We start from the raw sequence: 57,671 nt of genomic DNA on the forward strand, positions 1-57,671 counted from the left end.
GCGGTGTGCACTCTGTGGGTTCATCAATCCATTCCTGCATGGCCTTGCGCACGGAGATTTGCGAAGACGACGGCACGACGGCAGCCTGCATCAGGGCGGGAACCTTTACGGAACACCATGCCGGCGTAACCAATCCAAAGCGTAGCCTTGCTCGTCCGCGGGATGTGCAGGCGCGAAGGAGGTGCTGTCTTGCCATCGGAGCTACGCGTCCCGCATATCGCCCGCGCAAACATCAATAGATAGGGATGTCCTGCGCATATGTCGGGGGTCCTTGATGCGACATCGGTGTCGATGCTATTTGCGGCAGCCCCCTGGTTGAGGAGCGCCAATGCGCGACCACCTTTATCCTGTTACCGACTGTTACAAATCGTTTCGGAATCGTCGTCGCCCAGTGATGCGGGGCAGCTAAGGTCGTTGACATGGGTAGTGTGTCGCGATCAACGGGGTGTCGCCATGAACATGCGCTTGGAACCTTCGTCTTCCTTTGCGGCTGATGCGCGTTCGTACCATCCGGAGGATGCGACCTGGGCCATCGACGTGAATGAACTGCGCAAGCATGTGACGGTGCTGCGCCACAAGCTCGCCGCTGGCCAGTCGATCTATCACGCGGGACAATCCTTTCACTCCTTGTTCCTGGTGCATGCCGGCTTCGTCAAGTTGGTGGAGCTTGCCGACGATGGTCGCGAACAGGTGATCGGGTTCCGGGGCAGGGGAGATTTCCTGGGCACTGAATCCATCGGTCTGGACGCTTACGCCTGCGGCACGGTATCGCTCGAGTCCGGCGAGGCATGGGAACTTCCATTCCCCGCCATGCTCCAGGCTTGCCACCAGATGCCGGAGCTCAATGCGCGCCTGGCCGCGGCTTTGGCCAGGGAGATCCGCACTGATCACGCGTGGATGCTTACCATCGGCACGCTCAACGCCGAGCAGCGTGTCGCCGCGTTCCTGCTCGCAGAAGGCAAGCGCTGCGCAAGCATGGGCTTCAGCGCCAAGCACTTCATGCTTCGCATGCGGCGTGCGGACATGGCCAGTTTTCTTGCGCTGACCAATGAAACGGTGTGCCGTGTGCTGACCAAGCTGCATGACATGCGGTTGATCGCCGTGGCGCGGCGCGAAGTGAAGGTGCTCGATGAGGGCGCGCTGCGCAGCATGACGGGGCAGATGGCGTAACCCAATTCGATCTGATCAGCTTCGACTCCGCAGCCTATCGCCCAGCGCGCGATACACAGCCTCGGCGATATCTTCCTTGTGGTAAGGCTTGGGCAGCATGGCGAAGGCCTTCAGCGCCGCTTCGTTGACGACTGGCGTAAGACGCTCATGCCCGGAGGTGAGCAACACCCGCATGCCTGGCCTTCTGCGGCACACTTCTTCGGCCAGCTCGGCGCCGGTCATGCCGCGACCCAGCACCACATCGGAGAACAGGAGATCGATTTCAGGGTGCGCAGATAAAAGCGACAGCGCCTCCTCGGCGCCCTTGGCCTCCACCGTGGAGTAGCCCAGGGAACGCAGGAAAGCGATTGCGACCTTCCGCACTTCTGGTTCGTCCTCTACCACCAAGATTGTTCCGCTGCCCATGCGAACGGAGGCAAGGGGCCCCGCCGAGATGGCCGGTGGGTTGGCGGATGCAGGAAACCAGAGTTCCACACGCGTGCCGTAGCCAAGCTGGCTGTCGATGGTCATTCGACCGCCGGACTGCTTCATGAAGCCGTAGACCATGCTCAGCCCCAGGCCGCTGCCTTTCCCCACTTCCTTGGTGGTGAAGAACGGCTCGAGTGCATGGGCGAGGACGTCAGGTGTCATGCCGAGCCCCGTATCCCGTACGCGAAAGACCACATGGGGTTTCCCATCCGTGGAAAGCGGCGCGGGCTCGCTGCCGTCGATCAGGTGCACGCTGATATCAAGGCGGCCGCCCCTGGGCATGGCATCGCGCGCATTGATTGCCAGGTTCACCAGAGCGGTATCGAACTCCGACGGGTCGACCTCGATGGCGGGCAGGTCGCTCGGGCAGGCCACCGCCACGGTGATGCGCTCGCCCAGCGTCCTTGCCAGCATTTCGCGAAGCTCAGGCAGCAACTGCATGGGGGTCACCGCTTGGGGCGACAGGCGCCGCCGGCTGGCAAACGACAGCAGCTTGCTGGTCAACGCCGCGCAGTGTTCGGTAGCGCGCGCCGCGCTGTCAATGGCTTCCCGTGACAATTCATCATCGGGCAGCGTCGGCGCCAGCAGTTGCAGATTGCCCGAGATGATCGTGAGCAGGTTGTTGAAATCGTGCGCGATCCCGCCCGTCAGCTGGCCGATCGCGTCCAGTCGCTGCGCGTGCGCCAGCTGCTCCTCGCTGCGACTGCGCTGCACGGCGGCAGCAAGCATGTTGGCTACGGATTGAAGAAAATGCACCTTGTCGTGATCGAAGCCGCCCTTGTCTCGCATGGCCACGAGCAGCAAACCCATGGGTTCATACCGGTCGGGCAGCGGAATCAACGTGGCGCTTACCATGCCTGTACCAAACAACGTTTCCGTCAGCTTTCTTAGCTGCGGTGGAATGCCTGCGGGCGTATCGGCATCGAATTCCAATCTCGTTTCGCCCAAATTCCAGCTTGGCTCGGGAAGGTTCATGCAGATGCGCCGTTGCAACGCGGTGGTCATGCCGACCGCCGCGGGACACGTCCATAGGGGGTTGTGCACGTCCCGAAATAAAATGGCGGCTGATTCGGCCTTCAGGGCTGAGGCGACCAGCGAGGGGATGCTGTCCACCGCCTGATCGTAGCTTGACGACTCCAGCAACAGACGGCTCACGCGCCCCGTGGCAGCGTCATAACGCGCGCGTACCAGGGCCTGCCGTGCGCGTTGCGTCTCTGAAATGTCGCGAATAGACGCAGCGAACAGGGTTCGGCCCTGAGCGGCGATAGGGCTCAACCCAATCTCCACGGGAAACGATCGCCCGTTGCGACGCACGCCAGTCAGCTCGTAGCCGGCGCCCATGGGGCGCACGCGCGGATTGGCCATGTAGCTGGAGCGGTGCGATTGATGCGCCAGCCTGACTCGTTCTGGCAGCAACGCTTCCACAGGCAGTCCATGGAGTCCGTGCGACCCATAGCCGAAAAGGTTTTCCGCCTGGGGGTTGGCAAGCACGATACGCCCGTCGTGATCGACAACGATCATGGCGTCCGGTGCGGTGTTGAATAAAGCCTGGAACAGTTCCGCATCACCCGTCATGGAAAGCGGATCGCTCATTCGCGTTCCACCTTTTCCGTGAACATATAACCGGCGCCGCGAATGGATTTGAGCAGGTCGGGCTGCGATGGGTCCGTTTCGATCTTGCGCCGCAGGCGGCCAATCTGCACGTCGATGGCGCGATCGAAAGGGCCGGCGTCGCGACCATGGATGTGCGACATGATGTCGTTGCGCGACAAGACCCTGCTGGGATGCTCCAGGAATAGCTTCAGCAGGTCGTATTCACCACTGGTCAACGGCACGACGTCGCCGGCGGGGTTACGCAAGACATGCGATGCGGTATCCAGCCGATGGCCGCGAAACACAAGCGTTGCGTACCGCTGGGGCGTAACGGCGTCCGCACTGCGCGCCGCGCGTCTGAGAACACTTCGAATCCGGGCCAGCAATTCGCGAAGTTCAAAGGGCTTGGTGATGTAGTCGTCCGCACCAAGTTCCAGGCCCACGATACGGTCGACCGACTCGCCGCGCCCCGACACGATGATCACCGGCCCCTGCCAGTGGCTGTGCAGGTAGCGCGTCAACTCAAGGCCGTCTTCGCCGGGAAGTCCCAGATCCAGCAGGATCAGGTCGACCTGCGCGGCGCGCAAAGCATCCTTCAGCTCCGTTCCGTTGCCGGCAGGGGTGACACTGAATCCCTGGGCGGTGAGATAGCGCCGGACAAGCGAGGTGATTTCATCGTCATCATCCACGACCAGCACGTGCGGCAGTGGTGCGTTGGAAGACGATGAGTGATCAGTCATAGACACGGGCTTCCCCAAGCGGTGTCCACTGGAGCAGGGCGTCCAACCCCGGTAAAACGCCCAATAAACATACACCCGCGCACGGCGGAGCAACACTAGCCAAAACGGCCAGCTGACCCTCCCGGGCGTTTCGTGGGCGCTTAGATGGCGCCCCTTTGTAAGTCTGTTGCAAGCGTGGATGAGACCTCAGCCGGCTCGGGCGTCCTCAAGGCCTGGGCGCAGGGAAAGACGTGGCTTGAGGTAGGCCAGCAGATCGGCGGGCGGCAGCGCCACGACGTCCTTGGCCAGTTCCTCAGCGAAACCGACAGTCGCCGGTTGGCGCAGGTGCTCGTGCAATACGCCAAGGAAATGCGGCGGCGCCACGAGGAATAAGCGGTCATAGTGGTGATGCGCATGCGCGTTCAGCAGCCGCACCACCAGCATGTGCGCAAACCCGTGCGTTTCCTTGTCCTTGTAACCGGTGTGCGGCTCGATGACGTGGCGCGCGGAACCGACACTTTCCTGGGTCCGCGGCACCGTGCGCCCGGCGATTGTCAGCGCGGGTGTTCCCCGCAGCGCCGGGTTGGTGTAGCAGGCAACTTCCACCAGGCTGGCGTCGCCGCCGATGGTTTCAAAGATGCGGGCACGCGCCGCATCGCTTACCAGGATCCACGCTGTCGACATGATGTACTCCCGAAGCCTCAGAGACACACGCTCAACCAGAGAGTAGGCGGCTCGTGCGGGCGAAACTTGACCGGCATCAATCGAGCGCGCGGTTCGAAACGGCGCTTGCGCCGCCACGGCGGCCGCGGCGTGCGCGTCCGCCAGCGCCGATAAGCCCATCATCCATGGAGGGCTTGCAACGCCCCATGTCGCGAACGATTGCAAGTACCAATATGACTGCGGCAAGTAATGCCACAAACTTGAATGCCGAAGCAGGTCCAAAGGGAGGCCTTTCCACGAATCGGCTGCTGTTCGCCGGTTTCACTAATGAGCGCCTGCTGGCGAAGAAGGCCCTGCCAAACGTTGCGCATAGCTTGGCCGCGCAAGCGGCCGCGTGTCGACCATGAGTGGCCGGGATGGCAAGTTCTAATTCTCCGGCGTACGAACCGTACGGCTTTGTGCGAAGCGACCGCGTAGCTTGAAGATGGCCTCGGCACCGCGGATTGCCATCCATTCGACCAGTGAAAACACCAGGATGACCAACGCCAGTGGCCAAATGCCGGAGAAAAGTGCAAAGCAAGCGGCACTCAGAAGCAAGCCGATCATCGCTGCCATTCGACTTAACTTGAACGCCACAAAATAGCCGCACCCGCAAAACGCGATGGCTACGCCGATCATCCATGGAGCGGAAAGCGCCAGTGAGGTCGTCGCCAGCACGCCGGCACATGCCAGGTAAGTGCGGCCGGTCCATTGGGTAATCTCGATGGCGGCGCCTCTCTCGAGAATCCTTGCAAATAGCACCTTGTGAGCCGTAGTCATGTTGTCGGTCTCCTCGATACCCCAGTCCTGTCCAAGTGGGCACACGAAAGAACGCTGCCATGGGAGCATGGCTATTCCAACAGAGCCAGGCGCGCCGCCTGCCTCGTGTCCAGCTTCAGCGAACCACCAGAACGGGAATGCTGGACTTGGAAAGCACCTTGATGACAACAGAACCGAGGAAAAGACTCTTGAGAAGGCCGCGCCCGTGTGAGCCCATGACGATCAGGTCACTTCGGTTCTTCTTTGCCCATTGAACGATCTCCGTGCCGGGATCGCCGACGAGCATGCGTTCCTCGAACAGGTGCCCGGCCTTCGTCAGGGCGCCTGCGGCGCCACGAAGCGCGGCTCTGCCATTGGCCGTGTGATAACGGCTGATGCTGTCCGCGTCGAGTTGCCTTGCAATGTAATCGTGCAAGGGAATATCGACATGGACAAGTGTGATCTGGGCGCTCCCTTGCCAATGTGTGGCAACGTACTTGGCAGCCCTTGTGCTGTTTGGACTTCCATCGACAGGCAGAAGAATTTTCATGTGATACGCCTCGACATGTGCTGCTGAACCACGGCCGACAAACAGCCCTGCTGCGCGTGAAACAATGGGTTCATGGAATGCTCGAGCATGGGCCGCGTTCCGCCGCCAAGAGCCCGGGCAGCCAGCGCGCGTGGATGTTTCGGCGATCCAGTCGTTCCCTCAGGGGTGGCGAGGATGCGTGGCCCGTTCGGTTGCGGCTTCAGATCCGGAACGTTCACCATCGAGCACGATGACCTCCTCTGCCTTTGCAAGAAGAGGGTAAGAAGCCCGCGCGGCGCGCGCCGATTTCAACAGACATATCGCGCATGGTGCCGCCTCCGGCACTTACCCGTCACAAAGCTAAGCCGGACGTCTGGCTGCATCATTGAGGCCGATCAACTTTGCGTCATGGTCGGGGCTCGGCCCGCGCATCGCCGACGGACGACTTCAGCCGCCCGATCATCGCCTGCCCAATGGCTTGGCCGCTCTCATTGACGGGGCTCAACTCCTGTCAGATCGCCAGGTCGCCTAATAGGCAAAAAGCCAAGCAGCGGACGCCACACCTCACCGCATGAGCGATAGACGACCGTGCACACCAATCGCCCTCCATCGACCGAAGGACTGAGCGAACTCGAAGCCAGAACGCGGCTGGAACGATATGGCCCCAATGTGCTGCCAGGGAGCCGTCCAAAGCCCCTGTGGCTGATCGTTCGGGACGTCTTGATCGAGCCCATGTTCTTGATGCTGCTCGCTGCGGGCGGCCTCTATCTTGCGCTCGGCGATCTGGCCGAAGCCTTGTTCCTCATGGCATCGGTCATCGTGGTCATCGGCATCACACTGGTTCAGGAGCGAAAGACGCAACGCGCACTGGAAGCGCTACGCGACATTTCAGCCCCTCAGGCACGTGTGGTCCGCGACGGGCGCGATAGGCGTATTCCGGCGGCGGAAGTGGTTGTTGGCGACGTGCTTTCGCTACAGGAAGGTGATCGTGTTGTCGCCGATGCCCAATTGTTCGGCGGATACCTGGAGGTGGACGAGTCGCTGGTCACTGGCGAGTCGGTACCCGTGATGAAGGTGCCAGGGTCCGACGATGAAAAAGTCCTTGGTGGCACGATGATTGCCAAGGGCAGGGGCGTGGCCAGGGTCACCGCCATCGCCTCGGATACGGCGATTGGCCATATCGGACAGGGACTCAGTTCGGCGATAGAAGTGACCTCGAGTCTTCAGCGTGCTTCACGAGGTTTGATTCGCCGCTTTGCCGTGGCCGCCATGGTCTGTGCCGTGAGCTTGTGGCTCATCAATTGGTTGTGGGGCAAACACGGGCTGATAGAGAGCCTGCTGTCAGGCATCGCCTTGGCGATGGCGATCCTGCCAGAGGAGTTTCCCGTCATCTTGACGGTGTATCTCGCATTGGGCGCATGGCGTATCGCTCGCCATCAGGTGCTGGCGCATCGAATATCCGCTGTCGAGGCCCTCGGCGCCATCACCGTACTGGCCGTCGACAAGACCGGCACGCTGACACAGAATCGAATGCGCGTGTCCGAGTTGTATGCCGACGGATTCGCGCTCCGCGTTGATGGATCGCAATCGCTTGAGGCTTGTCATGGGCTGCTGCGTCTGTCCCTGTTGGCGACGCCGGTAGGTTCCAGCGATCCGATGGAGCTGGCCATTCACGCATTGGGCGCCAAGGTGATCGATGCGCAGACCTATGCACTCACCAGGGCGGCACCCGCTAAAGAATATGACCTGGACCCGAATCTGCTTGCAATGACGCGGGCCTTTCGGCAGGAGGCGAGCGAGTGTTACCTGCTCGCTTCCAAGGGGGCGCCCGAGGCGATCATGGAGCTATGCCATGTGTCGCCCGATGAGAGGCGGGTGCTGGAGGGTCAGGTGCGAGCGATGGCAGAACGCGGCCTGCGCGTCATCGGTGTCGCCAGCGCACGCTGGCAGGGCGATGCGTGGCCACCGTCGCAGCGCAGCTTTGATTACCGCTTCGCCGGACTGATCGGGCTGATCGATCCACCTCGACCCCGGGTCGCCGAGGCCATCGCTGAATGTCGTGCCGCTGGCATCCGCGTCTTCATGATGACGGGCGATCATCCCACCACGGCGCGAGCCATTGCGAGCCAGGTCGGGGTTGGGCCTGATCCCATGCTGCTCACCGGTCGGGAGATCGCATCACTGACAGACGAAGAGCTGGACGAAAAGTTGCGGCACACGGATATCTGCGCACGCGTACAGCCGTCCGAAAAGCTGCGCCTGGTTATTGCGTTGCAGCGGCAGGGTCAGGTCGTTGGCATGACGGGAGACGGTGTCAATGATGCTCCCGCGCTCAAGGCGGCCAATGTCGGTATCGCCATGGGCGCCCGCGGCACGGATGTCGCGCGCGAAGCTGCGGCGCTGGTGCTACTGAATGATGACTTTGCCAGCCTGGTGGTCGCGATCCGGCAAGGGCGGAGAATCTACGACAACATCACCAAGGCCACTCGGTTCGTTATTGCGGTACACGTACCCATTGTGGCTCTTGCCCTCGTGCCGAGTCTGCTGCACTGGCCCATTTTATTGACGCCAGTGCAGATCGTTTTGATGGAGCTGCTGATTGATCCGGCGTGCTCCATTGTCTTCGAATCAGCCCCGGCGTCTCCGTCGATCATGCAGCGACCGCCCCGGGTCGTCGGTGAAACGCCTTTTCGCCTTGCCAACGTGGGCTACGCTATGGCGCAGGGGGTAGGGCTTGCCGTGATTCTCCTGCTTGGCTACGCGCTTACCCGCGATCACGGTGTCGAGTCCATGCAGGGGAGGGCCCTGGTATTTATCGGACTGGTTTCCGAGATGTATCTGCTGACCCTCTCCAACCACGATCTAGCTGACGCACTGTGGCGTGCGAACTGGCGTGAAAATCACTGGCTTCTGTACATGCTCGGTGGATCGGGTCTAATGCTGGGGATCATTCTCGGTATGCCGACCCTGCGCCAGCTACTCGGATTTGCGGCACCGGGCACTTCCATGCTCATGTTTGGATTGCTCACCCTCGCAGCGAGTGTCATCTGGCTCGAGTGCTTACGTGCACTCATACGCCGCACATCGTTGGGGGTCGCAGAGTAGGGTAGCCGCGGGAGGGCCCGTTCCGGCAGACCGCAGCAGACCTCCGTCGATGCCGGAGAGGTCACACTCTGCGACTTCGGCTACTGCCGTATGCGTGCCTCCGGCCCGGCGCGAATCGGCTCGATGAGTACCGCAGAATGCGCCGCCATGACACCTTGCAACGAAAGCTCGTCACATGGGTGCGCGATGGCCATGCGAAGGGGGTTCAGCGCGCGACAGAGAGGCTGCTGACATCGCAGGCATGGCGGCGATGTCAGCGTCGCGCCGCAGGCAAAGAGGCATCGTCACTCATGCCTGCAATTCCAGTTCGAAAGTGACCGCAGCAGGATCGTCGGGGTCCGGACAAGGGCGAAAGCCAAGGCGACGGGCCAGCGCATGTGCGCCGGCATCACGAAAGGCATCGACTGCAAACATCTTGCGGATGCCGCGCATCCTGGCAATGCCAATCAAGTGATGCATGAGGATGCTTCCCACGCCGCGCTCGCGCCATAGGGGATCGACGGCAACTGTACAGTCGCAGCGTGTCCGTTGCGGGTCGCCCCGAAATCGCGCCAGGCCGACCAGCGTTTGCTGGCCATTGACCTCCACCAGCCCCAACAGGCCCATATCATGGGATACGTCCATACGAACGAGCTCGCGAACAAGCTCGTCGCGATCGGGTTGGATTAGTCCCAGCGAACACTGGTCAAATACTTCCGGCGTCAGACGCCGCACAAAGTCCCTTTCCAGAGGCGCATCATCACCACATGCCGGCCGCACGAGAATGGATTGACCGTCTCGTAGATAGCCGGTCCAAGGGTGCAGCGATGGCACAGACCAGGAGACTTTTTCTGGCTCCCGGTGCGCCCCCGCCACGCGGGAATGCGAAATTTTGTGGGGCATGGCGCTACTCCATGAAAGTCTTTCCGCATACGCCAACCATGCGCCTTCTGTGGACGGGGCCAATTGACGCTGCTCAATACTTCGGCTGATTGCCGCTGGGAAGCCTTTGAGATCGATGGAGTCACGGCATCCACTGCCCGCCGTTCACGTCGAAGATGGCGCCTGTAATGAAACTGGCCTGCTCGCTGGCGAGCAGGGAAACCAGTTGCGCGACGTCTTGCGGGCAGCCCAGTCGCGCGACCGGAATGCTGGCGACGATACCCTTCAGGACGTCCTCTGGAACGGCTTCCACCATATCCGTCTCACAATAACCTGGCGCGATGGCGTTCACCGTGATGCCCTTGCAGGCGCTTTCGAGCGCCAGCGAACGCGTAAAGCCCAACACTCCGGCCTTGGACGCCGAGTAGTTCGTTTGCCCGACCTAGCCCTTGCGTCCATTGATAGAACTGATGTTGATGATGCGGCCGTAATGGCGACCCCTCATGCCGTTGATGACGGCGCGCGTCATGTTGAACATCGACCCCAGGTTGGTCCGCATCACTTCCAGCCATTGTTCTTCGCTCATGCGATGCAGCATGGCGTCTCGCGTAATGCCGGCATTGTTGACGAGGATATCGACAGGACCCATCTCCCTTTCGACCCTTGTCACGCCTTCTGCGCACATCGCATAGGCCGAGACGTCCCAGGCATAGGCAGGTATGCCCGTCTCGTCGCGAAATCGTCGGGCTGCCTCCTGGTTTCCGCGATAGACCGCGGCGACCCGGCAACCATCATCCCGGAGTGCGATGGCAATGGCGCGGCCCAGGCCGCGTGTCCCACCTGTGACCAATGCATGGCGCATGAGAGGCTCGCTTCTCTGCTAATGAATGGCGGGGGTATGAATCCCTGCCTGCACCATCTGCCGATAGGCGGATGGATAGTTGATGAGCGTCAAATTAGTCGCTCCTCTCATGGCAAATCGTTGGCACGAAGGGCTCCGAAATTGACCGCCGTCAACCCATTGTTTCCTCGGCGGTCGATACTCATGCTGCCTATACGCGGGGAAGCCGTCATGAAAGTGCGCGACATCATGAGTCCAAAGGTCCAGCTCGTTCGGGACACCGATAACATCGGCAAGGCCATGCATCTCATGCTTGATGGCGGCTTCAGCGGTCTGCCGGTGGTCAACAGCGAGGGCGCGCTGGTGGGCATGCTGACCGAGGGCGACTTCATCCGTCGCGCGGAAACCGGAACGGCCAAGCGGCGCTCGTTCTGGCAGGAGTTCCTGCTGGGCCCTGATCGCCTGGCGCGCGATTATGCCCACGCAAACGGCCGGGTCGTTGAAGAGATCATGGCGCCAGAGGTGTATTGGGTGGAGGCTGACGCCCCGCTGGAGCACGCCGTCGCGCTGATGGACAGCCATGGCGTCAAGCGTCTTCCAGTGCTTGATGCAGGGCGGCTGGTGGGTGTGCTGAGCCGGTCTGATCTCATGCGCGCGTGCTTGCGTCTCATCGAGAGCGACAACGGGGCGACCGTGGTGGGCGACGCACTGATCAAGGCGCGCATCGACGAATTGTTTGCTCGTCAGCCATGGGCGCCGCGCGAGACGGTGCACGTTGAGGTGGCGCGTGGCGAGGTCGACTTGTGTGGCGTCATCACAAGCGAGTCGACCCGCGACGCGCTTCGCGTCTTGGCGGAGAACGTGCCCGGCGTGGTCAAGGTCCACGACAAGCTGACAACGATAGAATCGATGTCTGGGTGCATCGTGCGAACCCCGGTGTGACCATGCTGCCCGGCAAGCGCGCTAGCAGCGGGGCCGTCTTCCGCGGCGGCAGGAGCGTGTGGAATGGTCGCCTCGTGACCATATGGTTGGTCGCCTCTCTCATCTTTTTTTCGATGTGGACACCTTCCGCGCGAGCCGATGATCCCGTGGCCGCCGAAACATGTCGCGGAAAAGAGGAGATCGTCATTCTTCTCTATCACCGCTTTTCGACTGGCGCGACCGGAGAAACCACCGTCCGTTTCGAGAACCTGCTTGCCCAGCTGGCTTATCTCAGGCATCGCGGATATGAATTCCGATCGCTTCGCGAGGTCGTCGGGTGGCGCAAGGGGTTGGTCGTCGAGCTACCTTGCAAAACAGCGGTGTTCACCGTCGATGACGGTCACCGCTCCACCTTCGACATCCTGCAGCCGGTGATCAAGGCCAATCAGATTCCCGTCACGCTTTTCATCTACCCGTCGGCCATATCGAATGCGTCCTACGCCATGACCTGGGACCAGCTCAGCATCCTGCGTGATACGGGACTCTTCGACATCCAGTCGCACACGGTTTGGCATCCCAATTTCAAGACCGAGCGGCGCCGGTTGACGCCCGCGGCGTATCGTGTCTTTGTGGCGGATCAACTGAGCCAGTCCCGAATGCTGATCGAAAACCGCGTGGGCGGGCAGGTCGATTTCATCGCGTGGCCTTTCGGCATACATGACGAAGCGCTGGAGAGCATCGCGTCAAGGGAAGGCTATGTGGCCGGATTTGCACTGGGAAACCGGCGGCTGAGCAAGCGCGATCCGCTGCTCGCAATGCCACGTATCACCATGCCGGATGTGGGCGACGCCGCTGCCCTCGATCATTTCTTCCATCCACTGGAAAGTGCCGCAGCAACGGACGGACAGTGACGATGAGGCGGTGGATGCGGCTAATGGTCGGATCGCTGGCGTGCCTTATGTCGTACGCCGTGGTCGGATCGACGGTGACGGGGCGTGTGCTAGACGCGGCGACAGGTTTGCCGGTGCCGGACGCCCTGGTGACGATCCAGGGGCGGGTGTGGCCAGTGGGCACGCACGGAGAGTTCGCGGTCGATACGGATAGCGATCTCGTCCAAGTCCGCGCGCCTGGTTATCGGGCGGAACACCGATACGCAACGGAAGAACCGGTCATCTTCCATATGCACTCGTTTCGGCCGCGCGCCGTTTACCTGTCCACGTATGGCGTTGCCAATGGATCTATTCGCGAGCCAGTGTTCAAACTGATCGACGAAGGTGTGATCAACGCGCTGGTCATCGACGTCAAGGGTGACCGTGGGCAAACGTCGTACCGCAGCCATGCCAGGATTGATTGGGGCGCTCAGGCGCATTCGCCCATGCCGGCCATGCGCGACCTTGGCGTGCTCATTGGCTCCTTGCGGGAACAAGGGGTGTACCTGATCGCCCGGATCGTGACGTTCAAGGATGAGCCACTGGCCGCCGCGCATCCTGAGTGGGCTGTCCGCCGCGCTGATGGTGGGCCATGGCGCGACAATGAACAGTCACGGTGGATTGATCCGTCGAACGAACAAGCATGGGGACACTATGCTGCGCTGGCCGAAGAGGTGGCGCTGTTGGGGTTCGACGAGATTCAGTTCGACTACGTGCGATTTCCGGACGCCCAGGGCCTGGTTTTTACCCAGCCCAATACAAAAGAGAGCCGCACACGGATGATCGGCTCCTTTCTGCAAGCCATGCGGGAAAAGCTGGCGCCCTACAACGTCTTTTTGTCCGCCGACATTTTCGGCTACGTATGCTGGAACCGGAACGACACCGGCATCGGCCAGCAGTTGGAGGATCTAGGCGAGCGGGTGGATTACATCTCGCCCATGCTCTATCCATCGAGCTTCACCTGGGGCATCGAAGGGTTGGCCAAGCCGACCGACGATCCGGGGCAGATCGTGCGGCGTTCGCTCGCACAGGCACAAGCCAGGACGGGGCTTCCTGGCGTACGCTTCCGCCCTTGGTTGCAGGCCTTTCGCGACTACGCATTCGATAGGCGGCCGTTCGGAAGGGACGAGCTCAGGTCCCAGATGGAGGCCGCCGTTGCCCTCGGTTCGGATGGCTGGATGCTGTGGAATCCGCGCAACCAATATCCGGATGTATCGCAAGCCTTCACCTCCACGCTTCCCCGAATTGATGGCGGTCAATAACGTCCGGGCAGCACGTGCCTACATTGATCGACGTCAAACATCGAACGTCGAACGCTGGAGGTAGCCATGAAGACTGACCGCGAACTGCAAGAAGACGTATTGGAAGAGCTGGACTGGGAACCCTCGGTAAATGCCAGCCGCATCGGCGTGGAAGTTAAGGATGGCGTTGTCACCTTGGAGGGCAAGGTCGACAGTTACACTGAAAAATGGGCCGCCGAGCGTGCCGTGAAGCGCGTGTCGGGTGTGCGGAGTCTCGCCATGGACCTCGAAGTGGCCTTGAATGCAAGCCTTTCCCGCACGGACACTGACATTGCCACGGCGGCGAAGAATGTCATCGACTGGAACGCCTCCATTCCGAAGGACGCTGTCAAGATCGTGGTTGAAAAGGGCTGGGTGACGCTGTCCGGCGACGTGCCTTGGGCATTCATTCGGGAGGCCGCGGACAGGGCCGTGAGAGGGCTGCTCGGCGTCAAGGGCGTGATCAACCAGATCGCGATCAGCCCGCCCGTCGAACCTCGCAATATCAAGACAAAAATTGAAGCGGCCTTGTATCGACGCGCTCATGTCGATGCGTCTGCGATCACCGTAGGTGTGAATAAGAGCACCGTCACGCTTTCGGGCAAGGTCGACTCCTTGGCGGAACGCGAGATCATCGAGCAGGCTGCGTGGAGCGCACCCGGTGTGAAGAGCGTGGTCGATAACCTTATCGTCACCTGACCATTCATAGGTGCGCCGAAAGGCGCGTGTCGTCTTGCTGAAAACCTGTGTCACAGGCGGCGATAGCCATGTACTTCGCCGCCTTTGCCGACGATGGAATCGGCAGGAGGAGTGTTGTGCCTCTTGTTCACGATGGCCGCATACTTGTCGATCGCCGCGATGCCGGCCTTCAACTGGCCCGGGCGCTCGGACCATTGAAGGGAAAACGCCCACTGATACTGGGCATTCCGCGCGGTGGTGTGGCTGTGGCTCGCGTCGTCGCCGATCAGCTTGAGGGCGATCTGGATGTCGTACTGGTACGAAAGATCGGGGCGCCGGATCACGAAGAGTTTGCAGTGGGCGCCATCGACGAATCCGGCCGCGTCGAATTGGCCGACTACGCCGGACGGGTGGGCGCGGATGCTGCATATGTGCAGCGGGAAGGGGCGCGCCAGCTCGAAGTCATAAGGCAGCGCCGCCGCCTGTATAGCCCGCATCGCACGCCCGTCGACCCGAAGGACCGCATCGTGGTCGTAGTGGATGACGGCTTGGCAACGGGAGCCACCATGCGGGCAGCGCTGACCGCCGTACGCAACCATCACCCCTTGCGGCTCGTCTGCGCGGTGCCCGTGGCGTCGCCGCGCAGCCTGACCTCGCTGGAGGGTTTGGCCGACGATGTGGTTTGCCTATCCGCACCGACGTCCTTCCGGTCGGTAGGGCAATACTACGAAAACTTCCTGCCGGTAGAAGACGAGCAGGTCGTTGACCTGCTTCGCCTCTGCGGTCAGGGCGACAAATCGGAAGTCGGTTGCCGCCGATCCATGCAGTTCTTCGTGGATGGCGCTTGCCTCGAAGGCGATCTGCACATTCCATCACACGCACGCGGCGTTGTGATCTTTGCCCATGGCAGCGGCAGCGGCCGGAAGAGCGAACGCAATCGCTATGTGGCGTCCGTTCTGCAGCATCGAGGGTTTGCCACACTTCTTTTCGATCTGCTGAGCACCGACGAAGATCGCGCCGTCTCCAATCGATTCGACATCGCCACGCTGGGACGTCGCCTCGATACCGTAGTGCATTGCCTTGACAGGGAGCTCGCGGTCCAGGCGTTGCCGCGAGGATTGTTTGGAGCCAGTACGGGGGCCGCGGCCGCTTTGATGGTGGCCGCGCGGCGCGACGACATCCGCGCCGTAGTATCCAGGGGCGGGCGTCCGGACCTTACACCCCGGGAGCTGCTGTCGCGTATTGCGTCGCCGACGCTGTTGATCGTTGGCAGTGCCGACAGCGACCTCGTTGCGCTCAATCGTGCCTGCCTATCGTCCATGTCCAATCACGTCGAATTGGTTCTTGTGCCCGGCGCCACGCACTTGTTCGAAGAAAAGGGAGCGCTCGAGCGCGTCGCCGTGCTGGCCGCAGATTGGTTTACGCGCTGGCTTTGAGCATGCGGCAGCTGATGAGTTCTATTGACAGCCATCAATAGGGGGCGCTTCGGTCCTTCTATCATTCAAGCACTGGAACGCAAGCGGCGTCCGCGGGCGCCGGCAAGGACCAGGAGGTCGATCTCTCAACTTTGCGGAGCACTTGGCTTATGAATACCATGACACGTTGGTACCCCTTCAAATCGCTGACTCGCGTCGACCCCTTCGGAGAGTTCGACGAGTTCTTCCGCAATCCGGCGCTGCGGCCTACCTGGAACAGCACTGACATCGTGCCCGATGTCCGTATCGACATTACAGAGGATGACGGCGCCTACCACGTCAAGGCAGACATTCCTGGCGTGAAGAAGGAGGACATCGAAGTTTCCGTCGATGGAAACCAGGTGTCCATCAGCGCTTCGTATACGCGCGAGAAGGAGCAGAAGGAAGGTTCCCGAGCCATCGTGACGGAGCGTTCCTTGGGCCAGGCCACCCGCTCGTTTGCGCTGCCGACGGACGTCGCTGGCGAAAAGGCGCAGGCTCATTACGACAATGGCGTCCTCTCGCTGACGCTGCCCAAAAAGAGCGATGGAAACGCTCGGAAGATCGCTGTGAATTGAATGACTGGCAGGGCGTTTTCGCGCTCGACGACATCATTCCGAATGGTGGGCATTCATCATGCCGGCGTCCGAGAGATCCCAGCTGGACCTTGTTCGATCGCACGCGCAGAGGCTGAACGGCGATTCCGCCGACTATGACGATGTGGTGGAGCGGGCAGGTGAATGCTCACTGGTGTTGATCGGTGAGGCAACCCACGGCACGCATGAGTTCTATCAGATGCGTGCCGACATCAGCCGCCGCCTCATTGACGAGAAGGGATTTGAGGCCATTGCCGTGGAGGGCGACTGGCCGGATTGCTACCGGGTCAACCGCTACGTGCGTGGCGTCAATCATGACGATAGCGCGCTGGAGGCGCTCGGGGACTTTCAACGCTTTCCCAGGTGGATGTGGCGGAACGCCGTCGTCGAAGAGTTTGCCGGCTGGCTGAGAACGTACAACGCTGATCGCCCGCTCAAGGATCGGGTGGGCTTTTATGGCATGGATATGTACAGCTTATATCGATCCGCGGATGCCGTGATCGGCTACCTGGAAAAGGTCGACTACGAACAGGCTGAGATAGCGCGGCATCAGTATGCAGCGCTCGATCACGTACGGGACCCTCAACGGTACGGTTACGAAGCTGCCATGGGTCTGCGCCCCGATTGCAGCGCCGCCGTTCGCGAACAATTGTGCGAGATGGTCGCGCGTGCGAAGGACTATCAACGCAATGATGGTCCCACGGCCACGGATGACTATTTCTTTGCCGAGCGCAATGCCTATGTGGTGGCTCATGCGGAAACCTATTACCGCGCCATGTTTGGCTCACGCGTCGCGAGTTGGAACCTGCGCGACGCCCATATGGTGCATACCCTTTTCGCGCTTCAACGCCACCTGCAGCATCAAGGAGGCCGTGGGCGAATCCTGGTGTGGGCACACAATTCTCATGTCGGCGACGCAAGAGCCACGGACATGTCCCTGGGTGGCGAGCACAATGTTGGCCAACTCGTGCGGGAGCGTGGCCAGATGGGGGACGCCCTTCTCATCGGCTTCACCACGTACACAGGCACGGTCGCCGCGGCAGAGAAATGGGACGGCGATGTGCGCTTTCAGCGCGTAAAGCCGGCCATGAGCGGTAGCTACGAGGAACTCTTCTATCGGACGAAACTCCTGGGCTTCTATCTTCCCCTGAAAAGCCAGTGGGCACAGCCCTTGGCAGGGCCTCAGTTGGAGCGCGCCATTGGCGTGCTCTATCTGCCGCAATCCGAGCGCGAGAGTCATTATCTCCATGCGTCATTGCCGGCCCAGTTCGATGTCGTATTTCACATCGACGAAACGCGCGCCGTGGACCCGCTGGATTGATGGACTCGACGAGGTCGTGTGAACGACCCCACTGAGCGCGCGCAAACCTCGGCGCTGCACGACGGATGAGCGCCGGCCTGTCACGTCTCCAGGGTGCCCAGGTGCTCCGCCGTTTCCAGAAGAGGAATCGATTCCATCGCGGCTGCCAGGCTTCCCGAGATGTCGATACGCGATTCCCGGCCCTCGATGGTATTGGTAGTCACGATCATGTCCGCGCCGACCTGGCTGATTAGTTCGCGCGCTCCGGGCGCAAACACGCCGTGGATGGCGATGCAGGTCGGCGATAACGAGCCCGCTTCCAAAAGGCTCCTGACGCACTCGGCCATGGTACATCCGCTGGAAACGATGTCGTCGAGCAACACGGGGTGAAAGGTGCGCACCAGGCTGGCGGCCTCCGCGGGAAGTGAGAGCCGTACGTGCGTGTCATCGGCTCGTCGCTTGCTGGCGATGAAGTGTGGCGCGGCCAGCCGAGCTGCCACATCCGATACCCATGGCAGGCTTTCGCTGTCCGGCCCGACGATCACGGGTCGGCGTACGTGCCGGCGGATCCAGGCAGCTATGGGGGCGGCGGCATGGGCAACGATGCCGTTGCGAATGCCAACCTGGGTGAGGGTGGCATGGCGGTGCAGGTGGGGATCGACCGTGACGACGACGTCGAAGTGTGCGCCAAGCCAGGACCCAAACAGCCGTGACGTAACCGCCTCACCTGGATGAAATCTCGCGTCTTGACGCATGTAGGGAAGGTACGCAGCAACCAGTGTCAGCCGCCTGGGCCGAAATTCGCGCAGCGTATCGGCAGCCATGAGCAACGGCGCCAGTTTCGCATCCGGATGATCAAGCGTGCACACCAGCACGATATCGGCGCCAGCGGTTGGCTCCTGTACTGTCACCAGCGTTTCACCGTCCGGAAAGCCATGCACCTTCATCGCCATGGTCTGGCGGTGGCAGCGAAGGGCCAGCAGCGCGGACAGATCATCGTTTCCGGGAAACGTGTAGATCAGTCTGTTCATGAGTACTTGACCTCGACAATGCCGGGGTGCTCGGCCACATACGCCATCGCGTATGCCAACTGGCCTTTCGTTTCCGCATGGATGACGAAAAGCGGGTCGTGACGGCTTACCGTCTGGCCGGGCCTGGTTTCCAGTGCGACACCTGCGAGCGGCACATGCGGAGCCCCGGCCAACTTCGCCACTTTGGCCAGCCGCCGGTTGTCGATGATTCCGACAACACCTTGTGCTGTCGCTTCAATCGGTTGTTGGTAGGCTGCCTTTCCTGGTGTCCGCATGCCGCCCTGTTCCTCGCAAATGGTGACGAACTGGCTCCATGCGGCCCCGCTATCGAGCGCATGCGTCACGATGCGAAGGGCTTTCTGGTCGTCTTCCAAATCATTGGCAAATGCGTAGAGCTGTGCGGCAAGATACAGGGCGCGCTCGCGCAGGTCGCGTGGACAAAGGTGCTCGCCCCGCAGCACTGCCAAGACATCGTGCGCCTCAAGGGCAGGGCCGATGCCGCGGCCAACGGGCGCAGTCCCGTCGGTAACGAGAGGGCGAACCCGGACGCCGAACGCATCGGCGACCTTGGTCATCAATGCGCAGAGAGCTTGCGCCTCGCCTGGCGTCCGCACCTTGGCAGTAGGGCCGACTGGAATGTCCACGATTACATGCGATGCGCCGGCCGCCACCTTCTTGGAAAGCACGGATGCGACGAGCTGGCCCTCGCTCTCCACATCGAGCATGCGTTCGATGCGGATCAGCACATCGTCAGCCGGGCTGAGATGGGCGCTTTGCCCCCACACGACGCACCCGCCCGTTCGCTCCACGACACGCTGCATCGACAGCACATCGAGATTGACGGGCGCCAGCGTTTCCATCGTGTCGGCCGTTCCTGCAGGCGATGTAATGGCGCGGGAGGACGTCTTGGGCATCAACATGCCCAGGGAGGTCAGGATGGGGACAACGATAAGTGTCGTGCGATTGCCAGGCAGGCCGCCGATGCAATGCTTGTCGACGACAATATGGCGCGTCCAGTGCAATCGGGCTCCGCCTGCGACCATCGAGCGGGTCAGCGACACCACTTCCCGTTGGCTGAGTCGCCCGCCACTGCATGCGGATACGAACGCGGCGAGTTCGACGCTGGAATACCGGTGTTTCACCATGTCGGCCATGATGGTGTCGAACTGCTCGTCATCCAGTTCGTGGCCGTGGATCTTGCGCCTTATCAGACCCAACGACTCTACTGATGGCGCGTGCGAAAATGAGGCCCTGTCTCCTGGCTTTGGCGCGAGCTCACACCAGGCCGCCTCTGACAGGCCGGCTTCGTCGGTTGCAAGCAGATCTCCATGAACAACGTCGAGCATCGTCACCAGGTCGCGGCCACCCACGTGGACCTGGATGCGTGCTCGCGGTGAGAATCCCTCGCTCTGGCAGATCGGAGAATCGCTGCGAAGGAAGAGGACGCGCTCGTCCCCCGTGTCAATGCCCAGTCGGCGAAGCAGGCACGTTTCAGCCATGGTCGTCAGCGCCGTCCGCTCCAATAGGGACATGGGTCACCTCGCCGCGTGCGGGATCAAGGGACGGGGCTAGCCAGTCCGTCGCATGCAATTTGCGTGGCCGTCAGGCGGTCCCTCAGGGCCGGTTCGGTCAAGGCCACTTCTCCTGCCCGCCGTATGAGTTCGGACAACGCATTCAGCACGTCGCTTGCGGTAAGGATGCCGGCGAGGGCGCCGCCTTCGTCGACAACCGGCAGCCTTCGCACGTGATTGGCGCGCATCATCTCCAGGATATTCTCCAGTGGTGTTTCCTGCCGGCAGGTCACAAGCCGACGAGACATGATGGATCGTATGGATCGGGTACCAGCCATCAGATCGTGTGCGACTGCCACGCAAATATCCCGATCGGTCAGCATCCCTACGGGGACTCGATCTGAGCCAAGGCATTCGGTGACGACGAGGCACCCAACGAGGTGCCGCTCCATCAATTCGGCCGCTGCATGCACGTTTTGCGCGGCATCAATAATGACGACGGGCGATATGGCAATGTCACGAGCTTGCATGGATCACCTTTGACGAATTCGTGGATAGGGCGCGGACAGATTGATGTCCGTCGTTTCGGCGGCATCTATGCCGCCGAGAGACGATGCCGGCCTCAAGCACCCGCGGTTCCGGTCATGCACCCGGACGACACAAGCATCCGCTCTTTGACGTCACCGACATTGACGGTTATCAACGATTTCTGCTCTTGCTCAATGACACCGTCTTCTCTTTGGGATACGAGTGCGGGGTGTGATCGCGCCGCACCACCGCAGCACCAGAACATGTCCGAGACGGGCTTGTGAGCTAGCTGGCAGCGTCTGGGCAGGCTGGCCCTGCGCATGACTTATGCCAATGAAAATTCAAACCAGGGCGGCGCATTCATCCAGACGGCAGGTCATTCTCCCCCTGGGCTGCCACGGTCGCGAGGAAGATAAGTGCATGTCAACGCGGGTGGCTATCAGCCGGTGCGACCTTTGATATTGAGCGTCGTCAATGCTCACTCGGCCCTAAAGAGGCAGCATAGGGTTCTAGGACTTTAGATGGTCTGGGGTTGGTCCAACGATAGTCACGATTGCACCTTCATGTACGCCGGTTGCCATCGAAGCCGGGACCGCAGATATGAGTTCGAACAGACGTCGAAATTTTGGTCAACTTCACGTGGCCATAGTGGCTTTTTTCATGTCCTCTTTAGCGCTCGCACAGATGTCGACGCAAGGCGAGAAAAAAGCTGTCCAGCTGGCCAACCAGGACTGCGCGCGCTGTCATGGCGTCAGCGGGGACAGCCCGTTTCCCTGGGTTCCGAGGCTAGCGGCACAACGCGCAAGCTATCTCAAGGCTGAGATTCTTGATTTCAGGACACACGAGCGAAGCGAGTTGCTCGCGCGCGACATCATGCAGGGCAGGGCGGCCAACATCGATGATGAGACCGCGGCGTCACTCGCCGGCTACTACGCTCGGCAGCCACCCGCCCCCGGAACGCCCGGGGATCCCGAGCGAGTAGCCAGGGGGAGGGCACTGTTTGAGCAGAGCAATGAAAGTCGGGGAGCTTGTATGACATGTCACGGACAACATGCGGAGGGAGTTGGCATCTTCCCTCGGCTCGCCGGTCAGCACGCGGTCTATTTGCAATATCAGCTCAGAGTCAAACAGCACGATCGGCGCAGAACGTCCGTCATGCATGGGATGATCAGTGAGTTGAGCCCGGAGGACATGATCGATCTGGCCGTGTATCTGCAATCCATACCTTGATGCGTTCGTCGAATGGAAGATTTCTGCTCGGTTCGCGAGGTCGAAGCCTGGGCGGCGGCCAGGGCGCGGCTTCACCGCGGACTTGGTTCTCGGATATGTGCATTTTCCAATGCCCCATCGCGATGGAGGTCGGAACTGACTTCGCCTGCAGCCATCGCCGCCTCTTAGTTCGATGCGCATGTGAGCATTGGGTGATTGTCGTGAGGGGCGCATAGCCAAGTAGCGCCCCTGCCATTTATGGATATTCAGCACGCTGAATCGCTTGAAGATATCAATCGGATGCCGCCTTCTTGAGCGTCGCGTCCGCTTGGCCCAGCTTCTCCTGGGCGGCCCCCGAACCCAACGCCTTCACTTCGATCGCGACTTTGCCAATCTGGCCAGTAAAGGTGTCTTCGCCTTCTGAATAATCCGCCGAGACTGGTGTCGCGTCGTCTTCGCCCACGCCAGCAGTTTCGTCGGCCGAGAAAGCGAATGGTTGCGTTTGCTCGATGCGGCCGCTCGCCACCTTGCTTCCATTGACGAACAATGTGGCGACTCCGCCCTTGCCCAAGCCGCCGCCGTCGTAGGCAAATTCCATGCGAACCGTAACCTTGCCGGCACTCAACGCCTTCGGTGAGGAGATCACGTATTGATGGAGGCCGAGGAAGTTGTAGCAATAGGTTGGCCGGCCATCCTTGAGATACAGGCTCCAGCCGCCAAATCGGCCGCCTTGCGCAAGAATCACGCCTTTAGCACCGCCCTTCGGAATGTCCAAGTCGGCCGTTATCGTGAAGGAACGGTTCTTCGTATTGATGAAGGTATTCTCGGTCAAGCCATTCATGCCAGCACCAAGCACCAGTGTCGTGCGATCACCCATCAGATCAGGTCGCCCCACTAGCGCGGCATTCGTCCGCTCCAGCATGCGATCGTCGATGGGCAGCACACGGTACTTAATGGCTTCGCGCATGAACAAATCCTGCATTTCCTTAAGCTTCTTCGGATTGGACGAAGCCACGTCACTCGACAGGCTGAAATCACTGCGCGTGTCGTAAAGCTCCCACTTGTCATTTTCGAGGTCGCCCCTGGGTTTCGCCTCCCATGGCGCCTTGTGGATGGTTCCGGCGAACCAGCCATCGCTGTAGATGCCGCGGTTGCCGAAGATCTCGAAGTACTGAATCTTGTGCGTGCTTGGCGAGGTTGCCTTCTTGAAGGTGTAGACCATGCTTACACCTTCGATGGGCTCCTGAACAACGCCATTGACGCTCGTGGGCTGGGGAAGATTGGCCGCTTCGAGTATCGTTGGCGCAATGTCGATCACATGGTGCCATTGACTACGCACTACCCGGGTCTCTGCAAGGTGTCCGGGCCATGAGATAACGAGTCCATTGCGCGTACCTCCATAATTGGACGCCACTTGCTTGGTCCAGGTGAACGGCGTGTCCCCTGCCACGGCCCAGCCGGCCGCCATATGTGGGTAGGTGCTTGCGCCACCCCATTCGTTGTAGTGCCTGAGCATGTCCTGCACGGTTTCCTGCACACCATTGAAGTAGGTGTACTCGTTGAACATGCCGTTCATTCCACCTTCCGCGCTCGTGCCGTTGTCGCCGAGGATGTAGAAGACCAGTGTGTTGTCGGACTGGCCTGTCTCCTTGAGTGCATCAAGGAGTCGGCCAATCTCATGGTCTGCGTATTCTCCGAACGCGGCATACACTTCCATCTGATGTGAAAAGAGCTTTTTCTCGTCAGGCGAAAGCCTGTCCCAATCCTTGATCGCTTCCGGTTTTGCCGCGAGCTTGGTGCCGGCGGGGACTACGCCCAGTTCGATCTGTCGTCGAAGCGTCTCTTCGCGCAATTTGTCCCAGCCTTCATCAAACTTGCCTTTATATTTGGCGATCCACTCGGGCGACACGTGATGCGGCGCATGCGTAGCGCCCGGGGCGAAGTAGATGAAGAATGGCTTCCTAGGCGTGAGCGACTTCTGGAACTTCATCCAAGTAATCGCCTGATTGGTCATGTCGGTCATCAAGTGATAACCGGGATAATGCGGCGTCGGGATGCGATTCATGCCATGGAAGAGACTGGGTGACCATTGATCGGCCTCGCCGCCTATAAAGCCATAAAACTCGTCGAATCCTGAGCGCGTGGGCCAGCGATCTGTAGGGCCCGATGGACTTACCTCCCATGCCGCCGTTTCATGGCTTTTTCCAAACATGGCCGTACTGTAGCCATTGAGCCGAAGGACTTCGGCCAGGGGCGCGATGTTGTTGGGGCGCTGTCCCGTGTCACCGGGAAATGCCGTCGCTGTTTCCGTGATGCTTCCCATGTTGTTCATGTGATGATTGCGCCCGGTAAGAAGGGCGGCACGTGTCGGCGAACACAGGGCAGTCGTATGAAACTCGTTGTAGCGCAGCCCTTCACCTGCCAGCTTTTCCACGGTGGGCATGTGGACAGGGCCGCCGAAGGCGCTTGGCATGCCGAATCCCATGTCGTCGACCAAGATGATCAGGACGTTGGGCGCGCCTTCGGGCGCATCGACCAGGAAGCGCGGAGGCGGCGTGGCATGGCGGGCGTCCAGGATCGTGCTGTGAACAGCTTCTGGCTCGGCTATCGGCAAGATACGTCGGTCGAGGCTCTGCGTCGTTTGTGAGGCGGCAGCACTGCCAACAAGTACGGCGACGAGGCCGGCCGTTGCGATCATCTTCTTCATCGCGCTTCCTCCCGAGTGGTCCTCGACGGATGGCCTTTTGCAACCTACGCCTTCGCCATGCGCGTGAATTGATAATGATCAATCAAAGCGTTAGATCCGCCTGGGTAGGGAGATGCAATCGATCATTGAGAGGGCACGCATTTTTACGAAGGACCGGATCAAAGGGGCAGGGAATAACACGACCTCCTCGCAGCCCATAGGGATAGAGTCAATCTGGCTACAACAGACGCCACGCCGGTTAGAGCGGCTCAGGGCAGAGGGCGAGTTGACTTCGCGCCTGCTCCGCCATATCACGATTCATCAAGGCAAAGGTCTCACGCATGGGAATGGGGGCTGCTGGCGGCGCGGCACGGCCGCCTGGCCATTTGTGGGCGCCGCGCATGGGTGGCTGAGGCGTGGATCAGTACGAGTGCTTCGGAGACAGCATGCGTCTACCCGGCATCGGAACGAAAGATCCCGCGTATCACATACGGAGGACGCGACTTCGATTCCATGTAGCTACGCCCTACATATTCGCCCACGATTCCAAGCCCCAGCAATTGAAGGCCGGAAAGAAATGCCAGGAGGGAGACAATTGATGCGTAACCCGGAAGTTCAACTCCGTATATAAGAGTTCGCAAAGCGATATAACAACCATAAGCCATCGCTGCGATCGCAACGCTCACGCCGAGATAGGTCACGAGACGAAGCGGAGCCGTCGAGAATGAAGTGACCCCCTCGATGGCAAGGTTAACCAGTCGGAACGTGTTGAATTTGGTCGCGCCTGAAGCGCGCGATGGACGGACGTAATCAATTTCTTCCGTGCGGAATCCGGCCCATGCAAACAAGCCCTTCATGAAGCGCCGGTTCTCGGGAAGACCATTGATGGCATCAACGACCGATCTATCCATCAATCTGAAGTCGCCGACGTTCTCTGGAATGGCCACGTCCGACATCATGTTGAACGCGCGGTAGAAGAGGGCGGCCGAAAAACGCTTCGTCCACAGGTCGGAACCGCGGTCTGATCGGCGCGCAATAACCACTTCTGCACCCTTGGCCCAGCGACTGATCATCTCCAATACGAGTTCAGGAGGGTCTTGCAAGTCCGCATCCATGGGAATCACTGCATCGCCGGATGCTGAGCGCAGGCCTGCGCTCAGGGCAGCCTCCTTACCGAAATGGCGCGACAGGTCCACGACCACCATTCGGAATGCTCGCGACCGGTAGGTTGTCGCTTCCAGGAGCGTGTCATCGGAGCTTCCATCATTCACCAGGACGAGCTCCCATTCGTACGGAGAGCCCGCGAAAACATCTTCCAATCGGTCGAACGCCACTCGGAGGGTGCCTTGTTCGTTATAGGCGGGCATCACCAACGATATCAATTTGGGTCGAGTGCACTCGGAAGCATCCTTCATGTGGCGATGCACGGGCGCGTAGACTCCGGCATTTTCCTGGCGGCAGGTCATGGCGTTGTGGCGTCGCGCGGGCGCTCGATGACCACGCCGCTCGACGTACTGCCGATGATCCGCATGGGTAATTTGTCCGCACGGAAACTGGAAAGCAGGCGCGGATCGACGACGGCAACGGCGCTCGGCGCGCTAGACCATCGTGCTTCAAATGCGGAGATGTTGGTCACGAAACCCTCGGGGCGAGAGGGCACTCCGGCCAAGAGATCGTCCGGATCCTCATCTGCAACGGTGACTACCCGCTGCAGATAGAAGGGCAGGCCTCGCAGATACGCGTGAACGGTAAAAACCTCGGTATTGGCATGCATTCTCGGCAGCATGAGCTGCGCCACGGGTGCGGCAGAAAGATTGTTCGCGATGGTCACTATGTTCGCAAACAGCATCTGCCATACGAGCAAGGTTGTGAATCCCAGCAGGCTCACCACCGTTGCTGGACTGAACCTGCGCGTGAGCAGGAAAGCGCAGGCTGCGCTAACAATCGCCAGCGCGCCCAGTCCGCGCATCAACCACATCTGGGCAGGGCGCATGTCGATGTGCTGGGACAGGTGTCGGGTGCTGATGGTGAGCGCCAGCGCAATCAACGCCAGCGTTACGGCCAAGGCACTGATCCCCATGAAACGCCATGCAAGAGCGCGGATGGTAAGTGTTGACAGTCTCCGAGCGATCAAGATGGCCAACGCCGGAAAGATCGGAAGAATGTAGAACGGAAGTTTCGAATGAGATGCCGAGAAGAATACGAGAACGACCACAATCCAGCAGAGAAGGAAGCGCTCAGATCGCGATTCCAAGGCATTGCGCCAGCCACTTCGACTCAGTGGAAGGAAAACCGCCCATGGAAACAGACCGAGCAATACGACGGGTATGAAGAACCACCACTGACGATCTCGGTCGTAAGCATTGGTGAGAAAGCGGCTGAAGTGTTCCTTGATAAAGAAATAATCGAAGAAGTCGGGATGCCTGAGGCTGATCGCGACAAACCAAGGAGCACAGATGCATAGGACAACGCACAATCCCCAACCCATCGTCATGCGACGAAGGATGCTCCAATCCTTTTCCAAGAGCATAAAGACCGCCAGCGTGATGGCTGGCAACACAAGGCCAATCAGTCCCTTTGACAGCACGGCAAGCGCCACGCTTGTCCATCCCAGAAGATTCAGCAACTGGCGCTGTCGCGCGGCGGCGGGATCAAACTGCGCCACAAGAAATAGACAGATGGCTACCGTAAGGAATGCGGCGACACCCATGTCCATGGTGTTGATATGGGCACCAGCTACGAACAGCAGCGTGCTGCCGAGTACGACGGCCGCGACCCAGCCTGTTCGCGCGCCGTAGAGACGTTTGCCGGCCCAACCCACGGCTAGCATAGCCAGGAGTCCGGTGAGCGCCACCCATAGGCGGGCGGACCACTCATGCACACCAAAGAGACTATAGAAAAGGGCGCTTGCCCAATACTGTAGTGCTGGTTTGTCGAAGAAATTGAAGCCGTCGAGTTTGGGTGTGAGCCAATTGCCGCTGGCAAACATCTCCCGCGCGACCTCAGCGTAACGCGCCTCATCGGGTTCACCCAGCGGCCGCAGATTTAATCCCGCAAACCACACAGCCAGCCACCCGAAAGAGATTGCGCGCAAAAGCAATGGCGACGCGGACCAACGCAATGCCGCGAGGGTTCCGACCCGGCTGCCTGAAGCACCGATTCGACTATTGGAGCGGCAAGCCAGCGTGCGAAAGAGACCTGTACGAGGCGGCGAGTTGTTGCTTTGGCGTGTTCTGGCTTCGTTCAAGCGGCACCGATAGGCATGGATGGATCATTGGGCGAGATCCGCACCGGCCCATGTGGGCATCTGTGCCGCCCAGGACACTTGAAGCTCGATGATGAGCGCAAGATTTTGGAGTGACGGATACAGAGCCTCTGGCGGATCGCATCAGGGCTGACTCTGTGATGCGAATTCCGTGCCACGATCGCAATCGGCTAGTGGCCCGCAACGATCATCGATCCATGCTTCATCAAACAGCCGATGCGGCCTATGGCCTGCAACCTTTGTCTGCAGATATTGGCGGACTGGGGCAACGATGTAGTGCGCAGGATGCTGCGAAGGGATCGAAAGATCGTCGGCTTGGTGCGTTGATACGGCGATGGTGGGAACAACGCGCGTGCTTGCATTCACCCTGCTCGGATGTTGGCTGGCTCGCGACGAGCGACATCCGAGCCCCTTGTCCGGGCACGGTCTTGCCGAAATGATGACTCGGCGGTACTTAGCCGAGTAGTCGATGAACTCAAGGCGCCCATGGGGTGTGGGCATGGCTTGAAAACGGTCTATCTAAAGCCTTGGCCATGATGCTGGATGTGCTTGGCAGCAATCTTGAGCTGCGCCTCGAGTCCCCGATATTGTGCGGCGCGCCTCAAGCTCGGCTTCATTTGGATACCACATTGCGGATGGCGAATGGCCGTGCACAGCGCGCGCTTACAAGCGTTCGCTGTGCACATGAGCATCGCGGTCGAGACTGTCAGTTGTTCGATGACGACTCTTTGCCGCCAGGGTGTCATTTCCCTCGATAGTCCGCGGCGCATCACGATGCGTCGACGCTCATGGGCTCGCGAAGGGCGCCGAAGCAGGCCGGGTCCTTTCTGCATGTTGCCGGGCCACGCAGTGGTTGTCTCGCTGTGTGCCCTACAGCTTGAACAGCGGCTGCAATGCCCGCGCAAGCCACCCTGAAAAACGCAAAGGCAGGTCGGTCGCTGCAACACACACGCAGGGCACGCCAGGCGATGTCACCGGTTGATGCTCTACGTCGCTGTCAAGGTCGGCCACATCGCCCGGAGCAAAATGGCCCAAGGAGTCGTCGTAGGCGCCCTGCAGGACCATGGTCAGCTCGTTGCCACCATGAGTGTGCATGGGTACGGAGCGCCCCGCAGCAATGCGCAACAACATCAGATGTCCGTCATCAACGCCGCGCGAACGAATGTGGTGCACGCCAGGTCCAATGGTTCGCCAGCGAAGGTCGCTGTAGGTTTCCCCGAAATAAGGCCAAAGCGGCTGCGGCAGGAGATCGTGGTCGAGACCGCGACGGACCGGCGCGGCCGTGGGCGGCGCCGGCCGCGCACCAAGCCGGCTCATGATGTCGTTGCGTGCTTCAGCCGACATCGACGCGCCTTCCTGCAGGCTGACCAATTGGCCTCCCACCGCATCGGCATCCAACATGCGCTCGCGGCAGCTTTGGCAGATGCTCAGATGCGCCGACACAACGACACGAAACGCTGCGGGCAGGGCGCCTGCCGAGTAACCGATCAACGTGCTGTCATCGAGGTGATGGTGCGGCTTCATGGCGCGCCCCTCAGCCCGGCCTGCAACTTGGCGAACGCGCGCCTCAGGTTGGACTTCACGGAACCCAGCGGCATGCCCAGCTCGTGGGCGATTTCGCTGTGGCTTTTGGCTTCGAAATACGACATGCGAATAAGGCGGGCCTGCGTGGCCGGTAGTTGGTCGATGGCGAGGGAAAGGCCAGCCTGGTCGGTGAATGCTTCGGTACTGCTCACGTCGTCTTCCGGTGCGGTCCGGTCGAGCCAGTCGAGGCCTTCCTGGATGTCCAGCCAGTGAGGCTCGCCCCGCACGCTGTCGATATAGAGGTTGCGAGCAATGCGGAACAGCCAGGTGGCGAGGCTGGCGCGCTTCGCATCGAACAGGTCGGCGCGCCGCCACATGCGAAGCATGGTCTCCTGCACCACCTCCTCAGCCTGGGGCTGTGGCACCTTAAGGCTCAGCAGATACCTGAGCAATCGCGGTGCGTAGTGATCGTAGATGCGCATGAAACATTCGACGTCTTGTCGCACAGCGACGCCGGCCACCTGGTCAGCCCAGTAGTACGCGTCGTCGGTTGCTGAGTTTGCGGGTCCTGACACGCGGCGAGCGGCCTCGAGAGGCCTTACCTTCGTAGGAGGTGGAGAGGAGGCCATCATAGCCATGCCTGGCGGGCCGTGGACACGCAAAGATGCCCGCCGCCACCGCCGCCAATCCTCGGGGGGAGCGGGAGGTGTACGGCAGCGGCGGCGGGCAGCAAAACGCAGGTCATGGTTCGTTGAGTGCTCGGATCATGTTGGCTATACGTGCCCGGCCATGTTTTGGATGCAGCTACTGCCCTGGGCGGGGTCGCTGGCACAGGGCGTTCGGCGGCGCGTCGGCGCTGTTCGCGGATTTCCCAGCATCTATCTTCGGGTTTGTTGCTTAAACAGGGAATGAGCCAAGCCTGCATCCTGCCATTCAGGGGCTTTCTCGCCCGATCACCGTCCATGAGCCGAGCGCAGTTCAACGAGCTTCTGGTTCGCGCGAAAATGAGGGGCTATAAACTAGGTGCGCTACGGTCGGATGCGCCGCTGCTCTAAACCGATGTGCCATCTGCGTGGATATAAGTGAACGCCGCGCATGCTCAGGACAAGCTTGGCGCTTGTTTGATGCCCAGGTGAGAGCACTGAGCAAACCCGAGTGCGCGGCGCGGTCTTGGATGTGACGCGGCATTCGCTTTCGGGATGTTCGATTCACCCCTGAGGCACTTTTCGCAGACGGCGCGTGTCGTAGCCCATGGCGGCAACGCGGGCGACCAGAAGGTCGTATTGCTGATCGGAAATCATCGGCGAGCGCGCCATGATCCAGACGTAATCGCGCTTGTTACGCGCCACAATCACGGTACGGTAATCGGGATCGAGCCAAGCAATGATGTATTCAGCTTTTATCGGCCACAGAAACTGCATGCCCCAAACCGCATTGCCGCTATTTGCATGCACAAACCCGGTGGCATGCATGGTTTTCAGCTTGCCGTCGAGCGCACCGTCTCGGTAAGTGAAGGTGGTTTGGATGCGGCCATCGGGGCGCAGGGTGTAGGACTCTACGGCATGGAAAGCATGCCGCTCGAAGTACGTGGGTATGGCAGCAATGACATACCAGTCACCCATATACCGTTGCACATCCACATGTGATACGGGAGCAATCGGCGCCTGGGCCGCGCAGCCGAACAGGGGTAGTGCGACAAGCGCGGCAGCAGCCAAGCCTTGCAATAAATGGCGCATGACACCTCCCTCCTATGGCTAGCGGTCGCGCACAAACCGGTAATGGGCGATCAGCCACTCCTGGCCATTTCGGTATCCGAACAGCTCCGCACAGGCCATCCAGAACATGCGCCAGCGTTGAAACCACAGCCTGGCGAGTGCGTCACTGCTGTAGGTCTCTTTGAATAGCGACAGCAGGGAGGCGCGCTGCTCATCCTGGCGGGCTAGCCACGCGTTTGCGGTGCGCTGGTAGTGGGTGCCGTCGATCAGCCACTGCCGATCGAGGCGCATGTCGCGCTGGAAGCAGAGCAGGGTATTTGCGGCTGGCATCAAGCCACCGGTAAAGAAGTGTCGCCCCATCCAGTTGTCTTCGCCCTCGGTTTCGAACGGATAGGCTGCGTGGCGATGAGCAAAAATGTGCACAAAAAGCCGACCGTCGACGCGCAACCAGCCCGCGACGCGCTCCATCAGGAGCTCGTGGTTCCGCACGTGCTCGAACATTTCGACCGACACGCACCGGTCATAGCTTTCACCAGGCAGATCGAGTGCATTGATGTCGCAAGTAATGACCCGCACGTTGCTCAAGCCGCGCTCATGGCACTTTGCCTGTATGTGGGCGCGCTGGGAGTGCGAATTGGACACCGCGGTAATGCGTGATGCGGGAAACCGCTGGGCCATCCATAGCGTGAGGGAACCCCATCCACATCCGAGCTCAAGTACGTCTTGTCCATCGAACAACTGCGCTCGCTGGGCATATAGCTCGAGCATGGCGTGCTCCGCCTGTTCCAGAGTGGTGTCTTTTTCCGGAAAGTAGCAGGCCGAATACTTCAGGTTCGGCCCGAGACAATGTTCGAAGAACGCCGTGGGTACTTCGTAATGCTGGGTGTTGGCTGCGTCGGTGTGGATGGCCATCGGACCGTGGCGCAGCGTACTGATCAGGCGCTGATGCCTTTCCTGGCCTGCGCTGACGCCTCCGCGATTGCATTCGGCCAGCCGTTGCGCACACAGACGGCGAATGCCCGCGCGCACCCATGCGTCGGGCAGCAGGCCGCGCTCGGCCAGCCCAAGCAGACCGGACGCAGGACGATCGGCATGGAGTTCGTCGGATGGAGCAAGGGTCGCGTTCATGAGGATGTCCTGGAGGCACCGGAACGTGGGAACCACGGAAACAGCATGGACGTGCTTTGCTGGTAGGCGCGGTAGTCGTCGCCCCGCGTTCGTAGCGCCTGCGCCTCGGTGTGAGGAATGCCACTGATCCAGCGCAGGAACACGTACATCACAAGTGGGCCGGACCAGGCCAGCCAGCCGATCGGCGAGCCCACTGCAAGCGCGACGTAGCTCAACCAGTGCAACCACTCGAAGAAATAGTTCGGGTGACGCGAGTAGCGCCACAGACCCGAGCGACAGGTCCTGCCGTGCTGAGTCGGGTCTGCGCGGAAGGTGGCAAGCTGCCTGTCGGCGAGCGACTCCAGGGCGACACTGGCCAACCAGATCAGCACGCCCAGTGCCGTCCAGACAGTCACGTCGTTGACCGGATTGCAGGCCACTGCCATGAAGGGCAGGGCGAACAGCAACACAAGCAATGCCTGAGCCTGAAAGAACAGGTAGAACTTGGCCTGGCTGTTTTGCCAATGCGCGCGCAGCTGGCGATAGCGCCCGTCTTCTGATTCGCCACTCACGCGGCGCCACAAATGCGCTGTCAGACGCCATGACCACACGCCGCCCATGAGAGCCAGCAGCAGGCGAGGCAAGGCCGCGCCGCTGCCCGTGACGGCCATCAGTATTGCAGCGACACCCAGGCCGCCAGCCCACAGGACGTCCACGATCCCCGCGTTGCGACGACGGCGTTGCCAAGCCCAGCCCAGCGTCATGATCACCACCATGATCACGCCGACCCATAGCAGTTGCATCGCGCCGCTCATGTCCGGCTCGATTCATCGCGTCGTGCGTCGTATTGACTCAGTGCGCCCAACAGCGGCAGCGCCAAGGCCCAGCAGGCGGCGATCCAAGGCAGGCCGGGCCAGGACGACACCTGCACCGCGCCCCATCCACGTGCGGCGGCAAGATAGGACATCGGCGCACCGAGGCCGCCAGCCAGTGCGGCAAGCCATGGCCGGCTCCGCAACACCGATAGCGATCGCGGGATGGTCGTGGCGAAGCACGCCCACAACATCAGGATCCACACCGGTGCGCCCTGGGGCGGCCATGCAGGTACTCGTGAGGCGTAGTCCAGCCAGCCGGTGGAGGCCGCCACGCCATCGACCAGCAGGCCCATCAGCAGGGCCGCCACCAACAGGCGCGCGTCTCGCGAAGGGTGTTGCGAAGTCAACAGCTGGCCCAGCACGAACACGGCGCCGGCAAGCAGTGGCAAAGCGAGATGCGCTTGTGCCGCGCCTCGCACGAGCAGAAACCATACCGACTGGTAGCCTACGAGATTGATCCAGAACGTCATGCGTGCAGACCTCCATCGCGCGCCGTCCACCGCGCCGCGAGTGGCTGCGCACCGGGTTTGGCCAGAAGCAGGTGCGAAACACCGATAGAGCGCTCCAGGAAGCCGCCTTCGCAATAGGCCAGGTAGAACTCCCACAGGCGAAGAAAGCGCTCGTCGAACCCCTGCGCGCGCGCCTCGGCCACATGGGCAAGAAACCGGCCACGCCAGGCATGGAGCGTGCGGGCATAGGAGAGGCCGAAATCTTCCTGATGCACCAGCGCCAGGTCGCTGGCGCGCGTCTTCGCGGCCAGGATGGCACTCAATGACGGAATGAAACTGCCGGGAAAAATGTGCCTCTTGATGAAGTCGACCGACGCCAACGCCTGCTCATAGCGGTGGTCCTCGATCGTGATGGCCTGAATCAGGCCGATGCCGCTGGGCTTGAGCAGCTCGCTTAGCTTGGCGAAGTAAGCGGGCAGGTAGCGCGCACCGATCGCCTCGATCATCTCAATGGATACCAGCTTGTCGTACTGGCCATCCAGGTCACGATAGTCTTTCAGCAGCAGGTTGACGCGATCGCTCAAGCCGGCGTTGGCGATACGCTCGCTGGCAAGCGTGTACTGTTCATGCGAAATGGTGGTGGTAGTGACGTGGCAGCCATAGTGTTGGGCCGCATGCAACGCAAAGCCGCCCCAACCCGTACCGATCTCCACCACGCGATCGCCAGGCTTGAGGTTCAGCTTGCGACAGATGACGTCGAGCTTTCGCGTCGACGCAGATTCGAGAGTGTCTTCGCCATCGCTCCATAAGGCCGACGAGTACATCAGGTCCGTTGACAAGAACAGCGCGAAGAACTCGTTGCCAAGGTCATAGTGCGCGGCGATGTTGCGGCGTGCGCCGGCGCGGGTATTCTCGCGCAAGGCGTGCCAGGTCCGCATGGCGAGTCCGCCCAGCTTGGCCATGCCGCTTTCCATGCCGTCGAGCAAATCGCGGTTGCGGACCAGCAGCCTCACCAGGCCGACCGGGTCGTCGCAGCGCCACCATCCCTCTGCATAGGCTTCACCTGCGCCAACGCTGCCATTGAGGGCCAATGCCCGATAGAAGCGCATGTCCTGCACATGTACGTGCACGCGCAATCCGTCCGGGCTTTCGTTGGTCGAACCTACGTCGATGTCGCCGACGGCATCGCGCAGACCCAGCACGCCATGGCGCAAGCCTCGCATGGCCTTGAGCAGACGTTCCCGCAACACGCGATCGACCCATCCGGGTTGTGTGTCGGCCGCACTCAGCAGGTGCTCTTTGGCAATTTCAGTCATGACACTTCCCTGGGGTGCGGCCTGCCGTGGCCGGCTGGATGTTCGTAGACGGGGGCGCGTTTAAGCCATAGCCTGAGCGCCTGCCAATGGATGGCACCCATGACCTGAGCGGTCATGAGTGGATAACGCCAAAGCACACGTCCAAGCGCATGGCGACTCAGTGGCTGGCGCCGCAAGGACAGCGTCGCATCGAACTCACAGGTATCGCCGTCTCGCACTTTCATGTGCACCCGAAGATCGTCGGCGGGCGGCGTGAACCGCCAGTCATAGCGTCTTGCCATGGCCATGAAAGGGGAGACGTGGAACTGTTTGTCGAAGTTCCAGGCCATGGTGCGTCCACGACGCCATGCGCGATCGGCCGTCAGCACGTAAGCGTGGCGTTCACCCCACGGCGTATTGGTAATCTCGGCGACGATGCAGGCTAGTGTGACGCCATCGGTTTCGTAGCAGTAATAGAAGACAACGGGATTGAATACATACCCTGCATATCGCGGGTGCGCGAGCATGCGGATGGGGCCTGTGGGAACCAGGCCGGCGTCACGGCGCACGCGTTCGCGGACGGCGTCTGCAAGCGGCAAGTCCGCAGGGCCGAGATAATCCTTCCGTCGCCACTCGGCGAGGTTGCGGCGATTGGCCGACCACAGCGGATGATGACGAAAAACCGTCTCAATCTCGTCCAGGTCCAACAGCAGCTGCGCCATGCGATAGCGGAATGCATGCTCGCGGGGGGCATGGCGCCGATGCGTTACCGTGCCCTCGTACACAGCGCTGGCCAGGGCGCTCATGAGCAGGGCTCCAGCGTGGCCTTGGGCAAGCGGACCAGGGAGCAGAGCGCCTGCGCCACTTCCATCGCGCTGCGCACGCCGTCCTCATGGAAACCCCAACCCCAATAGGCGCCGGCGAACCATGTTTGCCGTTTTCCCTGGATCTCCGGCTTGCGCGCCTGCGCAGCGACAGAGGCGGTTGTGTACACCGGATGGCTATAAGTCATACTTCGCAGAACTCGCTGCGGGTCGATGGATTCGGTCTGGTTGAGACTGACGATCAGTGGCTCGGGTGCATCGATGCGCTGCAGCAGATTCATGCAGTAGCTGACCGTACATGCGGCCTCCGGATCGAGGGGAACCACTGCGTTCCAGGCCGCCCATGCCTTGCGGGAGCGCGGGAGCACCCGCGTGTCGGTGTGCAGTACAACCTGGTTGGCTTCATAAGGCATGGCGCCAAGGATGTCCCGCTCCTGCTCGGAAGCATCCGAGAGCAGCGCAAGAGCCTGGTCACTGTGGCACGCCATCACCACATGGTCGAAAGTCTCGACTCCCTGGTTGGAATCGATCGCGACGCAGTCGCCGCGGCGGACCACCGAGCGCACGGGCGAGGATAGGCGCTCCTGGACACTCCAGCGCCGACGCAGGGCGCGCACATAGGTCGACGACCCACCTTTCACCACTTGCCACTGCGGACGCCCGCTTACTTGCAGCATTTGATGATTGGCCATGAACTGCACGAGATAGCGTGCGGGAAACTGGAGGATCTGCCGGGATGGCGACGACCACAAGGCCGACGCCATCGGAACCAAATGATGGTCGCGGAACGTGTGCCCGTAGCCGTTCTGCAGGAGATAATCACCGAGTGTCGGGCCAGCGCCCGGCTGGTCGAGCAGCGCCGGCGCTTCCCGATAGAACCGGAACAGATCACGCACCATGCCCCAGAAACGTGGCGACAGTAGATTGCGTCGCTGGCAGAACAGCGTGTCGAGAGTGGTCGCGTTGTACTCCAGGCCGCTGGCTTCATGCCGGGCCGAGAAGCTCATGGTGGTGGCCTGCGATGGCACACCCAACTCGTCGAACAGGGCGTTCAGCAGGGGATAGTGCACCGGGTTGTGCACGATGAACCCGGAGTCGACCACGTACTCCTTGCCAGCGAGTTGAACGTGGTGTGTATGCGTGTGACCGCCGAGGTAATCGCTGGCCTCGTACAGTGTGACAGCGTGTTCGCGGGATAGCAGCCAAGCCGAGGCGAGCCCTGCGATGCCCGAACCGATGACGGCGATGCGCATGGCTAGTACTCCGCCTTGCGCTGCACCCAGGCGGGCACGGGCTTCAGGTCCCACACCAATCCAAGCAAGGCCAGAAAGCGCAGGCCGTACCAGGTGAGATCGATTTCCCACCAGCGGAAGCCTTGTCGCGCCGAGCCGGGATAGAAATGGTGGTTGTTGTGCCAACCCTCGCCAAACGTAATCAAGGCAAGCCAAGTGTTGTTGCGGCTGTCGTCATGAGTAGGGAAGCGTCGGCGTCCAAAGCGATGGGCCAAAGAATTAATGGTGACCGTCGCATGGAACAGCACAATGGTGGATATGAAAAATCCCCAGACGAGCATCTGACCGCCACTGGTTCCCCACGAGGGCGCCAGCACGTGGAGCAGGGAGCCGAACCCGAACAGCAGAAGGGCGAGCGCGACGGGTACGACCGTGTCATACCGATCCAGCCAGCGAAGTTCCGGAAAACCGCGCAGATCGGTGACGCGATCCAAATCGGTGCGGAAGGCCTCCGATGTCAGAAACCAGCCCGCATGACTCCAGAGAAAGCCGTGAACCGTGGGGGAGTGGGGGTCGAGCGCTGTGTCGGCGTGCCGATGGTGGTTGCGATGATGCGCAGCCCACCATAACGGGCCACGCTGCACACAAGAGGCGCCGATCAACGCAAACACGAATTGCACGGCGCGCGAGGTTCGGAACGCGCGATGCGAGAAGTACCGGTGATAAAACCCAGTGAGTGCAAACATGCGGATGGCGTAAAGCGCTGCCGCGGTCAACATGGCCACGGGCGATGTGCCGACCAGGATGACGCCGAGACACGCCAGATGCATAGCGACGAAGGGAATGGCACGCACCCAATCGATGCGGCGCGGGTTGGAGCTCGCCGCACCCTCGGCGCCCGCATCGAACCACGCGCGCATGCGCTGTGCCAGGGAACCGCTTTTCGACAAGGCTTGCTGGGAAAGCGGGTGGCTCATGGACGGGTTCCGCCGTTGAATATGTCTTATACGACGCGAAGCATGGATCGGATGCACTACCGCTCAAGGCGAACAACGCGACGTGAGGGGTAGTCGAGCGGCTGACTCGACTTCGGCACGCGTGGGTGCTGGCTCGACGGCATCCAGAGGAAATCGAATCTGCACGCGCTGGCGATGGCCTTGCTCGTCTCGAATATTGCTGATCCCTACAAATTCCTCGAGGCGGCGATCGGCGCTCGCGTAGGTCAACCGCAAGGACGGGGCAATGGCACCCAGAAACCCGTCGAGGCCGAGGCGAAATTGGCGCGATTCACTGCGAGAGCTGGCCAACGGTTTGAGCTTCAGATCCAGATAGCCAAGCCGACCGGGAACCACAAAGGCCGCTTGTACGCCCTCGGGTCGATTCAATGTCGCCCAGCGGGACTGTACGAACGCGTCAAAGCCTGCATCGACGACTGTGTCGGGACGCGACGGAAGGGCCGCGGACCGGGTTGTTGCATCGGCACGATCCCGCACATAGACACGCCACGCTCCTGGCATGCGCGTCGCGCCCTCCAAGTAGCCATCACGCGCGTCCTCGAAGGTGAAATCCGGAGCCCAGGGTTGACCCGAATAGTGCAGCCACTTTCGCGCAAATGGCTGGCCGTTGGGGCAGCGATACAGGACAAGCCGCGTCAGCGTCCCTTGTTCCCGAAATAGCCAGTGCTCCTCCCGGTAGCGGATCGGACCGCCATCGGCAGCGTACGCTATGCCCGAATAATGCGATGCGCCTTCAAATGAGCCGGCATACAACAGGTCCGGTGCCATCAGCGCCAGGCAAGAAATCGCCAGCCTCGGGACTGCGGAACGAATGGATGCGCGGCGTGCCACGGGAGTGAGGAACGCGGAGTGAGTGCTCATGTGGTTCAAAACCGCCCTAGGAAATGGATGCGCTTGATCAGGTCCATCGCTGGATAGTGGCAAGCCGGGATCTCCTTCACTGGCAGTTTTATAGGTCAGGCTTGACGCCTTCATCCTGTTCACTTTGCGATGGCACCGTCGCGATCACGGAAACATCCATCTCGATGCCTGGGTGAGGGAGTTGCATAGAGAAAAATGCATCTTCATTCCACGCCTCGACCGCAGATAAACGAGCCCCTGGCCCCTCCTTGCCGGATCTTCGAGTGATCAATCTCTGCGGCCAGCTCTCTCAGGCAGAAGGGCTTTGCCAGCACTGCGACATTCGCAGGCAGTTCCACAAGAGCCTGTCTAGGCTCTGCTGTCACGACGATGATGAGCAGGCGTTCAAAGAGCCTGCGGGCCATGGCCGCTAGAGCAGATCCGTCCATGGTTCCCGGCATATTCACGTCAGTGAGCAGGAGATCGAAGGGCCCGGCCGTGTGGAGATGGACAAGCGCCGCATCGGCATTGCTTACGCCGATGGCTGCAAAGCCGAGCTCGCCGAGCATGGCGCAGAAGAGGTATCGAAGGTCATCGCCATCCTCCACGACCAGAGCCAGCGGGATGGTCGCTCTGCCATCGGTTTCGGTGTCGATTGAAGTCATGATCAATCCCCGCTCTTGAAAGGCAGTACCCGATGGCTGTGTTTTACGCAGGAGCGACTTCACGGCTTGGCTGCCGTCTACAGGTATACGCACTCGACTCTCACTTGGATTCAACCTGAAGCCCAAACATTGGCGATTGCCCAGGAAGCGTGCTGGCTGGTCACGGCGCCAGGGGCGGAGAAGGGCTCGGGCGGGCCAAAACGCAAGCGAATCGCCCCTTTCGTGCAATGGCACCAGGTGTGCACCGCGCCGACTTCGATGCCGCTAGCCTTGTCTTCCGTGCGAATCGGGGTGCATCCAAACCCGGCAAACGTTCGGGACGGCGGCATGGCTCGACAGTGTGCCGCCGCATAAGAACAGCATGAGCCAGCGGAGCTGGCCCAAGCAGGTTGGGGCAACGGGCTGTATGGAGGTGCTTCGACATCTGGCTGGACAAGCGGCCGCGACGGTACAAGCGGAACTGGCGTGCCCTCAGTGAAGAAAGGCCACGAAATCTTCGGGCGGCACAGCCTCGCCGCATATATAGCCTTGATAATGAAAACAACCGTGCCGGTATAGAAAATCCTTCTGCTCGGACGTCTCTACGCCCTCGGCCACGGTCTTGATGCCAAGATTCTTGGCAAGGGAAATGATCATGCGCGTGATAGTCGCGCCACGGCCGCCCTCCTGGATCCCCCGTATGAACGAGCGGTCGATCTTGATCTCGTCCAGTGGCATCCGCTGCAGGTAACTCAACGAGGAATAGCCCGTTCCAAAATCATCCAGTGCGAAGCGTATGCCACGTTCGCGCAACAACATCATGCGCTCGATGATGGTCTCAATGTTTTCGGCGAATAAGCTCTCGGTCACTTCAAGCACAAGTCGAGATGGGTTGGCGCCAGTGCGCCGGAGCACGTCCAGTGCACATGACACAAACCCGAGGTCATGCAATTGCCTCACGCTAATATTCACCGACAAAGTCAAGGCTTCTGTGCGCGGATTGCAGGCCCAGGCGACAAGCTGCCGGCAGGCCGTCTCAAGCACCCATTCACCAAGTGGCAGGATGAGCCCCGTGGCCTCGGCAAGGGGAATGAACTGAGCTGGTGGAACGTCGCCGCGAGTAGCGTGGCTCCATCGCAAGAGAGCTTCGGCACTGACCGTGCGGCCATCACTGTCGATTTGCGGCTGCAGGTACATCTGCAAGCGTCGCGCATGGAAATCAGTGCGCAGGTCATGCTCCAGCGCCAGGCGCTCCTGCATCGCCACTTCCATGGCCTTGTCGTATACGCAGAGTTTGTTCTTGCCGGTGGACTTTGCATGGCACAAGGCCAGGTCGGCGTGCTTTAGGGTGTCTTCCGTGCCACGCACGCCATAGTCGAACAAGGCAATGCCCACGCTCACGGTGCAGAGATAGCTTGCGTCGCCCAACGCATAGGGCAGGGCAAGTGCGCTCCAGACGTTGTGGGCCACGTTCTCGGCGGCTTGCAAAGCTGATGAGGGATCGAGCCCAAGATCGCCGAGCAGCGCTACAAACTCGTCGCCGCTGAGTCGCGCCAGCACATCGTGCGTGCGGACGCATGCTTGCAGACGCAGCGCCACTTGCTTGAGCAGCAGATCTCCAACGGCATGCCCCATCGAATCGTTCAGGAGCTTGAAATTGTCGACGTCGACGAAGAGGATAGCGCCCCAGCCGTGCGTCGACGCAGGCAGGGCCAGCATGTCGTCGAGCTGCTCCATCAACTTTCGACGATTCGGCAAGCCGGTGAGAATGTCGTAGTACGCCAATCGGTAGATCTGATGCTCGGCTTCCTTGCGTTCGGTCAGGTCGGTGTTTGCGCCTGAAACGCGCATGGCCTTGCCGTGAACATCGCGCAGGATGAAACCGCGCGACAGCACCGGCACATAGTGTCCCTTCCGATGACGAAGCCGAAATTCCAGTTCATAGCTCTCGATGACGCTGCTCAGTAAGTGTTCGAGCGTCGAGCTGATACGTCGTGCGTCGTCCGGGTGCAAGCGCCGCTGCCAAAGATCCCGGGTTGCTGGTAGCGCATCGGACGTCAGTCCGAGCATTTCCCACCAGCGTGGCGAGTAATAGATCTCACCAGTGGTCAGATCCCAGTCCCAGGCGGCGTCGTTGGTACCGCGTAGCACCAGGCTCAAGCGCAGCTCGGAATGCTTGAGCGCACTCTCGGCCTGCTTCAGACGGGTCACGTCGGTAAAGCTCACTACTACTTCGGTTGGCTCACCGTTCTCGTCGAGGTTGGGCGCGGCGTTGCATACGACCCAGACCAGTTGCCTGTCGGCGTTGCGATGCAAGCCAATGACGTATTGCGAGACGGGCGCCCGGGTTCTAAGCACCCGGGCTACAGGAAATTCGTTCAGCGGCAACGGCGAGCCGTCTTCGCGGACGAAATCAAAGTGCCTATCGGTGTAGAAGGCTCCCAGCAGCTCGTCGTATCGCATGCCAAGCATATGGAGCGCGGATTGATTGGCATAGATTATCTCCGTGCTGGCGCGATGGAGCACGATGCCCGCCTGAACATGTTCGAACAGAAAACGATACAGCCGCTCGCGTGAGGACAGCGCCTCCAGCGCGTTCTTATGTGCGGCGCTGTCGCGAGCAATGCCAAGAAATCCCAACAGCTCGCCTTGCTGGAAGATGGGTGTAATGGTCAGTCCATTCCAGAACGTCTCGCCAGACCGGGTGCGGCTGAGGATTTCGCCCGAATACGGCTTGTTGGCGCGGATGGCCTCCCGTATAGCGTCAACCTCGTTGGGGTCCGTGCCCGGCGCCTGCAAAACACTACAGGTAAGACCCTTCAGATCAGCGCTACTGTAACCGGTGAGGTCGGTAAACGATTGGTTGACGTAGAGTATGCGACACGCTTTATCGGTCAGCACGATACCGTCTGTCGCCATCGAAAGTATCGGCGCAATACTTCCAAGGTCCATCGCATTATCCATGGGCGTATTGTCTCATCTGATCCTGGCAATGCTTGCCGTGACCTTGCACAAAGCAGACGGCCGCCGTAACACTGCCCAACTACGCTACATTGCCGTTCGGGTGCTTACAACGGCGAGCAGAACCGGCCGATGGCTGCTGCTGGCATGAGCCTGACGCAGTACATATGGAAGGAAAGCTTCTTTAGTGGCGCCGCTTGGAAGTCACTGCCCGCAGCGCAAGAGAACACAAACAACCGCGACGCGTCGCCCGGCGTTGCGCCGGTTTACGCAGGCTCTATCAGACGCAAGCGCTTGGGGTAGGCCGTTGATTCAGTCGGCTGCACTGTATAGCCAGCACACCGTTGCATGATGATCCTTCGCGCGATGAGGCTGCCTCGAACATGAAATCCTGCAGCTGGCCCACAAAGGGTGGTTCGATCTCGTTGTGACCTGCCGCCTTCAGTTCACATCGATTAGGGCAAGTTATCAAGGGTAGGCGAGCGCCGCTTTCGGATTGCTCAAAAGAGCAGGCCTCAGCGTATAGCTTAGGCGGCGATCGCAATGATGGTCAGCCGGCGTAGGTATTCGTCCCGGCCAGCGTTGGACATGACGATGACTAAATGGGTCGACGGGATTACAGAGAGGCGATCTGATGCCTTCTTGAGTCCCCCTGTGCCGCACTTGACTCGGCTTCCCACGCTTCCCATGTGGCTAACGTCGCTCCATGAATGCGCTTTTGGTCACGCAGAGAGTACCGGAGAGCCTTGCTGCTTGAGCATTCCACCGAAGTTGTCGGGATGATTGCCGGAGGTATCTCCAGCAATTCGGGGAATGGGGGAGTGCCCCCGTCATGCCCACCTAGCTTGCCTACGGCTCCTCAAGTAGTCGCGCGGCTGGGTTGCTCGTCGCACCGCCGGTCTGAAAGTACCCCATTACGCTCGACACCGCTCGGTGCTCAGTCATCGCCATGATCGCGGGCAGCGGCACACCCTGACGGCTCGCCTCCGTGACGAACCCCGACCGCAGGCTGTGCCCACCAAAGTCCCCCTCCAGGCCCGCGAGCTTGGCGCGGCGCTGCACAATCTCTCCCACGGCCGCCGGGGAGAGGGCAGGGCCGACTCGCTGCTTCCACAATCGTCGAAAAATCGCCCCCTCTGTGATGCCGGCGGCGGCCAACCAGGCCTCGAGCGCCTGGGCGGCGCGATCCAGGACGGGCTTGTCCGGAGTGGAGGTCGCTGTCACGCCGGCCTGCTGCGTCTTGCTGTGTTTCAGCCGGTAGATGAAACCCTGCGGGCCAATTCGGCGCAGGTCACGCAGGTCGGCGGCCGCCACTTCACTGCGCCGACGTCCACCGCTAGCGAAGGCAAAGCAGAGCAGGGCACGATCGCGCAGACCTTCCAGGCTCTCGTCGCAGGTGGCGAGCATCGCCTCGAGCTCGGCCAAGGTGATGGCCGTCTTCTTACGCGGGCGTTCGCCGCGCTTGACAGCCGCCCGGGCGGCCCGACTGAGCACCGTACGGATGGCAGGCTGCTCGCACGGATTGGTCACGTGTTTGAGTCGATGCGCGGTCGACAGCACCGCGACCCGATGTCGAACCGTCGCCAGCGTCCAGGGACCGGGCTTGGCTTTCAGTCCCGCCGCGACCAAGGCCTGATCGACGGCCGGCGGCAGCTCCCAGGCCAGCTCGCCGTCGGCCGACCGGCGCACCACGTGGTCCACCACGAATTGCAGCACGGTGGCTTCGGGCACCGGCAACGTCAGCTCGACGCCGTAGCGCGCGGCGTGCCAGCCGGCCCAGTAGCGCAGGGCGCTGGCATAGCTACGCGTGGTGTTGGCGGCCGCGGCTTCGGCAAGCAGTTCGCGCACGGCGTCGGCTGCCTGTTGGGCCAGCTGGATCGGCAACGCCAGGCTGGAGGCTGGCTGCGCCAAGGTCGGAATCGGTGAAATACCTTTCATAATATGTAATGTATACTACGAAATAGCGCTCGTACCCACGATAATCATCACTTATCGCGAGTACGAATCCAAGCGAGTAGGGCGCCGATCGAGGAGAGCCATTTCATGGCACGAGGCATCACCCAGGACCAGGTCAACGCAGCCGCAGACGCCATCCTGGCCTCGGGTGAGAATCCGACGGTGGAGAAGGTGCGGACCGAGCTCGGTACCGGTTCGCCCAATACGGTCACTCGCATGCTTGATAGTTGGCGTGGCCAGCTTGGGGCGCGGCTGACGCAGCTGAGCACCCTGCCGGAGGTGCCTGACCTGGTGGGGCAGGCGATGCTTGCACTGTGGCGTCTCGCCACGGAGCATGCGGAGCGCGCCATCGAAGGTCGTTTCGCCAGTGAGCGTACGTCGCTTGAAGCTGCTCGAACTCAATTGGCTGCGGAGCGCGAAAGCTGGGGAGCTCGCCTGACGGAGGCCGAAACTAATGCGGCCCAGGCGCAAGCAGCCCGAGAGCTAGCTGAGCACGTCTGTGCCACCCTGGATGGCCAATTGCAGGATAGTCACGCCCTGCGCGCCGACCTCTTACAGCAGCGCGATCGTCTGCAGGATCAGCGTGACCTGCAATCTGAGCAATTCCAGGCGCTTCAGGCTCAGTTGGACGAAACCCGTACTGCACTCCAAACAGAACGCGAACGCCAAGAGGCTCACATTCGTGCCGTCGAAGATCGCTCTCATCGTGAAGTCGACCGTGCCCGACAAGATGCAGGACAGTGGCAGCAACGGTATGAAAGCGCACAACGAATGCATCGGGATGCCACTGCGGCAACGGAAAGTCGGTGCGACTCACTTGGTGCCCGCGTGCGCGAACTTGAGCAAGAGACTGCACGCCAAGCAGGCCAAATCGTGGGATTAGAAAAAGCGCTGTCGGCGGCGCACGTGGCAGCGGCCAAGCCAAAACGTCAGATTTCCCCGAAAACCAAATCCCCCACGCGCAGCACGCCAAAGAAGCCGTCGGGACGCCAAGCTCGGAAGTAGCTCTACGTCAGAGGGCGACCGAATAAGCGGACATGACACGATTAGCGGACAGGCGACAGAATTAACGGGACAGCGACACCGGCGGGGTTCACCGAACCAGCTGGCCTAGGGTTGTTGGCTGTCTGCGGCCGACGGTCCAATGCTCTTGGCTGTTTCGTACCATGGCCCAAGGTTTTTGGCAGACATTGCACAAGTTGTCGGTCGATGCGGCTCAAGTTTGATGGTCGCAGCCAAGCGTCCGCTTTCCCCGAAAGCAAAGGCGTCCACACGCGCTCGCACACCAAAGAAGTCGCCGGCAGGGTCAGGCCGCAAATAGCTTGATGTCAGAAGACGACCGAATAAGCGGAAACGGCGTTGCGCTCGATGAGTCTGGGCCGGCCCAGACGTGTTGGCGATTCAGCACCGATGGATCAGGTTGGTCGGCAGTTCAGCGCAATGGCGTAAGTTGGTTGGCGGACATTGCACAAGCTGTTGGTCGACGCTGCTCAGGTTTCATGGCTGCAACCAGTGACGATGGCTCTGGCCGCATCTGCCGGATGCTACTGATTGCGTTACATCGCTGGACTTCCACAGATCTCGCTAGAAGTAACGTAATCACTTAGCGGGACGTAACAGAAACAGTAGTTTCGGCTGGACACCGCGACGCTTGGACGGCCGCGCTGGATCATCTATAATTTCGCATAATGTATAGCAGGGGCGAAAACGAACGCGGAGACGGCGTGCGTATCGACTCCGTGTCGCAGTATCAGGAAGGCGGCAGCAATTGCCGCAGCTGCCTGAGCCAGCCGAAGCCACACCTTGCGGTCGCCCTCGGTGCGGCAGCGTTCGGCCTCGATTAGAGGTAGCCATCGAGATAGCGGCTCGCCTGTCGCTTTGCACATCGTTTCGATGGCCTCGGCGTTGGGGTGTGATGTTCCCGCCCTCCAGTTGCTGACGGCTGGCCGGGTTACATTTAGCTTGCTCGCCACTTCGCTGAGCGTACGCAGCGATAGCTTTTGCATATAGATATCGAGCAAACGATCAGAATTACTCATGGTCAAGGACCTTGACTGGTGGAGGGTCAAGGCACTTTACTACGCCCTATGGTCAACAGTCTTGACCATAAGGGGAATTCAATGGTCGTTCTGGCTGCACTGTGCGCTCTCTGCGCGCCTCTCATCCTCCTGGCTTTGTTCCTTCTCGCGTGGCGCATCTGCGCCTACGCAGGCCGGCAGGCCTCCCTCCGCTCGGCGGGGTGGCTACTGTGACCGCCTTCCAGGTCGAGATGATCGTTTTCGCCGGCCAGCAGTGCGAGCGTCATATGGCGCTTGAGTCTGCCTACGTTTCTGCCGGCATGTTTCTCGACGCTGCTGAGTGCGCTGAGGTTGCTGAGCAAGAGAGCGCCTACGCGTTTGAACTGGCGCGCCGGGCATGAGCGTCGAGCAGCGTTTGGCCGTCCAGGCGATTCAAGATGAATTGGCAGCGGGTGCGTTCGTTCGCGCCCGCGCTTTCATGGCGCAACGAGCCGCCGCACGGGAAGTCCCCTCAGCTAACAGGGGACTAAAGTCCTCAGTGGAAACGGTGGAACACGCTGCCAACGACGCGGCTCTGGCCATTGTGGACTTTCTGACGTTCTCGGCTCCGCTGACGGTGCTCAACGATCCTTTGCGCGACGGCGACTGGGGCGCTCGGCTTCGTGCCGAAGCGGCCAAGGGTTGCGAGACGAGCATCGAATTGCTTTGCCGCTACGTGGTGCAGGCGATTGCGCCGGATAGTGGGTTGCGCATCGACCCCCAGGTGCGTGGCTTCCGCAATTTCTACGCGAATCACTGCCGCATCCTGATGCCGTCCGGTGAGGTGTGTGGGTTTGTGGCGCTGGGTGGCGAATCGCAGCGCGGCACGTTCTGCGTGGAGCTGACCGGTGCGGGTTGTGCCCACGTCACGGCGTGGGCACACACCCGGTGTGTGGTGGAAGGGTGGGCGGCCAAGCTTTCCCGCGTGGACTGTGCGCACGACGATAGGGAAGGGCGGTACACCCTGGATGACGTGCAGCGCTGGCACAGCCAGGGTAAGTTCACGACCAAGGGTAGGCCGCCGGCTATTGGGTTCGCTGGCTACGCCGATGGCTCGGGCCAAACGGTCTACATCGGCAAGAACACCGGCAATCAGCAGCTGTGTGCTTACGAGAAGGGAAAGCAGCTGGGCGATCCAAGCAGCCCCTGGGTGCGCTTCGAAGCGCGTTTCGGCAGCAAGTATCGCGAAATTCCGTACGACATCCTTGAACGCCCGTGGGAGTACCTCGTGGGCCATTACCCCGTGTTGGAGTGGATCAGCCAGCGCAGCACGCGCATGGAAACGTCGATGGCGAAGGTGGCCGCGACGATGTCAAGCGCGTTGCGTCATGCGCGCAGGCAGTGCGGCCGCGTGGTGTTCGCCGTGGCCGAAGCCTTTCCCGAAGCGAACGATTTTGCCGATGCGATGGCAAAGCTACTCACGCGCAAGCAGCTCCCGGCGTGGGTGGCATCTGCTGGATTGGGAGCGTCTGTTCTTGCCCCGCTGTTGGGCTCTGAGATGCACAAATACATCAACGTTTAGACGTCCATAGGAGACGCACCATGAACCAGAAAACTCACTACACGATCCTGCGCGCTTTCAGCGAAGTGCGCGTGCAGGCTGGCAGGAAGGATCCGAGCAAGAACCACGGCTTCCAGACGTGCGGCATCGTCAAGGGCGAAGGCCGCGTCGAGGAATTTCAGCAGTACTTCGACCCGTCGAAGGCGTCGCACTTCCTGCCGCCGGGCGATTACGAGGTGCGGGCGACGGGCATCTACCTGGACCGCGATGGTCGTTTGCAGATGGAACGCGAGTTCGTTCCGTTGGCGAAGTCGAAGGCGGCGTAAGACGTGGGCACGCCCGTCGTTCAAGGTTGTGATTCGGCGGACGTCGATGCGACGACGGGCGTGTGCGCGCATCCGTATTGGGTGCAGCAACAGAACTTCTTTCCAGACCTCGACGCAACGTCGGGTGTCCTCATCGGTGTGGCGATCTTGACCTGCTGGGCCACGGCGTATGGGTTTCGATCACTCCGGCGGGTCGGAGACTGACCATGAAGAAGAACAGCAACAGCAAGCTCTATGCAGGTGCGGCCCTGGCCTCGACGGCGCTCGCTGGTGGTGCCGCGATGGCCGATGGCATCGACGTGTCCAGCATCGTGACGTTGATCGGCACGGTGGCGACTGCCGCCGGCCTGATTGGCGTGGCGGTGCTGGCGATGCACTACGGCATCAAGGCTTACAAGTGGGTCAAGGGCGCGGGCTAATCCGTCCCTTGGGGGTGGCGCGGGGCGCAGGCCCCGCGTCCTTTCTGGGCACGGAGAAACCGTATGGACGGCTATTTCGTACTGATGGCGTTGCTGGGGGCAGGATGGATTCTTTTTGGACCATCGCGCGACGACTGAGCCTCTCTGGGGCGTTTGGCGCGCTGTTGCTGTGCTCGGCGTTGTTGCTGCCGTCTCGCGCTGATGCTGCGGGGCCGACCTTCTCTAGCGCCTGGGCGTCTTGCATGGCGCAGGCTGCGACCTTTAACGGCGGTCAGAATCTCGGTTACCACTGCGGCGATCTAGGGCGTAACCTCACACTTCAGTCGTGTTTCGTAGGAATGTTCCCGAAGACGGGTAGTTACATCCAGTCCTGGCAGTACGACTGCTCTACAGAGCCGAACTCCAGCAACCCGTGTGCGACGCTCGGGTCGCAAACGATGAACATTAGTTACTCCGCGCAGCAGACCTTAGGTACGTCCGGCGCCACGTGGCAGACGGACTACACCACGGGGGCGCAGGTGCAGTGCCCCTTCACCATCTCCTACTCGAATTACTCGGCCTTGGCTGACAGCCAGGGGATGTTCCACGTGCAGGCAACGATTAGCTACAACGGCAATCCGTCGGGATCGGAGAGCAGCACGCCTACTGCCGGCACGTCCGTGTACAACGATGCGACGGGCAACCCGTTGGCGCCGCAGCCTGCGTCGGATGGCAGCTCTTCGCCCCAGCTGTGTGGCGGCACGAGTTGTGCTGACCCTTCGACGGGCAACGTGTGCTCTGTGGTTGGTGGAGCGCAGACGTGCACAAAATTTCCGGCATGGACGCCGAACATGACGGGGGGCTGCTCGGGCGGCAGCGGCGCCATTTGTGCGGGGTCGCCCACGGCGCCGATACCCTCCAAAGGGCAGGGCGGCGTGGTTGATCCGGCAACGCAGATTGCCGGCTCCGATAAGTACACCTCGCAGAATATGCAGACGGGGCAGGTAAGCACCGTAGTGGTGAACACGTACACCGGCGCTGCCGGGCAGACCGTGACCAATGGCGCTGGGCCGGGCGCTAAGGGTGCTGCGAATTCCTCGGGCTCGTCCAAACCCGCATCGTCGTCAACCTCTGCGGGTAGTGGCTACGGCTCGGGCGCGGACTGCAACTCGCCACCGGTATGCAGCGGCGATGCCGTGATGTGTGGCATCGGGCGTCAAGAGTGGTATGCCATGTGCTCGGCGAAGGCTTCCGCGGACACGTTGGATAAGCACCTTGCGGGCGACGGCAATGGTCCTCCGACGTTTGCCAGCGATAGCACGAAGTACGGCCAGGGCGACGTGTGGAGCGATCCTGACACGTCGCAGGATGGCACGGTGGGTGGGCAGGCGAACAAGGGCGTGTATGACCAAAGCGGGTTCGGTTGGGGTCGCGCGTGCCCGATCAAGGATATTCCGATTTCGCTGGGCACGCTGGGCTCGTTCAATGTGCCGGCAAGCAACGGCTGCGTTGTAGGGCAGTGGCTTAGCGCGTTGATCGTCGGCTTTGCACTGTTCTCAGCGGCCATGATTACCGCAGGCGGGAGGGGCTGATATGCCTATCGTGGTGGCGTGGATTGGCGAGATGCTGCTGAGCGTGGTCGGTCAGATGGCGATCAGTGCGTTGGTGAGCCTGGGCATTGGCTTTGTGGGTAGCAAGGTGGCTACCGGAGTGATTGACACCATCGGCATTAGCTCGATGCTTGGCGCGGCGGGACCGCTCGTTGACTTCATGGGCTGGCTGAAAATCGATGTGGCCGTCACGATTGTTTTGAGTGCGTGGGCGGGCCGCAAAATCACAGATGCGGCAACGGCGCACATCGTTGCCAAGAGGAAAAGCTGATGCCGGTCAAGGCGTGGACAGGTCTGCCGGGAGCAGGCAAGACGGCATGCATGGTGGCGGCGATTCTGCAGTTTAAGAAGGATCATCCGGAACGCCCTGTGTTCGCGATTAACATCAACGGTCTTGACCCGAGTGTCGCGGAACCGCTTACGCTCGAGCAGTTGCACAAGTGGTGGGAGCTTCCTCCGGGTGCGTTGATCTGCATTGACGAGTGTCAGGAGGATGATTTCTTTCCGCTGGACCGTGGCCAGCCGCCGGAGTGGGTGAAGCGCATTTCGAAGGTGCGTCACGAAGGCATGGATTTTTGGATGACGACGCAGCATCCGAATTTGATGTCTGCTTACGTGCGCCGTTTGATGGACCAGCACGTGCACTCGGTGCGTAAGTTCAACAGTCAGGTCGTGAGCCGCTTCACCTGGGGCCGTTGCATGGAGAACTGCGAGAAGGGCGCGGCGCAGAAGGTGGCGGTGCATACCGTCGGCACGCTGCCGAAGGAAGTGTTTGAGCTCTATAAGTCCAGCAACGCGCACAATATGAAAATGCGTGTGCCGTTTCGCGCCTGGATGTTGCCGGTGCTCGGCGTGGTCGCGCTGTGTGCTTTGGTGGCGATCCCGCTGGTGATCAAGAAGCTCAAGGCGCAGACCGATCACACGCCAACGGCCGCAGCGGGCGTTACCGCCGCGCCGGGCGCTAAGCCCGGTGCTCCCCAGGGGTCCGAGGCGGATCGCCTGCGCCGGGAGGATTTCGCTAAGTGGATGAAGCCGCGTGTTGACGGCTTGCCCTGGTCGGCGCCGATGTTCGACGGTCTGTCCGTTCGGTCGAACCCTCGCCTTTACTGCATCGCCGTGGATGATGGCCGCTGCACGTGCCACACGGAGCAGGGCACGCGCTACGCGGTGCCGGCGGACCGTTGCCGCCAGATCGCGGCGGATGGCCTCTACAACCCCTTTGCGGACGGCCTGGAACTCGCACGCAATGACGGTCAGAAAGGAGAACGCGAGTCGGTACAGCCGCAGGCGCCGACGAGCGTTCCTTCTGAACCGAATGGCGTTGAAATGACGGGCATCCGCAAAGAGCGTGTGACGGCCGCCGCCTATGATCCGCCCACGTACAAGGCGTGGAATTCGGACCCCTTCGGCGGTGGCAAGGGCGGCGGCTGACCGCTTCTGCTGGACGCACGTCCGGATACGCTCTCGGACGGTTGGCTGAAAAACAGCGCTCAGGATCCTGAGCACCGTTTTTCGAAGTCCGGTCATCGCCTCGCCAAACCCGCTTTTGCTACCCTGTTCGCAATGGACAGGGGATGGTCATGCGACAAGTGGATGTTGTGCTGAGCCTGCTGACGCTCGTAGCTGTGGGAATGGGTGTTGCCGCCTACCGTGCTTGGCACCCGGACTCTGAGGTTATCGAGCTCGCTTCCGGTACTCAGCCAGTTGAATCACCTCGGCCCTTCGTCGTGGCTCGTAAGTTGACGGCTGTTCCTGTTCCGCCTTTCCCGTTGCAAGCGAGTTCCGAGGGCGGCGTTCGGTGCTGGAAAGGCACGGTGTATCGTCAGACGCATTCGCGTTGGGTGCCCGTATATTCGCCGGACGGCCGGGCTGCTCTGTGCGAAATTCAAGCTGAGCCTGTTCGCCCTCAAAGCTCTGAAGCCAGCGACTGAAGGCGCGGATGTTGCTCGCGGTTATCCGGCTGGTTTTGAAGGATTCGCCGGGTGCGATGAGCCGGTTTTGCCGGATGCGCCAACCGGTCCAGGCGCCCGCGAAGTCGTGGCTGCAAGTGACCTGATCTTGTAGAAGCTGGGCGATTTGCAGCAGCGTGACCACTTGACCGGCTGGCGTCGTGAACTGTTGCAAATCGTTGTCGTAGAGCCAGTTTAAGCGGGTTCGGCGGCGTGGCATTGGCGCTTTCCGTGCGTCAGAACCAGTAGCCATGCCAGCGCCGTGCCAAGAGCCAGGGCTATGAACAACTTCGCATAATGTATATTATGTAAAATTATAGATATAGTGGCTCAAGCCCTGATGTCGGTGCTCTTTATAGATGGCACTCGCTCCTTATTGGCGTCACTTGCTTCATTGATGTCACCTCGGCGTCTAAAAGCCGCTTTTCCAGCTCTTAAGAGCGAAACCGCGCCCTAGAGCTGCAAATGCAGCTCTTAGCCCACCATGAGCTCCTAAAGCTTTCTCAGCCCTTGATTCCACCCTGATGTTTCATGTGGATGGTCAATCAGGAGGTTGAATCGTGCAGCCGTATGAAACGCGAATCATCACCAGGACGATCTTCCTGGCTGGACACGCGTTTGTGTATCAGGCGTGGTTCGAGGCCGCCGGCAAGGATTTCCCGGATCAGGAGTGCGCCGCTTTCAGGCATCGAATGCTATCCGCTGTACGGTGCCACCCTCCGGTACAGCAATGGTCGATCATTTTCAGGTCCTTACCACTTCCTTGCGGTCATACATTCACGCTTGAGGAACTGGCTTACTGCCATTTTCGGGATCAACTGGGCTGGCCGGTTAGTCCTGCCCATTTCACTGCTGGAGTTAGCGACGACATTTGACCAGCATGATGCCGACGACAAGTCAGGCGATAATCCGTGGCTACCACTCTCTCCTGCCGCCCGTATTGAATGAGTGCTACCGGGCGCAGACACTGAAGGTGAAGTCCAGGATGAGCAGAGTCTCTCTGCGTACTCCGGTCGAACTGAACACCAGTTCCATTGAGGTGTGAACACACCGCTGGTGCTGATCACCGCGACAGTGTTCTCCAACGTGGCTGGCGAATTCAGAATAAGAGCCGATTCGCCCATTCCAGTACATGAGACCTAACGGTCTCATTAAACTTAAGCGCGGTTGCGACCGTCGTCAGTCCAGCAGGCACCCACGCCAGAGTCCTCACGGTCCACAACGTTCGCCGGGAGAACTGAACTTGTGCATGGAATGCTCCCTTGGCTTCATCTAGGCGCTCTCGGACCACAAGCGGGGGGTGATCGGTCTTGAGGTTGATCGAGTCGAAGACGGTCTTAAAGGCATGCTCAATCCGACCAAGCTGGAGTCGCTGATTCTCCGTGAACCCGGAGAACAATACGGCGATCAGTAGCGCACCCAGGGTGAGCAGAATAGATTCGACGAGCGAAGCGGCATGATAGACACCTATGACGGCGACCAGACTGAGAGGAAGCCCCAGAAGCTTGCTAGAGCTTTCGCCGACTACGGCTTGGATCTTTGTTACGAAATCCACTTCGGCCTGGCTGATTTCCTTTCGCACCTTGTCGAATGAGAAGCGACTTATGTACGTGTCTACATCGTACTGGTACTTGGCGAGCACCTTGTCCCAGTGTCCGGCCAAGTAGGTCAAGTCCGCATTGTCATTAGTAGCTTCACCAAGCACGTCGGCGACAGCGAGGCGGAAAAGTGAGCGCCGCTCTTCTTGATGCAGCTGGCTAGTCGCCTCCCTGGTTGTTAGTGCCAAGAGCGGACCGAGTTCAAGATCGGGGAGCTCAAGGGTTTCTGCGGTAATGCGAGTGCTCAGTTGAATGGTTCTTGGTGGCGATTTCTCATCTGCTGGGATGACAAACAGCAGAGTCAGTGGATCGGTGGGCCCGGTCGCGACGCGATGACCAATCTCCGCCAAGCCTTGAACGAGCTCCGTAAGCTTTGTCAGTTTCCTTATGCCTGCCGGTGGCGACTCCTCACCCGCCGCATAGTCCAAATCAATGAGGTAATAGGCGGTCGGTACCACGCCTTGTCCGGGCCGCGGAGAGCCTTCAACCAAGGCGACTATCGAGTGATAAAAGCGTGCGTGCTCATTCGCAGCCAGCATCCACGAAAACAGAATGTGGTCCGGTTGAGTTATTTCGGGTGGCTCTGAAAAGTGGCCAAAATGCACCGCCAGTTGTTCGCATTTGCTAATCGCTTCGCGAAGTCGCTGGCCTGATTGCCCCTCGTACGTGAATGCCGAACCAGCAATGAGCGGCCTTCCGCTCGCTCGATAGAGTTCGACAACATCCGGAAACATCATTCCACCCCATCGAGTTGGCCACGATCTCTGAGCGTATCTTCAATCTTCTTGATCATGGGTACGGGGATTTGAGTCAAGGTCAAGGAGCGGCGTTGATGGTCATAGATAATTTCGGCATCCCTAATGCCGAGCGCATTGATCTCGAAATTAAGGTTCCAATGATCTGTGCGGGCAGCAATGCGTGCATATGCCTGAAGCGCCCGCTTGTTCACCTGAAAGTCTTCCGGGATCTGATTGTCCTCCTCATTGAGAAAAGCTTTTAGCCCTTCCAGGTGAACCACCTGCTCTATCGGCAGCTCACGAGCGACGACTTGCACGACATGATCCAGCGTAACCGTCGACCCATCTCCAAGACTATCAAGATAATCAATTAACGCCTGACGGGCTCGAGGCGCATACGGTGCGATAGCCTCTGTCTTTCTTACATATGCGCGAACGGCCTTAATGACGCCTTTGGTTGCCCGTGCGGATGAGACGCCCTTCTCACAACCCAACGCTTTTATGAAGTAGCCCGCAACGTCATCGCGCCCTTTCCGGTTGATGAAGCACAGGTAAGTCCGCTCGCGCGCGGACTCATCTGCTTCCTCATCCCCTTCGCGCTCGTCGCTTGCCTCTTCCTCGCGGTTAGTGATTGTTGCTAGATAGCTGTGAAGATTGACGCGGGCAGCCTGGTGGAGCTTCGACAGGTCGACCTCATTGATCTCCTCAGGCTCGAAATCCTCGGAGAGAGCGATGCCGTCTCGCTCTTTGATCATAGCCACGAGCAAATAGTCAACGTCACGGACGGTGTAAGCCGCGAAAAAAATGAAACCGCCTGTCGCAAAGCTCTCTTCGGCAGACAAGGCAGCCAGTTCCTCCATGGCCGTATGGGTTAACGCCACGAATTGCTCTTCCGTCAATTCACGCGAAAAAGTAGCGGTAGCGCCTGGGAACTGCCCCTCACGTCGCCGGTCGCCAAATTGCCCCCAATAAACCGCACCTTGATCTCGTCCAAGGAGCCCCGCCAAGAGCGAGGCCAGATGCAGCACCAACGGTTTGCTGGTGTCGAGTAGCCCTTCTCGGAGGTTTACTCGTGCAACCGTTGCCCCCCTTTCCTTGACGAGCTCATGAATGACGGCGAATTTTAGCTGGTCCATGCACCCATTCCCCTTGTCCGTTTGATGAAAGTGTAACGCTTTATCCGCCACCCTCCCTACAGCAGAACCCCCTCAGGACAGGCCGATCGCCTGGCCCCTCCCCGGATACTTCAGCGCTAGATCCCCTGCCCTAACTTCACTCGCCAGGCCCGCGGCCCTTCCGCGGCCGACGGCGTGATCCTACGACGGCTACGGAAGGGCCATGGGCCGTGCTCGCAAGCAGCAACTTAACCCTATGGGGTTCGGCCATTGTGCGATGCCACGCCGCGCTAGCGGACGTGGTCGCCTTTGGCGAGGACGTCCACAATGCAATTCCATGCCCTAATTATGGACCTTTGAAAACGCAGCACCTTGCAAAGAAGGGGGAGCCAATGCTGGCGCACTGCACTGGTTGGTTGTTGGCGACGCAACGCGTGTCCGTGCCGGTACGGCTCTTCAATAGTAATCACAGAGTCCGCGATCATATCGCTCGTAGGCATCGTTGATTTGTTCAGTGCTGGGAGCTTTATAGCCTGATTCGCACCCGTGTCGCATTCGATGGGCAATGACGTACCACCCTGTGAACTCACTGCGTTCTATGTGCAGATTACTGCGAGCCGCCTCGTACTCCGGCTCGGGTTGAAATGACCGCGTCAGACCAATTGAACGCATCCTAAGCACGGCAGCGTCAGCGGCATCAACTCCCCCGTCGGGATCCGTGCCATGCAGTGCGAATGTGGTCGCCCAGACCGATTGCTCCATCGGCACCATGCATAGCCATGAGGCCAAAATTTCATAGACATCTTTATCAGTCATGGTCGTCTCCCGAGGGCACCCTGTTTTTCCCGTCCTGTCACGACCTGGAACTTAGCCCCTCCCTCTCTCAAAGATTGAGCGGGTAGCATCATCGTCTTGTCCACAAAATTCGCTCCAACTTTGCGAGCGGCGAAATGGGTGATGAAACCCTGATTGATCAGCGGCGCATGGAATAGTCGCGTTCAAAATCGAATCTAACTTTGCGTAGAGTTCGAGGCGTTTGTCATGCGGTTACCTCAATAAGGAAACTGCGATGACCGTTCTCTCACCGACACTTCGACTCCGCCGTCAGCTCCTGAGGATGGCCGATACCCTCGCGAGTCGCCCCGAATTGGGAGACATGGACCTTGGCCAACAAGTGGTAGCGTTGCACGAAGAATGGGTGGCAAGCATGCGCGCACCTTCCCTCGTCAATGCTCGCTTTGCGGTCGCCCAGTGGGCGGATATGTGGTCGCACCTTCCAAGCGGCGTATCGCCAGTGAGTGCGGCCGGCATGAAGCCCTACGTGCAGCACCTGGAGATGGAGGGGCTATCCGCGCGAACGATTTGCGCGAAAATTTGCTTCGTGATTCGTTTCTTGCATGCTGTCGGCGCGTCCGAGGCAGGCGCCACACTCGCAAAACTCAAGCGAAGGCATACTCACAGCTATCGCTCTCAACCACGGATTAGTCGGGCCTTGGTGGTCAAGGAGATCGAAGTCATGCTCTCCCTGGTTGACATGGACGACCCGCGGCACGTGCAGGATGCGGCCATGCTTTTGGTGCTTTACGAGGGCCCTGCCCGTTCGTGCGAGATCCTAGGGGTTCGAGAGGGCCACTACTGGGCTGCATTGCCAGCTGCCATCTCGGACCTGACTCTCCACGCTGACGACTCTGCCGTCCTTCGGCTCAACAGTCGCAACACCTCGGGCCGTGACCAGATTGAGCTTTCCCCCCGGTGCGGCAGATACCTTCGACGCTGGGTCGAGCTAACCGGCCTTCAGGACGGGCAT

At 60.5% G+C, this 57,671-nt stretch carries 50 protein-coding genes and 1 pseudogene (1 of these 51 running past the window's edge); 19 read left to right on the forward strand and 32 right to left on the reverse strand.

Features of this window, described 5'->3' with window-relative positions:
- The first annotated feature begins 453 nt into the window (after window positions 1-453).
- The gene (locus ABIC75_RS01580) at window positions 454-1,170 is read left to right on the forward strand and encodes a Crp/Fnr family transcriptional regulator (protein ID WP_354012113.1); all 717 of its coding nucleotides are present in this window, start codon (window positions 454-456) and stop codon (window positions 1,168-1,170) included.
- A 15-nt stretch (window positions 1,171-1,185) separates the two neighbouring features.
- On the opposite strand, the gene ABIC75_RS01585 is transcribed toward ABIC75_RS01580, so the two are convergent.
- From ABIC75_RS01585 to ABIC75_RS01605, 5 genes are all read right to left on the reverse strand, one after another.
- Complete coding sequence (locus ABIC75_RS01585) at window positions 1,186-3,231, reverse strand: PAS domain S-box protein (RefSeq protein ID WP_354012114.1); 2,046 nt, start codon at window positions 3,229-3,231, stop codon at window positions 1,186-1,188.
- Window positions 3,228-3,929, reverse strand: coding sequence for a response regulator (locus ABIC75_RS01590; protein ID WP_354012115.1), 702 nt, complete (start codon window positions 3,927-3,929; stop codon window positions 3,228-3,230). Before ABIC75_RS01590 ends, ABIC75_RS01585 begins: the two co-directional genes overlap by 4 nt.
- A gap of 228 nt (window positions 3,930-4,157) precedes the next feature.
- Window positions 4,158-4,796 (reverse strand): host attachment protein, encoded by a 639-nt coding sequence (locus ABIC75_RS01595; protein ID WP_354012116.1) that lies wholly within the window; start codon window positions 4,794-4,796, stop codon window positions 4,158-4,160.
- A gap of 243 nt (window positions 4,797-5,039) precedes the next feature.
- On the reverse strand, window positions 5,040-5,432 hold the full coding sequence (locus tag ABIC75_RS01600; RefSeq protein WP_354012117.1) for a hypothetical protein: 393 nt from the start codon (window positions 5,430-5,432) through the stop codon (window positions 5,040-5,042).
- Window positions 5,433-5,547: 115 nt separating this feature from the next.
- Window positions 5,548-5,961 carry a universal stress protein gene (locus tag ABIC75_RS01605; RefSeq protein WP_354012118.1) on the reverse strand — a complete coding sequence of 138 codons (414 nt, stop codon included), beginning with the start codon at window positions 5,959-5,961 and terminating at the stop codon, window positions 5,548-5,550.
- A gap of 567 nt (window positions 5,962-6,528) precedes the next feature.
- On the opposite strand from ABIC75_RS01605, the gene ABIC75_RS01610 reads away from it, so the two are divergent.
- Window positions 6,529-9,045 carry a cation-translocating P-type ATPase gene (locus ABIC75_RS01610; RefSeq protein WP_354012119.1) on the forward strand — a complete coding sequence of 839 codons (2,517 nt, stop codon included), beginning with the start codon at window positions 6,529-6,531 and terminating at the stop codon, window positions 9,043-9,045.
- Window positions 9,046-9,333: 288 nt separating this feature from the next.
- Here the strand turns inward: ABIC75_RS01610 and ABIC75_RS01615 are convergent, their stop codons facing one another.
- Window positions 9,334-9,927 (reverse strand): GNAT family N-acetyltransferase, encoded by a 594-nt coding sequence (locus tag ABIC75_RS01615; protein WP_354012120.1) that lies wholly within the window; start codon window positions 9,925-9,927, stop codon window positions 9,334-9,336.
- A gap of 121 nt (window positions 9,928-10,048) precedes the next feature.
- Window positions 10,049-10,768 (reverse strand): annotated as a pseudogene (gene phbB, locus ABIC75_RS01620) (acetoacetyl-CoA reductase).
- Window positions 10,769-10,978: 210 nt separating this feature from the next.
- Here phbB and ABIC75_RS01625 point away from each other — a divergent pair.
- From ABIC75_RS01625 to ABIC75_RS01655, 7 genes are all read left to right on the forward strand, one after another.
- Window positions 10,979-11,689, forward strand: coding sequence for a CBS domain-containing protein (locus tag ABIC75_RS01625; RefSeq protein WP_354012121.1), 711 nt, complete (start codon window positions 10,979-10,981; stop codon window positions 11,687-11,689).
- Window positions 11,690-11,691: 2 nt separating this feature from the next.
- A complete protein-coding gene (locus ABIC75_RS01630) occupies window positions 11,692-12,579 on the forward strand; it encodes a polysaccharide deacetylase family protein (RefSeq protein ID WP_354012122.1) in 888 nt (295 codons plus the stop codon).
- Between the two features lie 47 nt (window positions 12,580-12,626).
- Window positions 12,627-13,859: a putative glycoside hydrolase gene (locus ABIC75_RS01635; RefSeq protein WP_354012123.1), complete on the forward strand. Its 1,233-nt coding sequence runs from the start codon at window positions 12,627-12,629 to the stop codon at window positions 13,857-13,859.
- A 66-nt stretch (window positions 13,860-13,925) separates the two neighbouring features.
- Complete coding sequence (locus ABIC75_RS01640) at window positions 13,926-14,576, forward strand: BON domain-containing protein (RefSeq protein ID WP_354012124.1); 651 nt, start codon at window positions 13,926-13,928, stop codon at window positions 14,574-14,576.
- Window positions 14,577-14,644: 68 nt separating this feature from the next.
- Window positions 14,645-15,991, forward strand: a complete 1,347-nt coding sequence (locus ABIC75_RS01645) for an alpha/beta family hydrolase (RefSeq protein WP_354012125.1) — start codon at window positions 14,645-14,647, stop codon at window positions 15,989-15,991.
- Window positions 15,992-16,140: 149 nt separating this feature from the next.
- On the forward strand, window positions 16,141-16,587 hold the full coding sequence (locus tag ABIC75_RS01650) for an Hsp20/alpha crystallin family protein (RefSeq protein WP_354012126.1): 447 nt from the start codon (window positions 16,141-16,143) through the stop codon (window positions 16,585-16,587).
- Window positions 16,588-16,645: 58 nt separating this feature from the next.
- A complete protein-coding gene (locus ABIC75_RS01655; RefSeq protein ID WP_354012127.1) occupies window positions 16,646-17,926 on the forward strand; it encodes an erythromycin esterase family protein in 1,281 nt (426 codons plus the stop codon).
- 80 nt (window positions 17,927-18,006) lie between these two features.
- Here ABIC75_RS01655 and prs read toward each other — a convergent pair whose 3' ends face one another.
- Genes prs through ABIC75_RS01670 form a run of 3 tightly spaced genes read right to left on the reverse strand, consistent with a single transcriptional unit; the run spans window position 18,007 to window position 20,977 of the window.
- The gene (gene prs, locus ABIC75_RS01660) at window positions 18,007-18,936 is read right to left on the reverse strand and encodes a ribose-phosphate diphosphokinase (protein WP_354012128.1); all 930 of its coding nucleotides are present in this window, start codon (window positions 18,934-18,936) and stop codon (window positions 18,007-18,009) included.
- Window positions 18,933-20,468 (reverse strand): thymidine phosphorylase family protein, encoded by a 1,536-nt coding sequence (locus ABIC75_RS01665; RefSeq protein ID WP_354012129.1) that lies wholly within the window; start codon window positions 20,466-20,468, stop codon window positions 18,933-18,935. The genes prs and ABIC75_RS01665 overlap by 4 nt, the downstream gene beginning before the upstream one ends.
- A gap of 23 nt (window positions 20,469-20,491) precedes the next feature.
- Window positions 20,492-20,977: a CBS domain-containing protein gene (locus ABIC75_RS01670; RefSeq protein WP_354012130.1), complete on the reverse strand. Its 486-nt coding sequence runs from the start codon at window positions 20,975-20,977 to the stop codon at window positions 20,492-20,494.
- 598 nt (window positions 20,978-21,575) lie between these two features.
- Between ABIC75_RS01670 and ABIC75_RS01675 the strand changes: the two genes are divergently transcribed.
- Entirely contained in the window at window positions 21,576-22,205 is a 630-nt protein-coding gene (locus ABIC75_RS01675) for a c-type cytochrome (protein WP_354012131.1), read from the forward strand.
- A 271-nt stretch (window positions 22,206-22,476) separates the two neighbouring features.
- Here the strand turns inward: ABIC75_RS01675 and ABIC75_RS01680 are convergent, their stop codons facing one another.
- The 17 genes from ABIC75_RS01680 to ABIC75_RS01760 all read right to left on the reverse strand — a co-directional run bounded on the left by ABIC75_RS01680 (window position 22,477) and on the right by ABIC75_RS01760 (window position 44,555).
- Window positions 22,477-24,891, reverse strand: a complete 2,415-nt coding sequence (locus ABIC75_RS01680) for an arylsulfatase (protein WP_354012132.1) — start codon at window positions 24,889-24,891, stop codon at window positions 22,477-22,479.
- Window positions 24,892-25,322: 431 nt separating this feature from the next.
- On the reverse strand, window positions 25,323-26,336 hold the full coding sequence (locus ABIC75_RS01685; RefSeq protein ID WP_354012133.1) for a glycosyltransferase family 2 protein: 1,014 nt from the start codon (window positions 26,334-26,336) through the stop codon (window positions 25,323-25,325).
- On the reverse strand, window positions 26,333-28,117 hold the full coding sequence (locus tag ABIC75_RS01690) for a glycosyltransferase family 39 protein (protein WP_354012134.1): 1,785 nt from the start codon (window positions 28,115-28,117) through the stop codon (window positions 26,333-26,335). Before ABIC75_RS01690 ends, ABIC75_RS01685 begins: the two co-directional genes overlap by 4 nt.
- A gap of 888 nt (window positions 28,118-29,005) precedes the next feature.
- Window positions 29,006-29,659, reverse strand: a complete 654-nt coding sequence (locus ABIC75_RS01695; protein ID WP_354012135.1) for a ChrR family anti-sigma-E factor — start codon at window positions 29,657-29,659, stop codon at window positions 29,006-29,008.
- Window positions 29,656-30,141, reverse strand: a complete 486-nt coding sequence (locus ABIC75_RS01700) for a sigma-70 family RNA polymerase sigma factor (protein WP_354012136.1) — start codon at window positions 30,139-30,141, stop codon at window positions 29,656-29,658. The genes ABIC75_RS01695 and ABIC75_RS01700 overlap by 4 nt, the downstream gene beginning before the upstream one ends.
- Before the next feature lie 726 nt (window positions 30,142-30,867).
- Window positions 30,868-31,383 carry a lipocalin family protein gene (locus tag ABIC75_RS01705; RefSeq protein ID WP_354013043.1) on the reverse strand — a complete coding sequence of 172 codons (516 nt, stop codon included), beginning with the start codon at window positions 31,381-31,383 and terminating at the stop codon, window positions 30,868-30,870.
- 30 nt (window positions 31,384-31,413) lie between these two features.
- The gene (locus tag ABIC75_RS01710) at window positions 31,414-32,502 is read right to left on the reverse strand and encodes an SAM-dependent methyltransferase (RefSeq protein ID WP_354012137.1); all 1,089 of its coding nucleotides are present in this window, start codon (window positions 32,500-32,502) and stop codon (window positions 31,414-31,416) included.
- Window positions 32,499-33,296, reverse strand: coding sequence for a DUF1295 domain-containing protein (locus ABIC75_RS01715; protein WP_354012138.1), 798 nt, complete (start codon window positions 33,294-33,296; stop codon window positions 32,499-32,501). Before ABIC75_RS01715 ends, ABIC75_RS01710 begins: the two co-directional genes overlap by 4 nt.
- Window positions 33,293-33,826 (reverse strand): DUF2878 domain-containing protein, encoded by a 534-nt coding sequence (locus ABIC75_RS01720; RefSeq protein ID WP_354012139.1) that lies wholly within the window; start codon window positions 33,824-33,826, stop codon window positions 33,293-33,295. Before ABIC75_RS01720 ends, ABIC75_RS01715 begins: the two co-directional genes overlap by 4 nt.
- Window positions 33,823-35,121 (reverse strand): cyclopropane-fatty-acyl-phospholipid synthase family protein, encoded by a 1,299-nt coding sequence (locus tag ABIC75_RS01725; RefSeq protein ID WP_354012140.1) that lies wholly within the window; start codon window positions 35,119-35,121, stop codon window positions 33,823-33,825. Before ABIC75_RS01725 ends, ABIC75_RS01720 begins: the two co-directional genes overlap by 4 nt.
- Window positions 35,118-35,906, reverse strand: a complete 789-nt coding sequence (locus ABIC75_RS01730; RefSeq protein ID WP_354012141.1) for a DUF1365 domain-containing protein — start codon at window positions 35,904-35,906, stop codon at window positions 35,118-35,120. Before ABIC75_RS01730 ends, ABIC75_RS01725 begins: the two co-directional genes overlap by 4 nt.
- Window positions 35,903-37,177 (reverse strand): NAD(P)/FAD-dependent oxidoreductase, encoded by a 1,275-nt coding sequence (locus ABIC75_RS01735; protein WP_354012142.1) that lies wholly within the window; start codon window positions 37,175-37,177, stop codon window positions 35,903-35,905. The genes ABIC75_RS01730 and ABIC75_RS01735 overlap by 4 nt, the downstream gene beginning before the upstream one ends.
- A gap of 2 nt (window positions 37,178-37,179) precedes the next feature.
- Complete coding sequence (locus ABIC75_RS01740) at window positions 37,180-38,076, reverse strand: acyl-CoA desaturase (protein WP_354013044.1); 897 nt, start codon at window positions 38,074-38,076, stop codon at window positions 37,180-37,182.
- Window positions 38,077-38,196: 120 nt separating this feature from the next.
- Window positions 38,197-39,033, reverse strand: coding sequence for a hypothetical protein (locus tag ABIC75_RS01745; RefSeq protein WP_354012143.1), 837 nt, complete (start codon window positions 39,031-39,033; stop codon window positions 38,197-38,199).
- 203 nt (window positions 39,034-39,236) lie between these two features.
- Window positions 39,237-39,677: a response regulator gene (locus ABIC75_RS01750; RefSeq protein ID WP_354012144.1), complete on the reverse strand. Its 441-nt coding sequence runs from the start codon at window positions 39,675-39,677 to the stop codon at window positions 39,237-39,239.
- 471 nt (window positions 39,678-40,148) lie between these two features.
- Window positions 40,149-42,620, reverse strand: a complete 2,472-nt coding sequence (locus tag ABIC75_RS01755; RefSeq protein ID WP_354012145.1) for a sensor domain-containing protein — start codon at window positions 42,618-42,620, stop codon at window positions 40,149-40,151.
- Window positions 42,621-43,466: 846 nt separating this feature from the next.
- A complete protein-coding gene (locus ABIC75_RS01760; protein ID WP_354012146.1) occupies window positions 43,467-44,555 on the reverse strand; it encodes a site-specific integrase in 1,089 nt (362 codons plus the stop codon).
- Between the two features lie 105 nt (window positions 44,556-44,660).
- On the opposite strand from ABIC75_RS01760, the gene ABIC75_RS01765 reads away from it, so the two are divergent.
- Window positions 44,661-45,578 carry a DNA-binding protein gene (locus tag ABIC75_RS01765; protein ID WP_354012147.1) on the forward strand — a complete coding sequence of 306 codons (918 nt, stop codon included), beginning with the start codon at window positions 44,661-44,663 and terminating at the stop codon, window positions 45,576-45,578.
- A 668-nt stretch (window positions 45,579-46,246) separates the two neighbouring features.
- On the opposite strand, the gene ABIC75_RS01770 is transcribed toward ABIC75_RS01765, so the two are convergent.
- Window positions 46,247-46,612: a helix-turn-helix domain-containing protein gene (locus ABIC75_RS01770; RefSeq protein ID WP_354012148.1), complete on the reverse strand. Its 366-nt coding sequence runs from the start codon at window positions 46,610-46,612 to the stop codon at window positions 46,247-46,249.
- Window positions 46,613-46,821: 209 nt separating this feature from the next.
- Between ABIC75_RS01770 and ABIC75_RS01775 the strand changes: the two genes are divergently transcribed.
- From ABIC75_RS01775 to ABIC75_RS01805, 7 genes are all read left to right on the forward strand, one after another.
- Complete coding sequence (locus ABIC75_RS01775) at window positions 46,822-46,992, forward strand: hypothetical protein (RefSeq protein WP_354012149.1); 171 nt, start codon at window positions 46,822-46,824, stop codon at window positions 46,990-46,992.
- Window positions 46,989-48,152 carry a replication initiation factor domain-containing protein gene (locus ABIC75_RS01780; RefSeq protein ID WP_354012150.1) on the forward strand — a complete coding sequence of 388 codons (1,164 nt, stop codon included), beginning with the start codon at window positions 46,989-46,991 and terminating at the stop codon, window positions 48,150-48,152. Before ABIC75_RS01775 ends, ABIC75_RS01780 begins: the two co-directional genes overlap by 4 nt.
- 20 nt (window positions 48,153-48,172) lie before the next feature.
- Window positions 48,173-48,457 carry a hypothetical protein gene (locus ABIC75_RS01785; protein WP_354012151.1) on the forward strand — a complete coding sequence of 95 codons (285 nt, stop codon included), beginning with the start codon at window positions 48,173-48,175 and terminating at the stop codon, window positions 48,455-48,457.
- Between the two features lie 206 nt (window positions 48,458-48,663).
- Window positions 48,664-48,876 carry a major capsid protein gene (locus tag ABIC75_RS01790; RefSeq protein ID WP_354012152.1) on the forward strand — a complete coding sequence of 71 codons (213 nt, stop codon included), beginning with the start codon at window positions 48,664-48,666 and terminating at the stop codon, window positions 48,874-48,876.
- Window positions 48,877-49,313: 437 nt separating this feature from the next.
- On the forward strand, window positions 49,314-50,447 hold the full coding sequence (locus ABIC75_RS01795) for a hypothetical protein (RefSeq protein WP_354012153.1): 1,134 nt from the start codon (window positions 49,314-49,316) through the stop codon (window positions 50,445-50,447).
- Between the two features lies 1 nt (window position 50,448).
- The gene (locus ABIC75_RS01800) at window positions 50,449-50,736 is read left to right on the forward strand and encodes a DUF2523 family protein (RefSeq protein WP_354012154.1); all 288 of its coding nucleotides are present in this window, start codon (window positions 50,449-50,451) and stop codon (window positions 50,734-50,736) included.
- Window positions 50,736-51,896, forward strand: coding sequence for a zonular occludens toxin domain-containing protein (locus tag ABIC75_RS01805; RefSeq protein WP_354012155.1), 1,161 nt, complete (start codon window positions 50,736-50,738; stop codon window positions 51,894-51,896). Before ABIC75_RS01800 ends, ABIC75_RS01805 begins: the two co-directional genes overlap by 1 nt.
- A gap of 243 nt (window positions 51,897-52,139) precedes the next feature.
- On the opposite strand, the gene ABIC75_RS01810 is transcribed toward ABIC75_RS01805, so the two are convergent.
- The 4 genes from ABIC75_RS01810 to ABIC75_RS01825 all read right to left on the reverse strand — a co-directional run bounded on the left by ABIC75_RS01810 (window position 52,140) and on the right by ABIC75_RS01825 (window position 56,680).
- Window positions 52,140-52,634 carry a hypothetical protein gene (locus tag ABIC75_RS01810; RefSeq protein ID WP_354012156.1) on the reverse strand — a complete coding sequence of 165 codons (495 nt, stop codon included), beginning with the start codon at window positions 52,632-52,634 and terminating at the stop codon, window positions 52,140-52,142.
- A gap of 879 nt (window positions 52,635-53,513) precedes the next feature.
- Window positions 53,514-54,749 (reverse strand): hypothetical protein, encoded by a 1,236-nt coding sequence (locus ABIC75_RS01815; RefSeq protein WP_354012157.1) that lies wholly within the window; start codon window positions 54,747-54,749, stop codon window positions 53,514-53,516.
- Entirely contained in the window at window positions 54,746-55,885 is a 1,140-nt protein-coding gene (locus ABIC75_RS01820) for a nucleoid-associated protein (protein ID WP_354012158.1), read from the reverse strand. The genes ABIC75_RS01815 and ABIC75_RS01820 overlap by 4 nt, the downstream gene beginning before the upstream one ends.
- Before the next feature lie 435 nt (window positions 55,886-56,320).
- Window positions 56,321-56,680: a hypothetical protein gene (locus tag ABIC75_RS01825; protein ID WP_354012159.1), complete on the reverse strand. Its 360-nt coding sequence runs from the start codon at window positions 56,678-56,680 to the stop codon at window positions 56,321-56,323.
- A gap of 253 nt (window positions 56,681-56,933) precedes the next feature.
- Here ABIC75_RS01825 and ABIC75_RS01830 point away from each other — a divergent pair, with 253 nt between their 5' ends.
- Window positions 56,934-57,671 carry the 5' portion of a hypothetical protein gene (locus ABIC75_RS01830; RefSeq protein WP_354012160.1) on the forward strand. It continues 357 nt past the right edge of the window, so only the first 738 of its 1,095 coding nucleotides appear in the window; its start codon is at window positions 56,934-56,936; the stop codon falls past the right edge of the window.

It is taken from the genome of Dyella japonica (assembly GCF_040545895.1).
GTDB lineage: Bacteria > Pseudomonadota > Gammaproteobacteria > Xanthomonadales > Rhodanobacteraceae > Dyella > Dyella japonica_D.

Coding starts and splice junctions, on each gene's coding strand:
- ABIC75_RS01580 (WP_354012113.1), top strand. CDS start 454: ATGAACATGCGCTTGGAACCTTCGTCTTCCTTTGCGGCTGATGCGCGT.
- ABIC75_RS01585 (WP_354012114.1), bottom strand. CDS start 3,231: ATGAGCGATCCGCTTTCCATGACGGGTGATGCGGAACTGTTCCAGGCT.
- ABIC75_RS01595 (WP_354012116.1), bottom strand. CDS start 4,796: ATGATGGGCTTATCGGCGCTGGCGGACGCGCACGCCGCGGCCGCCGTG.
- ABIC75_RS01600 (WP_354012117.1), bottom strand. CDS start 5,432: ATGACTACGGCTCACAAGGTGCTATTTGCAAGGATTCTCGAGAGAGGC.
- ABIC75_RS01605 (WP_354012118.1), bottom strand. CDS start 5,961: ATGAAAATTCTTCTGCCTGTCGATGGAAGTCCAAACAGCACAAGGGCT.
- ABIC75_RS01615 (WP_354012120.1), bottom strand. CDS start 9,927: ATGCCCCACAAAATTTCGCATTCCCGCGTGGCGGGGGCGCACCGGGAG.
- ABIC75_RS01625 (WP_354012121.1), top strand. CDS start 10,979: ATGAAAGTGCGCGACATCATGAGTCCAAAGGTCCAGCTCGTTCGGGAC.
- ABIC75_RS01630 (WP_354012122.1), top strand. CDS start 11,692: ATGCTGCCCGGCAAGCGCGCTAGCAGCGGGGCCGTCTTCCGCGGCGGC.
- ABIC75_RS01635 (WP_354012123.1), top strand. CDS start 12,627: ATGTCGTACGCCGTGGTCGGATCGACGGTGACGGGGCGTGTGCTAGAC.
- ABIC75_RS01640 (WP_354012124.1), top strand. CDS start 13,926: ATGAAGACTGACCGCGAACTGCAAGAAGACGTATTGGAAGAGCTGGAC.
- ABIC75_RS01645 (WP_354012125.1), top strand. CDS start 14,645: ATGTACTTCGCCGCCTTTGCCGACGATGGAATCGGCAGGAGGAGTGTT.
- ABIC75_RS01650 (WP_354012126.1), top strand. CDS start 16,141: ATGAATACCATGACACGTTGGTACCCCTTCAAATCGCTGACTCGCGTC.
- ABIC75_RS01655 (WP_354012127.1), top strand. CDS start 16,646: ATGCCGGCGTCCGAGAGATCCCAGCTGGACCTTGTTCGATCGCACGCG.
- prs (WP_354012128.1), bottom strand. CDS start 18,936: ATGAACAGACTGATCTACACGTTTCCCGGAAACGATGATCTGTCCGCG.
- ABIC75_RS01665 (WP_354012129.1), bottom strand. CDS start 20,468: ATGTCCCTATTGGAGCGGACGGCGCTGACGACCATGGCTGAAACGTGC.
- ABIC75_RS01670 (WP_354012130.1), bottom strand. CDS start 20,977: ATGCAAGCTCGTGACATTGCCATATCGCCCGTCGTCATTATTGATGCC.
- ABIC75_RS01675 (WP_354012131.1), top strand. CDS start 21,576: ATGAGTTCGAACAGACGTCGAAATTTTGGTCAACTTCACGTGGCCATA.
- ABIC75_RS01680 (WP_354012132.1), bottom strand. CDS start 24,891: ATGAAGAAGATGATCGCAACGGCCGGCCTCGTCGCCGTACTTGTTGGC.
- ABIC75_RS01685 (WP_354012133.1), bottom strand. CDS start 26,336: ATGACCTGCCGCCAGGAAAATGCCGGAGTCTACGCGCCCGTGCATCGC.
- ABIC75_RS01695 (WP_354012135.1), bottom strand. CDS start 29,659: ATGAAGCCGCACCATCACCTCGATGACAGCACGTTGATCGGTTACTCG.
- ABIC75_RS01700 (WP_354012136.1), bottom strand. CDS start 30,141: ATGCGCATCTACGATCACTACGCACCGCGATTGCTCAGGTATCTGCTG.
- ABIC75_RS01710 (WP_354012137.1), bottom strand. CDS start 32,502: ATGAACGCGACCCTTGCTCCATCCGACGAACTCCATGCCGATCGTCCT.
- ABIC75_RS01715 (WP_354012138.1), bottom strand. CDS start 33,296: ATGAGCGGCGCGATGCAACTGCTATGGGTCGGCGTGATCATGGTGGTG.
- ABIC75_RS01720 (WP_354012139.1), bottom strand. CDS start 33,826: ATGACGTTCTGGATCAATCTCGTAGGCTACCAGTCGGTATGGTTTCTG.
- ABIC75_RS01725 (WP_354012140.1), bottom strand. CDS start 35,121: ATGACTGAAATTGCCAAAGAGCACCTGCTGAGTGCGGCCGACACACAA.
- ABIC75_RS01730 (WP_354012141.1), bottom strand. CDS start 35,906: ATGAGCGCCCTGGCCAGCGCTGTGTACGAGGGCACGGTAACGCATCGG.
- ABIC75_RS01735 (WP_354012142.1), bottom strand. CDS start 37,177: ATGCGCATCGCCGTCATCGGTTCGGGCATCGCAGGGCTCGCCTCGGCT.
- ABIC75_RS01740 (WP_354013044.1), bottom strand. CDS start 38,076: ATGCGCGCGTGGTTCGATGCGGGCGCCGAGGGTGCGGCGAGCTCCAAC.
- ABIC75_RS01745 (WP_354012143.1), bottom strand. CDS start 39,033: ATGAGCACTCACTCCGCGTTCCTCACTCCCGTGGCACGCCGCGCATCC.
- ABIC75_RS01750 (WP_354012144.1), bottom strand. CDS start 39,677: ATGACTTCAATCGACACCGAAACCGATGGCAGAGCGACCATCCCGCTG.
- ABIC75_RS01755 (WP_354012145.1), bottom strand. CDS start 42,620: ATGGATAATGCGATGGACCTTGGAAGTATTGCGCCGATACTTTCGATG.
- ABIC75_RS01760 (WP_354012146.1), bottom strand. CDS start 44,555: ATGAAAGGTATTTCACCGATTCCGACCTTGGCGCAGCCAGCCTCCAGC.
- ABIC75_RS01765 (WP_354012147.1), top strand. CDS start 44,661: ATGGCACGAGGCATCACCCAGGACCAGGTCAACGCAGCCGCAGACGCC.
- ABIC75_RS01770 (WP_354012148.1), bottom strand. CDS start 46,612: ATGAGTAATTCTGATCGTTTGCTCGATATCTATATGCAAAAGCTATCG.
- ABIC75_RS01780 (WP_354012150.1), top strand. CDS start 46,989: ATGAGCGTCGAGCAGCGTTTGGCCGTCCAGGCGATTCAAGATGAATTG.
- ABIC75_RS01785 (WP_354012151.1), top strand. CDS start 48,173: ATGAACCAGAAAACTCACTACACGATCCTGCGCGCTTTCAGCGAAGTG.
- ABIC75_RS01790 (WP_354012152.1), top strand. CDS start 48,664: ATGAAGAAGAACAGCAACAGCAAGCTCTATGCAGGTGCGGCCCTGGCC.
- ABIC75_RS01795 (WP_354012153.1), top strand. CDS start 49,314: ATGAACATTAGTTACTCCGCGCAGCAGACCTTAGGTACGTCCGGCGCC.
- ABIC75_RS01800 (WP_354012154.1), top strand. CDS start 50,449: ATGCCTATCGTGGTGGCGTGGATTGGCGAGATGCTGCTGAGCGTGGTC.
- ABIC75_RS01805 (WP_354012155.1), top strand. CDS start 50,736: ATGCCGGTCAAGGCGTGGACAGGTCTGCCGGGAGCAGGCAAGACGGCA.
- ABIC75_RS01810 (WP_354012156.1), bottom strand. CDS start 52,634: ATGCCACGCCGCCGAACCCGCTTAAACTGGCTCTACGACAACGATTTG.
- ABIC75_RS01815 (WP_354012157.1), bottom strand. CDS start 54,749: ATGATGTTTCCGGATGTTGTCGAACTCTATCGAGCGAGCGGAAGGCCG.
- ABIC75_RS01820 (WP_354012158.1), bottom strand. CDS start 55,885: ATGGACCAGCTAAAATTCGCCGTCATTCATGAGCTCGTCAAGGAAAGG.
- ABIC75_RS01825 (WP_354012159.1), bottom strand. CDS start 56,680: ATGACTGATAAAGATGTCTATGAAATTTTGGCCTCATGGCTATGCATG.